The organism is Luteibacter sp. SVR4-7G (genome assembly GCF_056755555.1).
This window is the reverse complement of the sequence record NZ_JBPGXO010000005.1, coordinates 56,633-110,666: the sequence shown is the minus strand read 5'-3', so window position 1 is coordinate 110,666 and position 54,034 is coordinate 56,633. Positions and strand designations below refer to the sequence as shown.

At 65.0% G+C, this 54,034-nt stretch carries 58 protein-coding genes and 9 tRNA genes (2 of these 67 cut by a window edge); 27 read left to right on the top strand and 40 right to left on the bottom strand.

Annotation, left to right across the window (positions count from 1 at the left end; genetic code table 11):
• Both ACR9ZH_RS03510 and ACR9ZH_RS03505 read right to left on the bottom strand, forming a co-directional pair.
• Positions 1-91, bottom strand: the beginning of a protein-coding gene (locus ACR9ZH_RS03510; RefSeq protein WP_481289368.1) for a YihY/virulence factor BrkB family protein. 818 nt of this gene lie to the left of the window's left edge; only the first 91 of its 909 coding nucleotides appear in the window; the start codon lies at positions 89-91; its stop codon lies beyond the left edge, outside the window.
• 11 nt (positions 92-102) lie between these two features.
• Entirely contained in the window at positions 103-264 is a 162-nt protein-coding gene (locus tag ACR9ZH_RS03505) for a hypothetical protein (protein ID WP_481289367.1), read from the bottom strand.
• Between the two features lie 164 nt (positions 265-428).
• Between ACR9ZH_RS03505 and ACR9ZH_RS03500 the strand changes: the two genes are divergently transcribed.
• The gene (locus ACR9ZH_RS03500; RefSeq protein WP_481289366.1) at positions 429-671 is read left to right on the top strand and encodes a hypothetical protein; all 243 of its coding nucleotides are present in this window, start codon (positions 429-431) and stop codon (positions 669-671) included.
• A gap of 185 nt (positions 672-856) precedes the next feature.
• Positions 857-1,117 carry a hypothetical protein gene (locus tag ACR9ZH_RS03495; protein ID WP_481289365.1) on the top strand — a complete coding sequence of 87 codons (261 nt, stop codon included), beginning with the start codon at positions 857-859 and terminating at the stop codon, positions 1,115-1,117.
• A gap of 34 nt (positions 1,118-1,151) precedes the next feature.
• On the opposite strand, the gene ACR9ZH_RS03490 is transcribed toward ACR9ZH_RS03495, so the two are convergent.
• On the bottom strand, positions 1,152-2,018 hold the full coding sequence (locus tag ACR9ZH_RS03490; protein ID WP_481289364.1) for a class II fructose-bisphosphate aldolase: 867 nt from the start codon (positions 2,016-2,018) through the stop codon (positions 1,152-1,154).
• Between the two features lie 243 nt (positions 2,019-2,261).
• On the opposite strand from ACR9ZH_RS03490, the gene ACR9ZH_RS03485 reads away from it, so the two are divergent.
• Together ACR9ZH_RS03485 and ACR9ZH_RS03480 are read left to right on the top strand one after the other, a co-directional pair.
• Positions 2,262-2,498, top strand: coding sequence for a DUF2188 domain-containing protein (locus tag ACR9ZH_RS03485; RefSeq protein WP_481289363.1), 237 nt, complete (start codon positions 2,262-2,264; stop codon positions 2,496-2,498).
• 5 nt (positions 2,499-2,503) lie between these two features.
• Positions 2,504-3,118 (top strand): hypothetical protein, encoded by a 615-nt coding sequence (locus ACR9ZH_RS03480; RefSeq protein ID WP_481289362.1) that lies wholly within the window; start codon positions 2,504-2,506, stop codon positions 3,116-3,118.
• 296 nt (positions 3,119-3,414) lie between these two features.
• On the opposite strand, the gene ACR9ZH_RS03475 is transcribed toward ACR9ZH_RS03480, so the two are convergent.
• Positions 3,415-3,504: transfer RNA gene (locus ACR9ZH_RS03475), tRNA-Ser, on the bottom strand.
• 147 nt (positions 3,505-3,651) lie between these two features.
• On the opposite strand from ACR9ZH_RS03475, the gene ACR9ZH_RS03470 reads away from it, so the two are divergent.
• A complete protein-coding gene (locus tag ACR9ZH_RS03470; protein ID WP_481289361.1) occupies positions 3,652-4,356 on the top strand; it encodes a PP2C family protein-serine/threonine phosphatase in 705 nt (234 codons plus the stop codon).
• A gap of 125 nt (positions 4,357-4,481) precedes the next feature.
• Here the strand turns inward: ACR9ZH_RS03470 and ACR9ZH_RS03465 are convergent, their stop codons facing one another.
• The 4 genes from ACR9ZH_RS03465 to ACR9ZH_RS03450 all read right to left on the bottom strand — a co-directional run bounded on the left by ACR9ZH_RS03465 (position 4,482) and on the right by ACR9ZH_RS03450 (position 7,365).
• Entirely contained in the window at positions 4,482-4,754 is a 273-nt protein-coding gene (locus ACR9ZH_RS03465) for a hypothetical protein (protein ID WP_481289360.1), read from the bottom strand.
• Positions 4,755-5,546: 792 nt separating this feature from the next.
• Complete coding sequence (dnaQ, locus tag ACR9ZH_RS03460; RefSeq protein WP_481289359.1) at positions 5,547-6,278, bottom strand: DNA polymerase III subunit epsilon; 732 nt, start codon at positions 6,276-6,278, stop codon at positions 5,547-5,549.
• Positions 6,275-6,730, bottom strand: a complete 456-nt coding sequence (gene rnhA, locus ACR9ZH_RS03455; protein WP_167023301.1) for a ribonuclease HI — start codon at positions 6,728-6,730, stop codon at positions 6,275-6,277. The genes dnaQ and rnhA overlap by 4 nt, the downstream gene beginning before the upstream one ends.
• A gap of 11 nt (positions 6,731-6,741) precedes the next feature.
• On the bottom strand, positions 6,742-7,365 hold the full coding sequence (locus tag ACR9ZH_RS03450) for a methyltransferase domain-containing protein (RefSeq protein WP_481289358.1): 624 nt from the start codon (positions 7,363-7,365) through the stop codon (positions 6,742-6,744).
• Between the two features lie 230 nt (positions 7,366-7,595).
• On the opposite strand from ACR9ZH_RS03450, the gene gloB reads away from it, so the two are divergent.
• Together gloB and ACR9ZH_RS03440 are read left to right on the top strand one after the other, a co-directional pair.
• On the top strand, positions 7,596-8,363 hold the full coding sequence (gene gloB, locus ACR9ZH_RS03445) for a hydroxyacylglutathione hydrolase (protein WP_481289357.1): 768 nt from the start codon (positions 7,596-7,598) through the stop codon (positions 8,361-8,363).
• Positions 8,360-9,577, top strand: a complete 1,218-nt coding sequence (locus ACR9ZH_RS03440) for a transglycosylase SLT domain-containing protein (RefSeq protein ID WP_481289356.1) — start codon at positions 8,360-8,362, stop codon at positions 9,575-9,577. Before gloB ends, ACR9ZH_RS03440 begins: the two co-directional genes overlap by 4 nt.
• 4 nt (positions 9,578-9,581) lie before the next feature.
• Here ACR9ZH_RS03440 and fabV read toward each other — a convergent pair whose 3' ends face one another.
• Complete coding sequence (fabV, locus tag ACR9ZH_RS03435) at positions 9,582-10,787, bottom strand: enoyl-ACP reductase FabV (protein ID WP_481289355.1); 1,206 nt, start codon at positions 10,785-10,787, stop codon at positions 9,582-9,584.
• Between the two features lie 382 nt (positions 10,788-11,169).
• Between fabV and ACR9ZH_RS03430 the strand changes: the two genes are divergently transcribed.
• The 13 genes from ACR9ZH_RS03430 to ACR9ZH_RS03370 all read left to right on the top strand — a co-directional run bounded on the left by ACR9ZH_RS03430 (position 11,170) and on the right by ACR9ZH_RS03370 (position 23,592).
• Positions 11,170-11,391, top strand: coding sequence for a hypothetical protein (locus ACR9ZH_RS03430; protein WP_481289354.1), 222 nt, complete (start codon positions 11,170-11,172; stop codon positions 11,389-11,391).
• Between the two features lie 121 nt (positions 11,392-11,512).
• Complete coding sequence (locus ACR9ZH_RS03425) at positions 11,513-11,842, top strand: TrbC/VirB2 family protein (protein WP_481289353.1); 330 nt, start codon at positions 11,513-11,515, stop codon at positions 11,840-11,842.
• Between the two features lie 2 nt (positions 11,843-11,844).
• Positions 11,845-12,174, top strand: coding sequence for a VirB3 family type IV secretion system protein (locus ACR9ZH_RS03420; protein ID WP_481289352.1), 330 nt, complete (start codon positions 11,845-11,847; stop codon positions 12,172-12,174).
• Positions 12,175-12,203: 29 nt separating this feature from the next.
• On the top strand, positions 12,204-14,600 hold the full coding sequence (locus tag ACR9ZH_RS03415; RefSeq protein ID WP_481289351.1) for a VirB4 family type IV secretion/conjugal transfer ATPase: 2,397 nt from the start codon (positions 12,204-12,206) through the stop codon (positions 14,598-14,600).
• 23 nt (positions 14,601-14,623) lie between these two features.
• Positions 14,624-15,328, top strand: coding sequence for a type IV secretion system protein (locus tag ACR9ZH_RS03410; protein ID WP_481289350.1), 705 nt, complete (start codon positions 14,624-14,626; stop codon positions 15,326-15,328).
• A gap of 3 nt (positions 15,329-15,331) precedes the next feature.
• A complete protein-coding gene (locus ACR9ZH_RS03405) occupies positions 15,332-16,402 on the top strand; it encodes a TrbL/VirB6 family protein (RefSeq protein ID WP_481289349.1) in 1,071 nt (356 codons plus the stop codon).
• Between the two features lie 37 nt (positions 16,403-16,439).
• Entirely contained in the window at positions 16,440-16,601 is a 162-nt protein-coding gene (locus ACR9ZH_RS03400; RefSeq protein ID WP_481289348.1) for a hypothetical protein, read from the top strand.
• Entirely contained in the window at positions 16,598-17,278 is a 681-nt protein-coding gene (locus ACR9ZH_RS03395) for a VirB8 family type IV secretion system protein (RefSeq protein ID WP_481289347.1), read from the top strand. The genes ACR9ZH_RS03400 and ACR9ZH_RS03395 overlap by 4 nt, the downstream gene beginning before the upstream one ends.
• A 2-nt stretch (positions 17,279-17,280) precedes the next feature.
• Positions 17,281-18,240, top strand: coding sequence for a P-type conjugative transfer protein VirB9 (gene virB9 / locus ACR9ZH_RS03390; protein WP_481289346.1), 960 nt, complete (start codon positions 17,281-17,283; stop codon positions 18,238-18,240).
• Complete coding sequence (gene virB10, locus ACR9ZH_RS03385) at positions 18,237-19,373, top strand: type IV secretion system protein VirB10 (protein WP_481289345.1); 1,137 nt, start codon at positions 18,237-18,239, stop codon at positions 19,371-19,373. The genes virB9 and virB10 overlap by 4 nt, the downstream gene beginning before the upstream one ends.
• A 1-nt stretch (position 19,374) precedes the next feature.
• A complete protein-coding gene (gene virB11, locus ACR9ZH_RS03380) occupies positions 19,375-20,427 on the top strand; it encodes a P-type DNA transfer ATPase VirB11 (RefSeq protein WP_481289344.1) in 1,053 nt (350 codons plus the stop codon).
• On the top strand, positions 20,393-22,573 hold the full coding sequence (locus ACR9ZH_RS03375; RefSeq protein ID WP_481289343.1) for a type IV secretory system conjugative DNA transfer family protein: 2,181 nt from the start codon (positions 20,393-20,395) through the stop codon (positions 22,571-22,573). The genes virB11 and ACR9ZH_RS03375 overlap by 35 nt, the downstream gene beginning before the upstream one ends.
• A 53-nt stretch (positions 22,574-22,626) precedes the next feature.
• Positions 22,627-23,592 carry a hypothetical protein gene (locus ACR9ZH_RS03370; RefSeq protein WP_481289342.1) on the top strand — a complete coding sequence of 322 codons (966 nt, stop codon included), beginning with the start codon at positions 22,627-22,629 and terminating at the stop codon, positions 23,590-23,592.
• Positions 23,593-23,839: 247 nt separating this feature from the next.
• Here the strand turns inward: ACR9ZH_RS03370 and ACR9ZH_RS03365 are convergent, their stop codons facing one another.
• On the bottom strand, positions 23,840-24,136 hold the full coding sequence (locus tag ACR9ZH_RS03365) for a hypothetical protein (protein WP_481289341.1): 297 nt from the start codon (positions 24,134-24,136) through the stop codon (positions 23,840-23,842).
• 250 nt (positions 24,137-24,386) lie between these two features.
• Between ACR9ZH_RS03365 and ACR9ZH_RS03360 the strand changes: the two genes are divergently transcribed.
• Positions 24,387-25,328 carry a hypothetical protein gene (locus ACR9ZH_RS03360; protein ID WP_481289340.1) on the top strand — a complete coding sequence of 314 codons (942 nt, stop codon included), beginning with the start codon at positions 24,387-24,389 and terminating at the stop codon, positions 25,326-25,328.
• 160 nt (positions 25,329-25,488) lie between these two features.
• Here the strand turns inward: ACR9ZH_RS03360 and ACR9ZH_RS03355 are convergent, their stop codons facing one another.
• The 9 genes from ACR9ZH_RS03355 to soxR form a co-directional block, all read right to left on the bottom strand.
• Positions 25,489-27,399: a SurA N-terminal domain-containing protein gene (locus ACR9ZH_RS03355; protein WP_481289339.1), complete on the bottom strand. Its 1,911-nt coding sequence runs from the start codon at positions 27,397-27,399 to the stop codon at positions 25,489-25,491.
• 59 nt (positions 27,400-27,458) lie between these two features.
• Positions 27,459-27,535, bottom strand: a tRNA-Asp gene (locus ACR9ZH_RS03350).
• A 10-nt stretch (positions 27,536-27,545) separates the two neighbouring features.
• Positions 27,546-27,620, bottom strand: a tRNA-Val gene (locus ACR9ZH_RS03345).
• Positions 27,621-27,637: 17 nt separating this feature from the next.
• Positions 27,638-27,910: an HU family DNA-binding protein gene (locus ACR9ZH_RS03340; RefSeq protein ID WP_072321387.1), complete on the bottom strand. Its 273-nt coding sequence runs from the start codon at positions 27,908-27,910 to the stop codon at positions 27,638-27,640.
• Between the two features lie 310 nt (positions 27,911-28,220).
• Positions 28,221-30,734, bottom strand: a complete 2,514-nt coding sequence (gene lon, locus ACR9ZH_RS03335) for an endopeptidase La (protein WP_481289338.1) — start codon at positions 30,732-30,734, stop codon at positions 28,221-28,223.
• A gap of 182 nt (positions 30,735-30,916) precedes the next feature.
• Complete coding sequence (gene clpX / locus ACR9ZH_RS03330; protein WP_481289337.1) at positions 30,917-32,212, bottom strand: ATP-dependent Clp protease ATP-binding subunit ClpX; 1,296 nt, start codon at positions 32,210-32,212, stop codon at positions 30,917-30,919.
• A gap of 103 nt (positions 32,213-32,315) precedes the next feature.
• Entirely contained in the window at positions 32,316-32,942 is a 627-nt protein-coding gene (gene clpP / locus ACR9ZH_RS03325) for an ATP-dependent Clp endopeptidase proteolytic subunit ClpP (protein WP_413626742.1), read from the bottom strand.
• Between the two features lie 54 nt (positions 32,943-32,996).
• Positions 32,997-34,289, bottom strand: coding sequence for a trigger factor (gene tig / locus ACR9ZH_RS03320; protein ID WP_481289336.1), 1,293 nt, complete (start codon positions 34,287-34,289; stop codon positions 32,997-32,999).
• Between the two features lie 178 nt (positions 34,290-34,467).
• A complete protein-coding gene (gene soxR / locus ACR9ZH_RS03315; RefSeq protein WP_481289335.1) occupies positions 34,468-34,902 on the bottom strand; it encodes a redox-sensitive transcriptional activator SoxR in 435 nt (144 codons plus the stop codon).
• 100 nt (positions 34,903-35,002) lie between these two features.
• Between soxR and ACR9ZH_RS03310 the strand changes: the two genes are divergently transcribed.
• The gene (locus tag ACR9ZH_RS03310; RefSeq protein WP_481289385.1) at positions 35,003-36,382 is read left to right on the top strand and encodes an MFS transporter; all 1,380 of its coding nucleotides are present in this window, start codon (positions 35,003-35,005) and stop codon (positions 36,380-36,382) included.
• A 137-nt stretch (positions 36,383-36,519) separates the two neighbouring features.
• The gene (locus ACR9ZH_RS03305; RefSeq protein WP_481289334.1) at positions 36,520-36,723 is read left to right on the top strand and encodes a hypothetical protein; all 204 of its coding nucleotides are present in this window, start codon (positions 36,520-36,522) and stop codon (positions 36,721-36,723) included.
• A 13-nt stretch (positions 36,724-36,736) separates the two neighbouring features.
• On the opposite strand, the gene ACR9ZH_RS03300 is transcribed toward ACR9ZH_RS03305, so the two are convergent.
• The 8 genes from ACR9ZH_RS03300 to rlmE form a co-directional block, all read right to left on the bottom strand.
• Positions 36,737-36,821, bottom strand: a tRNA-Leu gene (locus tag ACR9ZH_RS03300).
• 143 nt (positions 36,822-36,964) lie between these two features.
• A tRNA-Lys gene (locus ACR9ZH_RS03295) sits at positions 36,965-37,040 on the bottom strand.
• A gap of 21 nt (positions 37,041-37,061) precedes the next feature.
• Positions 37,062-37,138, bottom strand: a tRNA-His gene (locus ACR9ZH_RS03290).
• Positions 37,139-37,152: 14 nt separating this feature from the next.
• Positions 37,153-37,229, bottom strand: a tRNA-Arg gene (locus ACR9ZH_RS03285).
• A 24-nt stretch (positions 37,230-37,253) separates the two neighbouring features.
• Positions 37,254-37,330: transfer RNA gene (locus ACR9ZH_RS03280), tRNA-Pro, on the bottom strand.
• A gap of 139 nt (positions 37,331-37,469) precedes the next feature.
• A tRNA-Arg gene (locus ACR9ZH_RS03275) sits at positions 37,470-37,546 on the bottom strand.
• 188 nt (positions 37,547-37,734) lie between these two features.
• Positions 37,735-39,666 carry an ATP-dependent zinc metalloprotease FtsH gene (ftsH, locus tag ACR9ZH_RS03270; protein WP_481289333.1) on the bottom strand — a complete coding sequence of 644 codons (1,932 nt, stop codon included), beginning with the start codon at positions 39,664-39,666 and terminating at the stop codon, positions 37,735-37,737.
• Entirely contained in the window at positions 39,663-40,313 is a 651-nt protein-coding gene (rlmE, locus tag ACR9ZH_RS03265; RefSeq protein WP_481289332.1) for a 23S rRNA (uridine(2552)-2'-O)-methyltransferase RlmE, read from the bottom strand. The genes ftsH and rlmE overlap by 4 nt, the downstream gene beginning before the upstream one ends.
• An 81-nt stretch (positions 40,314-40,394) precedes the next feature.
• Here rlmE and ACR9ZH_RS03260 point away from each other — a divergent pair, with 81 nt between their 5' ends.
• The 3 genes from ACR9ZH_RS03260 to panE are packed head-to-tail and all read left to right on the top strand — an operon-like array spanning position 40,395 to position 42,013.
• Entirely contained in the window at positions 40,395-40,688 is a 294-nt protein-coding gene (locus ACR9ZH_RS03260; RefSeq protein WP_167023259.1) for a YhbY family RNA-binding protein, read from the top strand.
• A 5-nt stretch (positions 40,689-40,693) separates the two neighbouring features.
• Positions 40,694-41,065 carry an Mth938-like domain-containing protein gene (locus ACR9ZH_RS03255; RefSeq protein WP_481289331.1) on the top strand — a complete coding sequence of 124 codons (372 nt, stop codon included), beginning with the start codon at positions 40,694-40,696 and terminating at the stop codon, positions 41,063-41,065.
• A gap of 12 nt (positions 41,066-41,077) precedes the next feature.
• Complete coding sequence (gene panE, locus ACR9ZH_RS03250) at positions 41,078-42,013, top strand: 2-dehydropantoate 2-reductase (RefSeq protein WP_481289330.1); 936 nt, start codon at positions 41,078-41,080, stop codon at positions 42,011-42,013.
• 87 nt (positions 42,014-42,100) lie between these two features.
• Here the strand turns inward: panE and ACR9ZH_RS03245 are convergent, their stop codons facing one another.
• The 4 genes from ACR9ZH_RS03245 to surE are packed head-to-tail and all read right to left on the bottom strand — an operon-like array spanning position 42,101 to position 45,250.
• Positions 42,101-43,120: a peptidoglycan DD-metalloendopeptidase family protein gene (locus ACR9ZH_RS03245; RefSeq protein ID WP_481289329.1), complete on the bottom strand. Its 1,020-nt coding sequence runs from the start codon at positions 43,118-43,120 to the stop codon at positions 42,101-42,103.
• Positions 43,121-43,144: 24 nt separating this feature from the next.
• Positions 43,145-43,753: a YqaA family protein gene (locus tag ACR9ZH_RS03240; protein WP_481289328.1), complete on the bottom strand. Its 609-nt coding sequence runs from the start codon at positions 43,751-43,753 to the stop codon at positions 43,145-43,147.
• 29 nt (positions 43,754-43,782) lie between these two features.
• Positions 43,783-44,466, bottom strand: coding sequence for a protein-L-isoaspartate(D-aspartate) O-methyltransferase (locus ACR9ZH_RS03235; RefSeq protein WP_481289327.1), 684 nt, complete (start codon positions 44,464-44,466; stop codon positions 43,783-43,785).
• 1 nt (position 44,467) lies between these two features.
• Positions 44,468-45,250 (bottom strand): 5'/3'-nucleotidase SurE, encoded by a 783-nt coding sequence (surE, locus tag ACR9ZH_RS03230; RefSeq protein WP_481289326.1) that lies wholly within the window; start codon positions 45,248-45,250, stop codon positions 44,468-44,470.
• A gap of 127 nt (positions 45,251-45,377) precedes the next feature.
• Here surE and ACR9ZH_RS03225 point away from each other — a divergent pair, with 127 nt between their 5' ends.
• On the top strand, positions 45,378-45,923 hold the full coding sequence (locus ACR9ZH_RS03225) for a Smr/MutS family protein (protein ID WP_481289325.1): 546 nt from the start codon (positions 45,378-45,380) through the stop codon (positions 45,921-45,923).
• Between the two features lie 102 nt (positions 45,924-46,025).
• Here ACR9ZH_RS03225 and truD read toward each other — a convergent pair whose 3' ends face one another.
• The 9 genes in view from truD to ACR9ZH_RS03180 are tightly spaced (at most 49 nt apart) and all read right to left on the bottom strand, a layout consistent with a single transcriptional unit that may run on beyond the window.
• Complete coding sequence (gene truD / locus ACR9ZH_RS03220; protein WP_481289324.1) at positions 46,026-47,042, bottom strand: tRNA pseudouridine(13) synthase TruD; 1,017 nt, start codon at positions 47,040-47,042, stop codon at positions 46,026-46,028.
• 9 nt (positions 47,043-47,051) lie between these two features.
• On the bottom strand, positions 47,052-48,479 hold the full coding sequence (gene mgtE, locus ACR9ZH_RS03215) for a magnesium transporter (RefSeq protein ID WP_481289323.1): 1,428 nt from the start codon (positions 48,477-48,479) through the stop codon (positions 47,052-47,054).
• Positions 48,476-48,949 carry a 2-C-methyl-D-erythritol 2,4-cyclodiphosphate synthase gene (gene ispF, locus ACR9ZH_RS03210; protein ID WP_481289322.1) on the bottom strand — a complete coding sequence of 158 codons (474 nt, stop codon included), beginning with the start codon at positions 48,947-48,949 and terminating at the stop codon, positions 48,476-48,478. Before ispF ends, mgtE begins: the two co-directional genes overlap by 4 nt.
• Positions 48,949-49,638: a 2-C-methyl-D-erythritol 4-phosphate cytidylyltransferase gene (gene ispD, locus ACR9ZH_RS03205; protein WP_481289321.1), complete on the bottom strand. Its 690-nt coding sequence runs from the start codon at positions 49,636-49,638 to the stop codon at positions 48,949-48,951. The genes ispF and ispD overlap by 1 nt, the downstream gene beginning before the upstream one ends.
• A complete protein-coding gene (gene ftsB / locus ACR9ZH_RS03200) occupies positions 49,638-49,967 on the bottom strand; it encodes a cell division protein FtsB (RefSeq protein WP_481289384.1) in 330 nt (109 codons plus the stop codon). Before ftsB ends, ispD begins: the two co-directional genes overlap by 1 nt.
• Positions 49,968-49,990: 23 nt before the next feature.
• On the bottom strand, positions 49,991-51,289 hold the full coding sequence (gene eno / locus ACR9ZH_RS03195; protein ID WP_481289320.1) for a phosphopyruvate hydratase: 1,299 nt from the start codon (positions 51,287-51,289) through the stop codon (positions 49,991-49,993).
• A gap of 10 nt (positions 51,290-51,299) precedes the next feature.
• Positions 51,300-51,683: a hypothetical protein gene (locus ACR9ZH_RS03190; protein ID WP_481289319.1), complete on the bottom strand. Its 384-nt coding sequence runs from the start codon at positions 51,681-51,683 to the stop codon at positions 51,300-51,302.
• A gap of 49 nt (positions 51,684-51,732) precedes the next feature.
• On the bottom strand, positions 51,733-52,563 hold the full coding sequence (kdsA, locus tag ACR9ZH_RS03185; protein WP_481289318.1) for a 3-deoxy-8-phosphooctulonate synthase: 831 nt from the start codon (positions 52,561-52,563) through the stop codon (positions 51,733-51,735).
• Positions 52,560-54,034 carry the 3' portion of a CTP synthase gene (locus ACR9ZH_RS03180; protein ID WP_481289317.1) on the bottom strand. 205 nt of this gene lie beyond the right edge of the window, so the window shows 1,475 of its 1,680 coding nt (coding positions 206-1,680); the start codon falls outside the window, past its right edge — the gene reads right to left on this strand; it ends in the stop codon at positions 52,560-52,562. Before ACR9ZH_RS03180 ends, kdsA begins: the two co-directional genes overlap by 4 nt.

The following is a 54,034-nucleotide window of genomic DNA, read 5'->3' as shown; positions in this document are numbered from 1 at the left end:
ACAGCGCGGCCGCGCGCGTCATGAGCTCGTCGTCGCTGAACCCCTCCACCGCCGACTTGATGGTGTGCTTGATGCCACGCAGGGCCCTCATCGTTCACGTCCTCAACGGATGCCTTCGTCGCGCTTGCGCAACTTCTCCATCTTTTCTTCACCCTTCTCGATCTTCTTATCCCGATCCTTATGTACCGGCTGATCGTTCTTGGCCACGTAGTTGTTGTTGCGGTCGCCCGATTGGGGGCGGTGAGTGCGAGATTCGTCGTTCATTAGTGACTCCGATGTGCACGAGCAAGCGCACCGGATGCTTCGGTGCGATGGGAGCGTCGCCTTTGCCGTTTCGGCGTACCGTCGCGTCCGCGTCACGATGACGATCACATCTCAAGTTATTGCGAGGACTGCCGATGACGAGACAGCTAACAAAGCGATTGCCTATGCAACTCCAGACCGCCCGACACGTGAACCTGCGCGCCGTCCTCCTCCAACTGGAGCGGGAGGGCATCGCCGGCTATGAGGAACAGGCCCAGCATCTCGGGAACGTAACGGCCCAGCGCCTGGCCGACATGGACCACGGGGCCCCGATCGACGCGCTGTTCGCCCAGCATGTCGAATGGGTGCTGCACCGGAGGCGGGGATGGATGGACGAGTCGCACGAGAACGATCCGCTGGATTTGTGAACCGCGGCAAGACACGTCCACATCGCCAACACGCTCCCTGCACGCAGATCGACGACGCCTCGGCCGCTGCTGAACGCTCTTCACAGTCCGAAAGGCACGTTTTCGGCATCTTCACCCGCCAAGCCCATCATTCATCCCTGTAAACAGCGATGGGAGCTGCGATGGACGCGTCGGCGGAATGGGTGATGGCCTGGACAGACCTGATCCTCGATTCGACAGCCATGAGCGAAGCCGCCCACCAGGGTGACTTGGTGGAATTGCGCTTCCGCGCCTGCTCGATCGCCGTCCGGGCGAGGCGGCACGGGTTCGTCGAACTGTCGCACAAGGCGGTCAGCCTCCTCGAGAAGCTCGGCATCGAAGCGGATATCCCGGCCTGCTTCTACGAGAAGCGAGTCGAGGAAATCGCCCGGCAGATCGACGCTATCGAGCGGCGGACACGGAGCTGATCAAGTCGAAAAGGCGTGCCACCGCATAGCGGCCTCAATGCATGCCATTGAACAAACGCATGCGAGCCATCGCCACCTGCTTCACCGCGTCGACGGCGTAAGGAAGGATGCGGTAAGGAACCACGTCATGCGGCCGCTCAGCCAGGCCCTTCTCGAGGCCTTGCCGCCAGGCGAGCCGCAGTTCGGTATTGATGTGGACGATGCTCATCCCGGCGGCGATGGCACGCGTGAAGTCGTCGTCCGCCGTACCCGAGCCGCCGTGCAGCGTGAGGAAGACGCCGGTCGCGGCCTTGATCCTGCCGATGAGATCGATGTCGAGACGCGGAGGAGCTTGGCCCGGGGCTACGCGGAACAATCCGTGCAGGGTGCCTACCGCGGCCGCAAGGATATCCACCCCGGTTTCCCTGACGAACTGCGTGGCCTCTTCGGGCGTGGTCAGGCTCTTGGACAGATCGGGCGCGACATCGTGTATTTCCGAGCCCGAACCGATATCGCCGATTTCGCCTTCGACGAGGATATCGGGGTTGATCGCCTTGAGTTCTTCGACGGCCTTGCGGGTCATCGCAATGTTTTCATCGAGCGGATGCGCGGAACCATCGAAAGCGACCGCATCGAATCCAGCCTTGGCTGCTTCGATCGCCTTGGCCAGCGAATGAGTATGGTCTGCATTGAGGAAGATTGGAAAATCGAACTCCTCGCGAATACTCCGTATCAACGCCGCAATCTGGCGCACGCCAACGAAGTCGCGCTCGCCCTCGGAAACGCCGACAATGACCGGGAGGTTCAGCTCGCGGGCCGATGACGACACGGCCTTGAGGACGGCGAGGTCGGACACATTGAAGTGGGCTACGGCGAGGCCGCGCTCTTCCGCGCGCTTCAGGGTGGGCTTCAGATCGGGCATATCGACTCCGTGGGGTTGGCGTACCAGCGGGGGGACGCATGGCGTTACGCTGGCATTGGCGGGGCGCTTGAGGTTGCCATGTGCCTAGGAGCCTTGGCTTGTAGCGGCTTCGCTTACGCCTGACGGTGTTCGCCTAGCTTCGAGCACGGGCTAGGCCGCGTCCCTGCTGGTAATACCTTGTTCTATCATGGGAGCGGGCTTGGTCACTCCACCCGACCTGCAAGTGACTGAAGGCGCACCTCGATGAAGAAAGAAAGCAAACACGTCACCCCCAGCCTTTCCGGCGGCTGGCTCGTACGAAAGCGCGGATCCTCGCGCGCTTCGCGCACCTTCGATACCCAAGCTGAAGCAGTGAGCTACGGCCGAGCCTTGGCAAAGAAGGAAGGGACTGAGCTCTACGTCCATGGCCGGGACGGGTCCATCAAGAATAAAACAAGCTATCGCGACACGACACATGGACAGTCGCCAAAGAAGAGGTGATCTCAATGGCGTTCGAGGATAACGTCTTCATTAACTGCCCCTTCGATGACGAATACTTCTCCTTACTACGCCCTCTCATTTTTACGATTGTTTATCTGAGCATGAAACCTAGAATCGCACTCGAGGCCTTGGATGGCGGCGAGGCTCGGCTCGACAAGATCGTCGATCTGATTCGCGAATCGAAGTACGCCATTCATGACATATCGCGCATTGAAGCAAGCACCGCCGGCGAACTGTATCGGCTGAACATGCCTTTTGAGTTAGGCATCGATTTTGGTTGCAGGAAGTTTGGGCGCGGCGGCCTGAAAGGGAAGCGATCTCTGGTCCTGGAAGCAGAGAGGCACAGATACAAGGCTGCGCTGTCGGACCTGTCAGGGATGGATATCGAGAGCCATGACAACGATCCCTATAAAGTCATCGCGGTCGTTCGAAACTGGCTCAAGAACACCTGCAAGTTACAAGCTTCAGGACCAACCAAGATCTCCGGCGCGTTTTCGGACTTCCGTGCTGACAATTTCGATCGGCTGACGGACGAAGGATTCTCAAATGAAGATATTGAAAACCTTCCGATCGCTGAGCTAATCGAATGTATGGAAGGTTGGGTCACAGAGAACAAATAGAACCAAAGACCCCCATAAATATGGGCATTCGACGGACGGCACAGCGTGCAATGCGCCGCCGAGCATTGGTTGGCGCGCTTCGCCGAGCTGATTGCGGCTCGGCAGCGAGCGGACTGTATCCGCGCACGCGAGCACGTCCTGGTCTATGACCCGGAGTATCCCTCGAGGACGTTCATCGACGCCGTGCGAGCCCGCGGCGAAGAGCAGGGAAAGGCCGGGAATTTTATGCGGGATTTTATACAGGCCTGGAAAACGAAGGCCCCGCATCACTGCGGGGCCTCGTAAGTCACTGTTTCTGGCGGAGAGGGTGGGATTCGAACCCACGGTACGCTTACACGTACGCCTGATTTCGAGTCAGGTACATTCGACCACTCTGCCACCTCTCCGGGAACGGTCGACGGCAGGGTTTGAGCCCTGCCGGGCCCGCAATCATAGTGGGTCTTCCCTGCCGTGACAACAGGGTTTCGATGCGGCATCCTGCCGGGGCATCCGGGCGCGTATGGCGCCCTTCCCCAGGATCTTCCAAGGCCCACATGATCGAGTTCGGACACGGCACGCACACGGGGCTCCGCCGCACGCGCAACGAGGATACCTACTACGCCGACGCCGGCCTCGGGCTGTTCCTGGTGGTGGACGGCATGGGCGGGCACCGCCATGGCGAGGTGGCCTCGGCCACGGCGCGCGACGGCGTGGTAGCCCAGGTGGCGGCCGGGCAGTCGCTGGTAGACGCCATCCAGCGGGTCAACGAGGCGCTGATCGCCCGGTCCAGCGGCCTCGCCGAGTCCCGGCCGATGGGAACGACCATTGCGGCTGTCCGCATCTCAGGGCAGCACTACGAAGCCGCCTGGGTCGGTGACAGCCGGATCTACCGCTGGGACGGCGCTCTCCAGCGGCTCTCGCACGACCACTCCATCGTCGAAGCCCTGGTCGAAGCCGGCGAACTCACCGAACAGCAGGCGCGGATTCATCCTCAGCGGAGCGTGCTGACGCAGGCGCTCGGCATTACCTCGCCCGACCAATTGCACATCGGTCTGGCTCGGGGCGAACTCACCGCCGGCGTACGCCTCCTGCTATGCACGGACGGCCTGACCGACGAGGTCGAGGACCGGCGGATCGGCGAGATCGTTTCGCGAACGGACATCGCCGCTCAGGAGTGTGTCGATCACCTCCTGCTCGAAGCGCTGGACGGAAGCGGGCGCGACAACATCACGGCCATTCTGTTGCGGGCTGCCGGTTGATCGTTTTGTAAAGACGATCAGACTTCGGCTTCGTAGACCATTGGGGCGCCGGGCACCCGCGTACGCGAGTGCGACGGCGGTCTTAGTAGGGAGCCCTCCGCGGATGAAAGTGTCGCCTCGAGCGTTCAAACGAGCTTCCACTCGGCCTTGGCCTTGGCTTCCTCCCACTGGATTCGCACATGCGCCGTCGACGCGCATTGCAAACCCATGTGGGTCATCTTGCCCACGGCCTCCAGGCCCATGGCCATCTGCTGCGGGTTCAAATTGTCCGATTCGTACACGAGTTCGGCGAGCAGTTCGGTGATGCCCTTGGAGTACTGCAACCATTCGGTCGCGAGATTCAGCAAGTCGTGCGGTGTCGCATGCGGGTCGAGCTCGAGTTCTTTGTGACCGCTCATCGTTTGCTCCTTGCTTGCGCCGCGCCTCGCCCAAACGCGGCGCGCCAGGAATTGACGCGCCGCGGACCATAGGGAACACGAAGCTTCACCGGCACCTGGGAGTACCGGGCGGCGTGATTGATGAAGATGCGACGCAAGCCGCGTTCCACCGGCACAACCGATCGCGTCGGTTACGACGGTAAGAAATGTCTCAAGTGCACGGCGAGCACCGCGGTTCTACAACGCCTCTGCCTGTTCGGCAGAAAGCCCTTACAGGTTGAGGGTATCACCCGGAGGGGCCGGTGGGCGCGCGGGTGCCGTATGATCTGGGGTAGCCAAAATCAATACTCTTTTAATGTCGGTTGGTTTTGGTCAGCGAGCCGGAGGTGTTTGCCGCACCTTCGGTTCGCGCTACTTCATCGCATCAAGCGATGGCCGCCTGCGTCGCGTTTTCGTGTGTCGACAACGCAGGCAACGGCCCGAGAGTATCTAACGGCGTTCGTGTTGTCTGTAGGCGCTACTGAGGTGTGCCGTTAGCGGTGTTTCTTGCTTGTATGTGCGGGATGATGCGTGCGTCGGACTTACGATCATTCGCAAACGACGCAAGTCTCCGCGGCGAGGGCGACGGCTGGTGGCCTCGCCGCCACGTCGAGATTGCTGCGGCGTAGCCGCTCAAGGCGTGAGCCTGTGTCAGCAGGCTAATGGATTCATTCGCGCACCAAGTTGCCTCGTGCGCCGAAGTCGCTGGGCCCCTGCTGCGCAGGGGCGACGATGTGCAGTAGTCACTGGCCCCGCCCTGCGCAGGGGCGACGATCAGTGGACCGTCTCGGCCGTTTCGGGTTCCAGCTTGCGCCAGATGCTCTGGCCGCCGGCCGCCTTGTCGATGGCGTCGAGGCGTTGTGCGTGCAGGGCCAGTTCTTCGTCGGAAGCGCGCAGGACGATCGGCCGGCGGGTGATCACGATGTCGCCGAGGATGTTTGCGCCGCGGTCGTCGGCGGAGGCGTCGAAGGCGAAGTCGAGGGCCACCTGGCCCGAGGTCATGGCGATATAGACGTCCGCCAGCAACTGCGCGTCGAGCAGGCCGCCGTGCAGGTCGCGGTGCGCGTTGTCCACGCCCAGGCGCTTGCATAGCGCGTCGAGGCTGTTGCGCTGGCCGGGGTACATCGTGCGCGCCATCAGCAGCGTGTCGAGCACGGTGGCATGGTCGGTGACCTGCCCGTAGTGCTCGCCCAGCAGCTTCAGCTCGGCGTTGATGAAGCCCACGTCGAACGCGGCGTTATGGATGATCAGTTCCGCGCCGCGGATGAACTCGAGGAACTCGTCCACCTTGTCGCGGAAAAACGGCTTGTCCAGCAGGAACTCGTCCTGGATGCCGGTGACTTCCCGCGCGCCTTCGTCGATGGCGCGCTCCGGGTTGAGGTACGTGTGGAACGTGCGCCCGGTGGGGCGGCGGCCGATCATCTCGACCGCGCCGATTTCGATGAGACGATGACCGAGGTGCGCTTCGAGGCCCGTGGTTTCCGTATCGAGCACGACCTGCCTCATGCCACCTTCCCTTTCGCCTTGTAGATAAGTGCCTGGTCGCGCGCGGCCACGTCCACGCGCTCGTTTTCCACGTGGCCGTTATGGCCCTTCACCCATTCCCAGGTGACGGTATGCGCGGCGGCCGCCTCGTCCAGGCGGATCCACAGGTCCTGGTTTTTCACCGGTTTCTTGTCGGCCGTTTTCCAACCGTTGCGGCGCCACTTCGGCACCCATTCCTGCACGCCTTGCATCACGTATTTCGAATCGGTCATGAGGTGCACGTTGCAGCGGCGGGTCAGCGCTTCGAGCGCCGAGATGGCCGCCATCATTTCCATGCGGTTGTTCGTCGTCTCGGCTTCGCCGCCGGAGAGCATCTTCTCGATGCCCTTCGCGCGGAGCAGTGCGGCCCAGCCGCCGGGCCCGGGATTGCCGAGGCAGGCGCCATCGGTGAACGCTTCAACGGTATCGGTCATGTAGTACTAAGTCAGCTTATGGGTTCGCGGGCGTTGCGGCGTGCGCCGGAAGCCAATGTTCCAGGGATCGGTGCGGGCACGGCCGCGACGCGGGCGCGCAAGGGTACCGCTGCCGGGCGCTTTTTGCGCGCCACCAGGAGATAGCCGCCGCCCACCAGCGATTCGCCCGCTGCCTGGCCTCCGGCGCGGGGCCAGGCGCTGCCCACGCGCCGGGGCATCGACAGCTCGAACTCGTCGCGCACGAGGCGCTGGCTCCACCACCACGGCCAGGTGAGGCGCGGACGGATGCCGCGGCTCTGTCTCGCCACCCAGGGCGACCAGAGCCCCACAGGGTGGATGCCGGTGATGGCCAGCATCCCACCGGGTGCCAGCACGCGGATTGCCTCGTCCAGGAGATTGTCCTGCCGGGCCGTGGTTTCCAGGGCGTGGCGCAGCAGGACCACGCCGAAAGATTCGTCTATGAACGGGAGCGCCTCCAGGCCGCTGGCCCGTATGTCGCCGCCCAGGACCGCTCCGGCCACGCGAAGGGTCGCCCAGTGGCCCAGGAGCGGTATCGCCGGCGGCTCGCCCTGGGCGGCCGCCGTGAGGTGCAGGCCGTGCTCCCCCGTACAGCGCGCCAGAAATGGGGCGAGCACTCGCGCCTCATCGGCGAGGAGCTTGCCGATTTGTGGGCTCGCGTAAATGTCGGGACTGAACTGGACCATGTGCTTCGAGTCTAAACGGTTTGGAGGTCGGCACAGCGGTTAATGAGTTTCTAACGAGCGAGATATACCCGGCTGATATAGTCCGGCGGCCCCGCCCGGTTCACTCCCCGGCGGCCATTCCTTGGGTGTTCGCGCCCTATCGACGTAACGGAGTCCGCCCGATGCATTGGGTCCCCGTCGCGGCCTTGAGCGACAACTACATCTGGCTGGTCGCCGACGACGATGGCAATGCCTTCGTCGTGGATCCCGGCGAAGCCGCTCCCGTCGAAGCCGCGCTGGCCGAGCGCGGCTGGCGGCTGACGGCCATCCTGCTGACCCACCACCACAACGACCACATCGGTGGCGTGTTCGATCTCGTGCGCGAGCACGACGTCGAGGTGTACGCCAGTCCGGACACACGCATTCCCTACAAGACCCAGATCGTCGAAGACGGCGACACGGTCACACTGGATGCGCCCAGGGCCTCGTTCAAGGTCATGGCCGTGCCAGGTCACACCCGTTCGCACATCGCCTACGCGGGCGAAGGCTTCCTGTTCTGCGGCGATACCCTGTTCAGCGTCGGCTGCGGCCGCCTCTTCGAGGGCACGCCGGAGCAGATGCTGGCCTCCCTGGATCGCTTCGCCCACCTGCCGCCGGAAACCCTCGTGTGCTGCGCGCACGAGTACACGGCCGCCAATATCCGCTTCGCGCTCAGCGTCGATCCGGACAACGGCGAGCTGCGCCGCCGGTCCGATGAAGTGGCGCGCCTTCGCGCCGAGGGCCGGCCCAGCCTGCCAAGCCGCCTGGTCGATGAATGCGCCAGCAACCCCTTCCTGCGCGTGGACAGCGAGGCCATCGCCCGCTGGGTCCAGGCCCAGGGCCAGGACCACGCCACGCGTACGGAGCGCTTCGCCGCGCTGCGTCGGGCCAAGGACAGCTTTACCGCATGAACGTACTCAACCGTCGTCTCCTGCCCACCCTGATTCCCCTCTTTCTCACGGCCTGTGCCGGCAACGTCCCGAAGCCCGTGCCGCAGCAGCCTGCCGCGACTGTGGCCCCCGTCGCCCCGGTGGAAGACGTGGCCGTGGCCCCGAAACTCCTGCGCCCGGCCCAGCCGGCGGACTTCTGGTCCGATATGCGCGAGAGCTTCGCCATGCCCGGCTGCGAGGCCGATCCGCAGGTGCTGGCCTGGGCGCGCACGTACACGAAGCAGCCGAACCGCTTCGAGCAGAACGTGAACGAGGTGCTGCCGCTGATCGTGTACGCCCACAAGTCGGCGATGAAGCACAGCGTTGCCGGCGAGTTCGCGCTGCTGCCCTGGGTGGAAAGCCAGTACCGCCACGTGCCCGGTGCGAAGAACCGTCCGGCGGGCATGTGGCAGATCATGCCGCAGACGGCACGCACGCTCGGCCTGCGCGTGGAGAAGAACTACGACGAGCGGCTGGACATCGCGAAGTCCACCGAGTCCGTGATGAACATGATGCGCCGCTACTACGACGACCTGGGCGACTGGCGCCTGGTCGACGTCGCGTATAACGCGGGCGAGTTCGGGCTGAAGAAGAAGCTGGACAAGCACGGCGGTCCGACGAGCGACGACGGTCTTCCCGACGTGCCGATGAAGGCAGGTACCCGGGAACACCTGGTGAAGCTCATGGCCATCGCGTGCATCGTGCGCGACCCGGCGCGCTTCAACGTCTCCTTGCCCCGCCGCGATACCGAGAACGCGTTGCAGGTGGTGCAGGTGTCGAGTCCGCAGTCGCTGGCCCAGGCGGCGAAGCAGTCCGGGTTGTCGATGAACGACCTGCGCGACTTCAATCCGGCTTATCGCACCGCGAAGGGCACGGTGAGCTCGAGCCTGCTCCTGCCCAAGTCGGCGGCGGACCAGTACAAGCTCGGACCGGTCGACCCGGTAGCGGAAACGCCCGAGGTCGTGGCGGACGCGAAGCCCGCCGTCGCCAAGGCCGCGAAGAAGCCATCGTCGAAGAAGAAGACCGTCGCGAAGGACGAGCCGCAGATCGTGTTCTACAAGGTCAACAGCGGCGAATCGCTGTGGACCATCGCCCGTCGCCACCAGGTGAGCGTGGAGCAGCTGATGAAGTGGAACGACTTGCAAACCCAGGCGGTGAAGCCTGGGCAGGTGTTGAAGCTCACCGCGTCGCGCTGATCCTTCAGAGCTGCACGACGTCCCACTGGACGTCGGGATTCACGTCGGCGTCGTAATCGACGCCCTTGGCCTCGAACCCAAACAACTTGATGAAGTCGTGCTTGTAGCCGGCGTAGTCGGTGACCTGCCACAGGTTTTCCGTGGTGACGGTCGGCCACAGTGCCTTGCACTCGCCCTGCACGTCGTCGCGCAGCTCCCAGTCGTCCAGGCGCAGGCGGCCCTCGGCGTCGGTTTCCGCGGGCTTGCCGTCAGTGCGGTACAGGCGGTCGTGGAACAGGCGGTTGATCTGTTCGATCGTGCCTTCATGGATGCCCTTCGCCTTCATGATCTTGAAGACCATGGAAACGTACAGCGGGATGACCGGAATGGCCGAACTGGCCTGGGTCACGACCGACTTCATGACGCCCACGTACGAGCGCAGGCCCTTGGCGGCGTAGCGGTCGCGAAGCTCCTTCGCCGTACGGTCGAGGTGCTGCTTGGCCTGGCCGAGCGTGCCGTGCCAGTAGATCGGCCAGGTGATCTCGGTTCCCACGTAGCTGTACGCGATGGTGGTGGCGTTGTCGGCAAGCACGCCGGCTTCGCTCAGCGCGTCGATCCACAGCGCCCAGTCTTCGCCACCCATGACGGTGACGGTGTCCTTGATTTCCTGCTCCGTGGCCGGCTCGACCGACGCCTGGATGACGGCGTCCTTGTTCGTGTCGACCGAGGAGGCCGTGAAGGTCTCGCCGATGGTCTTCAGCGCGGAGCGCACCACTTCGCCCGTCTTGGGCAGCTTGCGCACCGGCGAGGCGAGCGAATAGACGACGAGGTCGACCTTGCCGCCCATCTCGTTCCTGATGATCTCGATGGCGCGCGCGCGCGTCTCGTCGGCGAAGGCATCGCCGTTGATCGAGCGGCTGAACAGGCCCGCTTCACGCGCGAGCCTGTCGAATGCCGCCGAGTTGTACCAGCCGGCCGTACCCGTCTTCGTCTCGCTGGACGGCTTCTCGAAGAACACACCGAGCGTGGCGGCGCCGTGGCCGAACGCGGCCGTGATACGCGAGGCCAGGCCATAGCCGGTGGATGCGCCGATCACGAGCACGCTCTTCGGGCCGTCGGCGAACGCGCCGCTGGCCCTGGTGATGGCGATCTGTTCTTCCACATTCTTCGCGCAACCGACCGGATGAGCGGTGGTGCAGATGAAGCCGCGGACTTTGGGTTGGATGATCACGGATGGTTCCTTTGGCGCGTCAAGGACGCCATTGTAATCGCGGCGAGCTTCCGTGCGCTTCCGCATGGTTTGTAACCCGATGAGTCAGCCCTGCGCTTTAATGGCGAGCGAATTGAGAACTGTGTCACCGATCTGGCGCGTGTGCGCTTATTACCCCCCGTTTGGGGGAGCAATGACGCAGTGAAAGCATGCGTTACTAATGGCCTATCGAATCCCCAATCGAGATGGCTGCGGCCGTGTGTTCAATCGCACGGCACTCCACGGTAAATAACTCCCGAAAATGCCCAAAACAAAAATCCCCATAACACCGGGATGCGCCCTCCTGCTGCTTTCATTTGCCCACGGTGCCTGGGCGAAGGATGTCCAGAACGCCGTCGATGACATGTTGCGGCAAGCGAATGCGCGGGTGGCACATGGCGAGCCGCCGGACGCGGTGGAGAAGTCGCTGCGCGAAGGGATGGAGCGCCATGGCGTGGAAACGCAGGGCGAACCGCCGCACTGGGACGTGTTCGCCCGGGCGCGCTGGCGGCGCGAGGAGGCGCCCGGTGCCTCTCCCGCCCCGCAGCCTTCATTCGTTACCAGCGTCGATCCGACGACCCAATAACGCCGCAGCGGAAAATCCACGGATTGGATTTTGCAATAACGGAATAACAGCTTTTCATTCATTCAATAGGTCCCTGATGAGGGGGCCAAGAACGCATATTGCCGATCGACAGGAAAATGCAGTGACACACGCCAATAAATCGATTTTCCCCCTTAACCGTTCCGCTCTCATTCCCGCGTTAGTGGGATTGGCGTTATTCGCTTTCATCCTGTTATGCCCGGACCTGGCGCTGGCCCAGGATCTCGGCTCCCTCACCACGAAATCGAACAGCGCGGTGAGCTGGATCAAGACCGCCGTGCACGCGATCCTCGTGGTATCCGTCATCGGTTCCGGCGTATTGGCCGCCTTCGGCCGCATGTCGTGGGCCACCGTGGGGCAGGTCATCATCGGTGCGGTCGTTGCAGGCCTCGCGACCGAGGTGGTGGACGCTCTCTATGGGTCCGGAGGCTGATCATGGCCGACCTCCGCAGCGATCCCCTCTTCGGCGGACTGACACGCCCGGCCACGCTTTTTGGGCTGCCGGTGGACGCGCTGATCTTCATCGTCGGCAGCAGCGCCGTGAGCTTCCTGGTCGCGAACCTGGTCCAGCTCGACATCACCTGGAAAATCGCCGCACTGGGCATGGGCATCGTGCTCTACGGACTGGCGAGGCTGGTCTGCGCACGGGATCCGCGCGCTTTCCGCTATCTCGCTCTGCAGCTCTCCACCAAGGCCACGCACCGCGATCGCGCCTACTGGCGCAGCGGGTCGTACGCCGCCCTGCCCACCCGCTCGCGGCGCTGACGACCATGCTGTCGCCGAAGCAACCCCTGATGAACCAGTCGAAGCCGCTGGCGGAGTACATCCCGTTCTCCTCGCACGTTTCGAAATACAACCTGCGCACGCAGGCCGGCGACACGCTGACGACGATCAAGATCGCCGGCATCGCGCACGAAGCCGCCGACGATGCCGATATCCAGGCCTGGCACGACGCCCTTACCGGGCTCATCCGGAATGTGGCCAGTGAAGACATCGCGTTCTGGATGCACACCGTCCGCGAGGCCCGCAGCGACTATCCCGAAGGCAGCTTCGCCGAAGATTTCGCAGGCCGCCTCAACGAGCGGTACCGGGCCAGCCTGGGCGGCCTGGAGATGATGGTCAACTCGCACTACCTCACCATCGTCGTCCGGCCCAGGTCCGGCAAATCGAACGTGCTGCGCTTCGGCGGTCGGCGCAACCACGAGGCCGCCCTGGAGAGCATCCACGAGAGCAACGAGCGCCTCGACGAGATCACCGACTCCATCATGGCGGGGCTCTCGCGCTATGGCGTGCGCCGCCTGGAACTCTACGAGCACAAGGGCGTGGTCTGTTCCGAACCGCTGGAGCTGTTCGCGATGCTGGTGAACGGCGAATGGCAGCGTATTCCCGTCCCGAAGGGATCGGCGCGCTACGGCATGGTGAACAGCCGGGTATCGTTCGGCGTCGACCAGATGGAAATCCGGGGAGCGACGCAACTGCGCATCGGCGCCATGCTCGGCGCGGCGTCGTACCAGGTGGAACGGACCGAGCCGGGGCACCTGAACATGCTGCTGACGGTTCCCTTCCCTTTCGTGCTCACGCAGTCCTTCGCCGTGTTCGGCAGGCAGAAGGCGTCGGAAGCGTTGCAGAAGCAGCAACGCCTGCTGGTCAACGCCAACGACACCTCCGCTTCGCAGATCGGGGACATCGGGCAGGCGCTCGACGACCTCACGGCCGGGCGCGTCGTCTTCGGCGAACATCACCTGAGCATGATGCTGCTTGGCGACACGCAGAAGGAACTCTCCGAGCGCATCGCCATCAGCCGCGCCGTGCTCGGTGAAGCGGGATTCCTCGTCGCACGCGAGGACGAGTGCATCGAAGCCGCCTTCTTCGCGCAGTTGCCGGGCAACTTCCGCATGCGGCCGCGGCCGGCGCCGATCAGTTCGAGCAACATCGTCGGCTATACCGGTTTCCACAACTACCCCCATGGCCGCTTCGGAGGCAACCAGTGGGGGCCAGCGCTCACCCTGCTGAAGACCACCTCGGGCACGCCGTTCTACTTCAATTTCCACCTGCCGCCGTCCTCGCGGCGCGGCGTCACCGAGAGCGACGCGGACGACCGGGTGGCGGGACACACGCTGCTCCTCGGCCCTACCGGCGCGGGCAAGACGGTCATCCAGACCTTCATGCTTGCCCAGGCGGAGAAGTACAAGCCCACGGTGTTCACGTTCGACAAGGACCAGGGCCAGGCGATCTTCATCAAGGCCATGGGGGGCCAGTACTTCACGCTGAAGAACGGCGTGCCCACGGGTTTCAACCCCTGCGCCATGGAAGACACCCCCGGAAACCGCGCCATGGTGATGCAACTGGTCAAACGCTGCATCAAGGGCGACGACAGCTCCTTCCGCTTTTCGCCCAATCGCGAACGCGAAGTGCAGGACGCGGTGAACGGCGTGTACGCCATGCCGTTCGAGGCGCGGCGCTTTTCGTCGATCCTGGAGTTCCTCGACCCGACCGACCCCGACGGCAACGCCGCGCGCTTCCGCAAATGGTGCGCAGGCGGGTCGCTGGGCTGGCTGCTCGACAACCCCGTCGACCTCATCAATCTCTCGGACGGCCGCCATTTCGGTTACGACGTGACCGACTTCCTGGAGAACGACGAGACCCGCACGGTCACCGTGATGTACCTGTTCCACCGCATGGAGCAGCTGATCGACGGCCGCCGCTTCATCCTGAACATGGACGAGTTCTGGAAGATGCTGATGGACGAATACTTCGAGAGCAAGGCACTCGACGCGGTAAAGACCTATCGCAAGCGCAACGCACTCGCCCTCTTCGGCACGCAAAGTCCCTCCGACGTGCTTCGCTCGCGCATCAGCAAGCAGCTGATCGAGCAATGCGTGACGCAGCTCTACCTGCCCAACGCCAAGGCGACCAGGGACGACTATGTCGATGGTTTCAAGTTGTCCGAACGCGAGTACGACATCGTCCGCAAGGACATGGTCGAAGCCAACCTGCGCGGCTTCCTTTTCAAGCAAGGGCCAAACTCCACCGTTTGCGAACTGAACCTCCGTGGTTTCGACGAGGAGCTGGCGGTGCTGTCCGGGACCGCCAATACCGTCGACCTCGCCGAGCGCGCCATCGCCCGCGCCGGCGCCCGGCCGGACGACTGGTTGCGGCTGTTCCACGCCATGCGCAGGGAACGCGGATAAACGCCATCTAACAGGAGATGCCCATGAAATTCACATCCTTCCATGCCCTGGCCCTTGGTCTTTTCCTTGTGGCCGCCTTGATCGCGCCCGGCGCCAAGGCGCAGTTCGTCGTATCCACGCCCGATGCGGACACGGAACTCACGGCGGCGAACGCTTCGCTGGTCACGCAGATCGCCATTGCCACGAAAACCGCCGCATCGGCCGCCGACACGGTCGACAGGCTCAACGACGTCAAGAACGCCATCGGTTCCGGCGCGACGCAGTTCGGCAATCTTTCGTTCCAGCCCGACGACAGCCTCCCCGGCGATGCGAGGAATACGCTCAACCTGGTGAACTCCAGCGGCGCCGCCAGCGACATGGCGCGCGCGTTGCAGAAGGATGCTTCCAGCACCTCGCAATCGTTCTTCTCGAAAGTGAACCCGTTCGCCAAGGGGAACATGTCCGCCGACCTCGATAGCGCCGCCAGCTCCATGGCGGCCAACGAGGACATCTACCAGAACGCCGTCCAGCATTCTGCGCGGCTGGATGCGCTGCGGCTCAAGATCGCGACCACGACCAGTCTCAAGGACACTGCCGACCTCGCGGCTCGCATCCAGCTGGAAACGGCCGACATCACGAACGAGCTCGTGAAGACGCAGGCGCTGGAGAACATGGAGGAGCACGCGGACAAGGTGCGCGAGGTCCAGACCAAGCAAAAGATGTTCGGCCGCAACAGCAGGAGCTACTGACCGATGTTCCAGGCTGTTCCCGTGGATGGTGGCGGTGCCGCCGACAATACGCGCGTGGCGCATTTCCTCCTCGACGGGATCGTCGACACGATCACGCAGTTCGCGCAGACCAACTCACAGGCATTGATCGACGTCATCGCGCGCCCCGCGGCCGACATGATGGTGATCTACGTATTGCTCTGGGGTGCCGGCATCGCCAGTGGCCAGATCCACGAGCCGTTCGGCGACGGGATCCGGCGCATCCTGCGCATCGTCACCATTTCGCTGATCGGACTCACCGCAAGCGATTACCAGTCGGTCATCGTCGACTTCTTCGTCCACGCCCCGGCCGCGCTCGCCTCGGCGATGGTCGCCCCGGGTGCCGGGACAGCCGCGGGCGGAGGAGCGGCCACGCTCGCCGACATCCTCGACAATGCCCTCGCCCAGGGCCTGCAGATCGCCGGGAAGGCCTGGGACATGGCGGAGAGCCTCAGCATCTTCGACGGTGCCATCGGCTATTACCTCATCGCCATGATCCTGTACCTCGTCGTGGCGATCATCGTGGCCATTGCGACGGGCATCGTCTTCGTCACCTTCATTTCGCTTGCGCTCCTGCTCGCCGTGGGGCCGTTCTTCATCCTCATGGCGATCTTCCAGACCACCCAGCGCTTCTTCGAGGCGTGGCTGGGCCAGGTCGTGAGCATGGCCATCCTCTTCCTCCTGGTCGCCTCTGCCGTGTCGTTGTGCTTCTCGGTCTTCGACAAGTTCGTCACGGCGCTGCCGCAGGACAGTTGGGAGGACACGATCCTCAATATGGTGAAGGTGCTGACCGCCGCTATCGCCATCATCACGGTGCTCTGGCAGACCCAGGTCATGGCTGCCGCGCTCGGACAGGGCATCGCCATGTCGGCGCAGCAGTTCGCCGGCCGCCTGGCGGGTTCGGGTAACCGGCTCGCGAGCCGGCTGGGCGCCGGTTCGCCCTTTTCCGGCGGGCAGGGACAAGGCCGCCTCGGCAGCCAGTACGGCGCCGCCTCGCTCAACTCGCCGCTTTCCCGGGTCCAGGGACTGGCCCGGAAAACCTATTCCGGCAGCTGACCGGTTCCACGAAGACAGCGAACACAGAGACCCACCGATGCGATCAATCCTATGGATGGCCCTCCTCGCGGCCATGGCCACCGGCGTTACCGGCTGCGCCCGGAGCATGGACAAGCCTCCCCGCTGCTCGGGTAGCTACTACCCGCTGAACTCACCCGATCACTACGCGGTGCCCGGCGCCAAGGACACCTCACGATGAGCGACGCTTCCATCAAGGCTTTCGCCGAAGCCTCGAAGTACTGGGAAACCGACGAGATCGCGCGCGCGCGCAAGAGCGAACAGCGCGCATGGATGGTGGCGGCCGGCGGCATGGTCACCGGCCTGGTGGCCTGTGTGGCGGTGGCCCTGCTCACGCCACTGAAGACGGTGGAACCCTTCGTGGTCCGCGTCGACAAGAACACCGGGGCGACCGACATCGTGACTCACATCGACGAACAGACCGTGACCTTCAACGAAGCGATCGACAAGTACTTCCTGGCCAGGTACGTGAACTATCGCGAGGAGTACTCCACCGCGATGGCTTTTCCCGATTACGAAGCGGTGTCGTTGATGTCGGCGCGCAACGTGGCCGACGCATACATCGCGAAGATCAAGCCGGACAATCCGCAATCGCCCACCAAGGTCTACGGCAACGACGGTACCGTCGAGGTCGCAGTCAACTCGATCGCCTTCCTGGGCAAGGGCGTGGCGCAGGTACGTTTCTCGCGCCTGGAGCGCTTTCCCAATGCCGCGCCGAGGGAAACCGGCTGGATAGCGACGATCACCTACCGCTACATGAAGACCGCCGCCGATGCCAAGGCGCTGCTGGTCAATCCGGTGGGCTTCCAGGTGGACGACTACCGGCTGGACCCGGTCACGGTGGCGACGGGGACTTGACGATGCGACTACATGCCTGGGGGCTGATCGCCCTTTCCATGGCCGCGGGAGCGGCCTGCGCCGAATCGCAGCCCAAAGACGGCCGCTACGACGCACGCATCAAGGACGTGCTCTACAACCCGGCGGACGTGGTGAAGGTCGTGGGCCACTACGGCTACTCCACCGACATCCAGTTCGCGCCGGGAGAAACGACCGAGAACATCGCTTTAGGCGATTCCGTGGCATGGGAGGTGGCCCCGGCCGCCAACCACCTCTTCGTGAAGCCAAGCGAAGACAACGCCGTCACCAACATGACCGTGGTCACCAACAAGCGCGTGTACCAGATCTCCCTGGACGCTCGCGATGTCCATGGCCCGTCCTCGGGCAAGAGCCACGACATGTACTTCCAGGTGCGCTACGTCTATCCCGAAGACGACGCGCATGGTGCTGCGCAGGCCAGCAAGCGCCAGGTGCAGCAGGCCTTCGCGAAGGCTCCCGAAGCGCGCAACTGGAATTATTACGGCTGCGGCGGCCGCGACCTCCAGCCGTCCGAAGTGTTTGACGATGGACGCTTCACCTATATGCGCTTTCCGGCGGCCCAGGAAGTTCCCGCCATCTTCATCCTGGACAAGGAAGGCGACGAAAGCATCGTCAACGCGAGCATGCGCGGCGAGTACTACGTCTTACAGCGCACCGCCGCGCGGTTCGTGCTTCGCCGCGGCAAGGCGGTGGCCTGCATCCAGAACCGCAGCTACGACTACTACGGCGTGCCGTCGCCGACGGGCACGGCATCGCCCGAGGTGACGCGGACGATCAAAGGCGCGGCAGGTGGCCCCGCGGACCTTCCCGCCACGCCGTCCACGGTACCCACCACGCGATCCAACGGCACCGGAGCGCAAGGCCAGCCCCTGCCGCCTCCCGTGAGCGCCAGCGGATGGCCGATGCCCAACGACAAGCAAGCCACAGGAGCCCACACCCGATGAGTACGCCCGGCGAACAGGTACCGGCCGCGGCCGAACAGGGCCGCGGCATACCCCAGGTAGGAAAGACTCGGCGCGGCAACCGGTGGCTGATGCTGTTCCTCGTCGCGGCCGCCGTGGTGATGATGATCTCGCTGGGCGTGCACCGGTTGCTCGGCAACCTGCGCGAGCGCAACGCGGGCAAGGAGGATCCCGAGGCGGCGGCAACCGTGCTGCCCACCATGACGCGCGATGCCTTCGCCGCCAGGCACGCGGAGAAGCCGCCGTTGCCGGTGCAGGCAGCCGGTACGGCAGCCGTCGCGCCGCCACCGCCGGCGCAGCTCAGCGACGAGCAGCGCGCCGCGCTGGCCCTTGCCGCCAGGAGACGGCGCGCGCCCCTGCTGGCTACCGTGCACAAGCCAGGCGCGGCGGACGCGGCCCAGGGCCTGGCACTGGCGCAAGCGGGTACACCGGGTGCAGGTGCGGGTGGATCGAGCCTGGGCAATGCGCTCACGGCCACCCGGGGCAATGGCGTGTCCGCGTCGTTGCTGGCGGATCCGCACCTCACGATCACGCAGGGCACCTTCCTCGATTGCGTCCTGGTCACCGCGATCAACAGCCAGCAGCCTGGCATGACCTCGTGCATGCTCACGCGCGACATCTATTCGACGGACGGAGAGGTGCTCCTCCTGGAGCGAGGCTCGCGCGTCGTGGGCCAGTATCAGTCGGCCCAGCTGCGTCCGGGGCTGGACCGCATCTTCGTGCTGTGGACACGCGTGGAAACGCCGCATGGCGTCATCGTGAACATCGACTCCCCGTCGACGGACGCCCTCGGCCGCTCGGGACTGGACGGCGTGGTGAACAACCACTTCTGGGCCCGTTTCGGTGCCGCGCTCCTGGTTTCCTTCGTGAACGACGTCAGCCAATACGAGGCCTCGAAGAACGACAACGGCGGCAACACGCTGAACTTCGGCTCGTCGGCGGCCAGCGGATCGAACGATGCGGTGTCCACCATCCTGCAGAACACCGTCAACATCCCGCCCACGCTCGACAAGGCCCAGGGCGGGCACATCTCGATCTTCGTGGCGCGCGACCTGGATTTCAGCAGCGTCTACGGGCTCTCGGCCACCTCGCCCCAGGCGTCGGCGGGAATGTGACGTGAGCGCACCGGTGATGGACATCGATGCGACGCCACGCGTGGAAACCGCGCTTCCATTCTCGGCGGTGGAAACCTACCTCGCCCCCTTGCGCCGGCTGCTCGCCGGCATGGTGACCGAAGTGGTGGTCAACCAGCCCGGCGAGGCCTGGACCGAAGGGCAAGGCGGCTGGACGCGGCACGCGATGCCCGAGCTGACCTACGACCACCTGCGCATGCTGGCCAAGCTGATCGCCACGTCCACGCAGCAGACGATCTCCGAGACAGCGCCCGTCGTATCGGCCGCCCTGCCCTCCGGCGAGCGCGTGCAGGCCATCGTGCCCCCCGCGGTGCGCGCGGGCACGGTCAGCCTGACCATCCGCAAGCCGTCGCAGCTACGGCTCACGCTCGACGACTACGAACGCAGCGGCGCGTTCGAGAAGGTGGTGATCCATGGCCACGGCAATCTCGCGGTGGAAGAGGAACTGCTCCGTCTCCTCAAGGCCGATCGCATCCGGGATTTCCTCGAGCTTGCCGTGCGCTCGCACCAGAACATCGTGATTTCGGGCGCCACCGGCTCAGGCAAGACCACGATCATGAAGGCGCTGGTCGACCTCATTCCGCCCCATGAGCGGCTCATCACCATCGAGGACACGCCCGAGCTTGAAATCCTGCACCAACCCAACCACGTGCGCCTGTTCTATTCCAAGGACGGCCAGGGCGTGAGCAAGGCCACGCCGAAAACGCTGCTGGAATCGTGCCTGCGCATGAAACCCGACCGCATCCTACTCGCCGAGCTGAGAAGCGACGAGGCGTTCTACTTCATGCGCAACGTCAATTCGGGTCACCCAGGTTCGATCACCTCGGTGCACGCCACCAGCCCGCAACTGGCCATCGAGCAGCTGATGCTCCTGGTGAAGGAATCGGCAGGGGGATCGCAGCTCGCTCGCGAGGACATCAAGCAACTCCTGTTCATGCTGGTCGACATCGTCGTGCAGTTCAGCGTCGTGGACGGCCGCCGTCGCGTAACCGGAATTTATTATGAGCCCCAGCGCAAGCGCACCATCCTGGCTTAAGGCGATACTGGCCATCGGCGTGGCCGTGGCGGCCGTGCCCGCATGGATGTATCTCGCCGGCCACGTGTTCACCTTGCTCCTCTTCCGGAACACGGCGCACGACGTCGACCTGCGCACATGGTTCGATTACTACGGGGCCTACGGAACCGTGCCCGGCGTGCGCAAGCCGTTGATGATCGGCGCCGGCGCCGCGACTCTGGCCCTGCTCGCGCCGCTGGCGCTCGCCTTCGTAAAGCCCCGCCAGTCGCTGCACGGCAGCGCGCGCTTCGCCCGCGCCTCGGACATGCGCCGCCACGGCCTGCTGACCAACCAGGGCGACGGCGTCATCCTGGGCCGCCAGGGCAACCGCTTCCTCACGGCCAGCCTGCAGCAATTACCGCACATCATGCTTGCCGCACCCACCGGCTCGGGCAAGGGCGTGGGCATCGTCATACCCAACCTGCTCAACTGGAATCATTCCGCGGTGGTGTTGGACATCAAGAAGGAGAACTGGACCCTTACCGCGGGCTTCCGCAAGGCCAACGGGCACGAGGTCTACCTGTTCGATCCCGCTTCGCCGGAGCGGCATACCCACCGCTGGAACCCGCTCGCCTACATCCGCGACGACCCCGGCCTGATCGTCGACGACATCCAGAAGATCAGCAACATCATCTTCCCCGACGTCCCCGGTACCGACCCCCTGTGGACCGCCAGTTGCCGATCGTTGTTCCTGGGCCTGGTGCTGTACGTGTTCGAGACGGAGGGAAAGCCGCGCACGCTGGGCCAGGTGGCCCGCGAGGCCTTGCAAGGAAGCGACGAGAACCTGACCGCCCTCATCGAGCACCGCGAACGCAGCGACAAGCCGCTTTCCATGGTCTGTTCCAGCTCGCTGAAGGACTACATCAACACAGCGGACAACACGCGCACGTCGATCCGCAAGACCTTCACCTCGCGTTTCGAGCTGTTCCTAAACCCCATTCTCGACGCGGCCACCACCGAGAACGATTTCGACCTCCGCGCGCTTCGCGAGCGACGCATCACGGTGTACATCGGCATCACGCCGGACAACCTCAGCCGCCTCGCTCCCCTGCTCAACCTCTTCTTCCAGCAGGTTGTAGACATCAATACCCGCGAGCTCCCCGAGCACAATCCGTCGCTCAAGTATCAATGCCTGCTCATCCTCGACGAGTTCCGTTCGCTGGGCAAGCTGCAGATCGTCGTGGACGCCATCGCCTTCCTCCGCGGCTACGGCGTGCGCCTGCTGCCGATCTTCCAGTCGCCCAGCCAGGTGCGCGAGGTGTACGGGGAGGACGCGGCCAGGAACTTCTTCCAGAACCACGCCGTGCGCATCTGCTACACACCGGCCGACATGGACGTGGCGACGGAAATCAGCCGCGAGATGGGCAATTTCACCGTCAACGTGAAATCCACCTCCCGCAGCGGCGGTATGGGACAGCCGCGATCGCGCTCGGTGAATTTCAGCGAGCAGTCGCGTGCGCTGATGCTTCCCCAGGAAGTCAAGAACATCACGCAGGACGAGGAACTGATCTTCGCCCGCGGATGTCCGCCGATCAAGGCGACGAAGATCCGTTGGTACCAGGAAGAGACCTTCAAGAGCCGGGTGAAGCCGGTGCCGGAGGTTCCGACCGCGCCACTGCCGGTGATCGAAGCCATCGTCTATCCGGACTCGATATCGCAGGAGGATGCGTCGGATGACGAGGAAGGTCTCGCCGACGATACCCAGGACGAGGCCGAGGTATCGGAAGAAGAAGCCGGTTTGATCGCCGACAACTTCTACGCGGAAATAACGGATATCGAGGGCGCCCGGACGGTGAATGTCGATGCCGTCGACGAACGGCAGGCGATCCGTGAGGAACCGCCTATGGCGGAAAAGCCTCGCGCTTCGAAGTCCGAAGAGGATGCGGCGTCCACCTACCTTAGCGCGTCCACAACCGAGCAACGCGCATGGGCGATCCAGGATCACCCTGTCCTGGAACATTCGTTTTCGCTGGAAGACGGCATCGCCACCGCGGCCAGCGAGCGGTTGCCTCCCGATGCCTGCCGGCGATTCATGCAACGAATCCGCAACCACATCGCGAGCGATCTCGCCGCGGGCCGACGGCTTCCTTCCCTGACAAGCGTGGAACTTGCACTTGGCCGCGAATGACCTCGAGCACTTCCAACGAATGATGACTTCAACCCCACAGCGCGGAAGATGACATGCTGAAGCTAACCGATCTGCTACGCGACCTGACAAAACGGAAGAAGAAGGACAGGAACGGCGAGGCGAACCAGGCGCCTCCACCTGCTCCCGATCGCGCCTTGCCGCCTGGACACCGCGATTCCGTGGTCATCGCTACCTATAACGACACTATTGCCTCCGTGGGACGATCGCCGGTGATGTCGAGCCCACCCGCTTCGACATTACGTCCGCTTCGCGCGGGGAAGAGCAATCCGGGCCTCGATGAAAGCTTTCGTTCGAGAGCGAACGCCGGCCTCAACAACTTGTCCGATGAAGCACGTGCAAAATTGCTACGGCCGGCGAAGAGCGCTGCTCCCGCCATCAGCGACGAGGAAAGCCAGCTGATGCTGGCCCAGGGCATGCAGGCATCCAGCCGCCGCCCGGGCGCGCCGAGACTACGCCATGCGCCTTCGGCCTCCTCCACGAACAGCCTGGAAAGCGAAACCCTGGTGGCGCGGGAGCACCACCGGGCCGGCACAGAGGCATTCCGCTCGGTCACGCCGTCACGTCACGCCGATGGCGGACCCTATCGTCACGGTGAGGCCAGCAAGTCCGCGCCTAACGTCACCAGGTCGTTGCCTGCCATTCCGCCTCTGCCCAATCGTAGCAAGAGCGGTGACGACAAAAAGGCAGGACCAGCGATACCGGCTTACTTCACTAAGCAAAAGGAACTGCGGGAGAAGCAACGAGCCGCGCAAGCAGACAAGGCCGCCGCCCTGCCACGTCCGCCCTCGGCGCCCATTGCATCGGCCACTCCCTCAGACCGTACGAGCCCCAACTTGGTCCCGGGTTCAGGGCATGCCTCCCGTGCCTCATATCAAGCGAACCCTTCGATGAGCGAAAAAGCCAAGGGTAAGCAGCGCGCGGTCATCCGCTCTTCGTCGGCACCCTCGCTTTCCAGCACGAAAAATCGAGGAACCGACAAGGGAGAGCCGTCGGTCTGAGGGCTGTCCTCCATCCGTCTAAACATCCCCACTGAGCCAGGAACATGAAAAACTTTTTCCAAAGGTTCAAGCGAAAGAGCAGGTCGTCCCTTCGCGACGAGGCATCTCGCGATTCACCAGCACAGCCTGCCCATGCGCGAAGCATGATCGACCTCCATTCGGCCGGCGTGCTCGACATCAGTCCTACACCCTCCATTCCGTCGACACCCAGCACGCAGACGCCACGTTCCCTCTCGCCCGAGACCGCTCAATCTCCCGTATCGGAGGTCAGCCCACCCACGCCATCTGCAAGTAAAAGCAGGGCGCTAAAACCGACGGCTTCATTGCCTTCGCTTTCAGCGCTCAATACAACCCGGCTTCCCAAGATCAACGTCATCCCCGCATCGCCCGTCGATCGCCGGCACTCCCCGCGACAGACCGATGCATCGATGCTCCAGTCGGGACTGCCGTCGGAATCCAAGAGCATCGAACAGAGTCGCAGCGAACGGCGCTTGGCGAGGGAAACCGAGAAGCGAAAAAGAACGACAACGAAGGCGATGTTCACCGTGACGCCCGGAGCGCGGGGGCCGGTGCTCAGTTCAATGGGCTCCCCCAGCCGACGGGCTGCCACTTCCCGTGAACGTCTTCCCATCGGCACTGCTCAGAACTCTAGCCGATCGACCGGCCCCAGCTCCAGTCGATCGGGTAAGGCTAAGAAGGATGACCTTGTCCTGGAATAGCCGCGCCAGGGGAGAACGGTTTGCGCTCAGGTCGGGTGCAAGCACCATCAATGATGCATAGGTAGGACAATAACGATGGATAACATCAGGAAATTTAAGAAACAACTCTCAAAGTCAATGACAGATCTTTCGAAGTCGTTGACCGATCTTCAGAAAAAGGTAGTCAAGTCACCAAAGCCGAAAAACTACGTGGAGGGGTCGTCCTCCGACCTGGGAAGATTGGGCGCGTCTATCGACGCCCAAAGCGTCGCCAGCACGTCCAGCCTTCCCTCTATCGGCACGACAGGCTCTGGCCGACGCTCCCCCAGTGCCCTCGGATTGCCCGGCGGGTCACGTCAGGCAGGCGACGCCGGCGGCCCCTCTCGCCCTCAGTCTTCATCCAGTTTTGCGTCTGTTCTCGAATTCGCGTCGAATCCGGACCCTGCGGAAGCTCGCGCCGCGAAGGAACGCCAAGCCATGGAGCGGCATCGTACTAACAGGAAGGACATCGGGGCCTTCTTCTACGGCTTGCCCGAAGACCCAAGCGGTTCTGCGAAGAGCAAATCGAGCGTGGGCCGTGCGGCGGCGGCAACCCGACCATCGTCCACAGCTTCTTCCGCTTCGAGCGATTTTGGTCAAAGCGCGGGTCTGCAGCTCGATACGACCGAAGCGCAGAAACTCTCGAACCTTGCCGCGGGGCAGAGGGCAACTTTCCAGATGGCAATGAGTTCGCACCCTCCTCGTGAAGCGTCGGACAAGGGTTTCATTGCGGGGAAGAAAAAAGAGGGATCGCACGAACACGAGCGACGGCCTGTCGATCCGCGAAAGCTGCGTGCTCCTGAACATACGCCACTTCCACCGCCGCCGGCGGGCGCGCAGGGGTCAGCCCAGTCTACGCCCTCGCTCGCCAGGAACACCCTGCACATCGAACAGGAACGCCCAGGCAGCAAGCGTCGGGAAGGGGCCACGCATAAGCGCCAGGCGACCCCAGGCTCGTCGACGAAGAAGGGCAGGACCCAGGGCGAGCCGTCGGTTTAAGTATGGGAACCTGAAGCGCACCGCCATGAATGGGCGCCATGTGTGACACGCGTTCATTGAAAAAAGCCTGGATCCATTGAAGGATCCAGGCTTTTTATCGTCCGTTAAAGCCTGCCGCTGGACGAGGCCCCAGCGCCTCACCCGTCTGCCATCAGATGTCCTACATCCGGTCCTGGGCGATCTTGATCTCGCCGCGAGCCTTAAGCGCCTCGATGTATTCGAGCGTGGCCGCCTGGGCCATCGCATCCATCATCTGGCCGCGCAGCGCGTCGCGCTGGGCCTTTTCGACCTTCGACGGATCGCCGTCGATGACCTTGTCGACCGCGACCAGCGCGTAGGCGCCGTTGTCTGTCTTCACGGTGGTCCAACTCGGCTTGCCGTCGACCGGGTGCGGCAGCGTGAAAGCCTGCTGCAGGATGGCCGGCGGCACGTCGGTGAGGGTGCCGAGCTTGTTGCGATCCACGCCGGCAAGCGTGCGCACCGGCGCCTTAGCAAGCGCCGCGGCGTCGCCGCCCTTGGCCAGCTCGGCCACGACTTCGTCAGCGTGCTTCTTCGCCAGCGCGTCCACGCGCTCGTCGAGGATGCGCTGACGGATGGCGTCGGTCACGTCGGCCAGCGCCTTCGGCGCCGCCGGGTTGTGCTTGGCCAGGTGCATGACGACCGCGTCGCCCTTGTCCACCTGCACCAGCGAGGAGTTGTTGCCCTGGTTCAGCACGTCGTCCGCGAACGCGGCCTGGACGAACTTCGGATCGGCCGGGATGCCCGCACCGCCCTCGCGCCCGAACAGCGGCGAGGTCTTGATCTCGATACCGAGTTCCTTGGCGGCAGGCTCGAGCGAACCGGGGTTGCGCTCGGCGAGGTCGGCCAGCTGGCCGGCACGCTCGTTGTAAAGGCGCTCGGCTTCGCTCTTCGCCCAGTCGGAGGCAAGCTGCGCGCGCACTTCGGCGAAGGGCTTCGCATCGCCGTCGCGGGCGTCGCGCAGCCAGATGATGTGGTAGCCCTCTTCGGGCGACAGCACCGGCTCCTTGGTGATCTCGCCCTTCTTCATGCCGAAGAGCGCGCTGTCGAAGGCGGCATTGGCGACGCCCTTCTCGAGCCAGCCGAGGTCGCCGCCCGTGCGCTTGGAACCCAGGTCGTCGGAGTTTTCGGCAGCCAGCTTGGCGAAATTCTCGGGCGTGGCTTCGGCGGCGATCTTCTTCGCCTTCTCGAGCGCGGCCTTCTGCTGCTCCGGCGTGGCGTTCTTCGGCACGTTCACCAGGATGTGCGACGCCTCCCGCTGTTCCGGCTGGGCGTAACGCTGCTTGAACTTGTCGTAGTAAGCGTGGAGCTGCTCGTCGGTGGGCTCGCCCACCTTCAGGTCGGCCTGCTTCACTTCGAGGTACTGCACGGACACCTGTTCCGGCGTGGTGTAGTCGGCGATGTGCGACTTGTAGAAAGCTTCGATCTCGCTGTCCGGCACGTTCGCATCGGTGAGCGACGGGCGCGGCAGTTCGACGTAGCGCAGGTCGCGCTGCTGCAGGCGCAGGCGGAAGAACGCGTCGACATCGGCATCGCTCACCAGGGTGGTGCTGGCGATCGCCTGCGGGATCATCTGGGTGGCGAGCGAGCTGCGCACGCGCTGCTCGTACATGCCCGGGCTCATGCCCTGCATGGCGAGGACGGCACGATAGGTTTCCGGACTGAACTGGCCATTGACCTGGAAGCCGGGGTCGCCTGCGATCGCGCTCCGCACGCTGGCATCGGAAACGGCGAGGCCCAGCTCGGTGTTCGCCTGCTGCAGCAATGCCTGGCTGATCATGCCGTCGAGTACGCGCTGCTTGAGCTCGGGCTTCTCGAGGTCCGCCGCCGTGAACGGCGAGCGCGGATCCTGCGCGGCCTGCTGGCGAAGTTCGTTCAACCGCTGCTGCCAATCCTGCTGCGAGATCTCATGCTCGCCGACCTTGGCCACGTACGTGTCGACATGCGAGACGAAGTAGGACTCGATGCCGAAGAACGCGACGGCGAATACGGAAACGCCGAGGACGATAGCGGCGGGCCAGCCATGGATCTTGTTACGCAGGGCTTGCAGCATGATGCGACTCGCGAAGGTAGATAAAGCAAAGGCGCCACGCGGGCGCCTTTGCGGACCAATGGCGGAGTGGACGGGACTCGAACCCGCGACCTCCGGCGTGACAGGCCAGCATTCTAACCGACTGAACTACCACTCCACTTTACGTCTGGTGGGTGCTGAGGGGATCGAACCCCCGACCAGCGCCGTGTAAAGGCGACGCTCTACCGCTGAGCTAAGCACCCTCGAACGGTAAGACCACTTAGTTTACGTGATCCTTGAGCGCCTTGCCAGCCGTGAAGGCGGGGACCTTCGAGGCCGGGATCTTGATCTCTTCGTTGGTGCGCGGGTTGCGGCCCGTGCGGGCGGCGCGGCTGCGCACCTTGAAGGTGCCGAAGCCCACGACGGCGACATCGTCACCCTTCTTCAGGGCGTCCTTGACGGCTTCGATGAGGCCCTGGAGCGCGCGGCCGGCGTCGGCCTTCGACAGTTCGGCCTTCTCGGCGATGGCGTCGATAAGCTCGGATTTATTCATTACGTAACTCCCTTCAAAGGTAATTCGAATCGCCGGACGGCGATCCTTCACGAGAAGACGTCAGGTTGCGAATGCAACCCCGCGATCCATGGCGCCCTTGCGGCGCGGGCGATAGCGGTGTGGCCTTTATACCAGCGCCCCCCGAGCATCGCAAGACAAGGAATACCAAGGCTTTCAGCACATGTGCATCCGCCGGAGAGGCTTGCGCGAAAGGTAAAAAACGATTATCGCGACCCATCCATGACAGGACGGCGAAAACGAAAAGGGCGCACTTGCGTGCGCCCTTGTTCGCGTCGCGGAACGATGACGGTCAGTGCGTGAGCGAGGGCGACGACTTGCCCTTCCCGCGCTTGCCCTGGGCACGCGGCACGTCGACCGCGTTGCCGTTTTCGCCCGATGGCTTGAGACCGAGCGGACGCTCCAGCGCCAGGTCGAGCACCTCGTCGATCCACTTCACCGGATGGATGCTGAGCGAGCCGGTGATGTTCTCCGGGATGTCGACCAGGTCCTTCTTGTTCTCTTCCGGAATGATCACCGTGGTGATGCCGCCGCGATGGGCCGCCAGCAGCTTTTCCTTCAGGCCGCCGATAGGCAGCACGCGGCCACGGAGGGTGATCTCGCCGGTCATCGCGACTTCGGAACGCACCGGCACCTTGGTGAGCGCCGAGACGAGGGCCGTGCACATCGCGATACCCGCGCTCGGGCCGTCCTTCGGCGTGGCACCTTCGGGCACGTGGATGTGGATGTCGAGCTTCTCGTGGAAGTCCGGCTCGATGCCGAGGGCGGCCGCCCTCGCCCGCACGACGCTGAGCGCCGCCTGGATCGATTCCTTCATCACGTCGCCAAGCTGGCCCGTGTGCACGAGACGGCCCTTGCCCGGGACCACGGAGGCCTCGATGCTCAGGAGATCGCCGCCCACCTGGGTCCAGGCCAGACCGGTGACCAGGCCCACTTCGTTCTGCTGTTCCGCCCGGCCGAAGTCGAAACGGCGCACGCCGAGGTAGTGGTCGAGGTTGCCGCCGTCCACGTGGACATGACCCGGCGCGACCGGCTTGCCCTTGGCGGCCTTCGCGCCCTTGGCCGGCTTCGCCTTGGCCTTGGCCTTGTCCGGCACGGTGCCCAGGGCCAGCTCCTTCACCACCTTGCGGCAGATCTTGGAGATCTCGCGCTCCAGGTTGCGCACGCCGGACTCGCGCGTGTAGTAGCGCACGATGTCGCGCAGCGCATCCTCGCCCACCTCGAGATCCTCGGCTTTCAGGCCATTGGCCTTCAACTGCTTCGGCAGGAGGTACTTCTGCGCGATGTTGAGCTTCTCGTCCTCGGTGTAACCGGGGATACGGATCACTTCCATGCGGTCGAGCAACGGGCCTGGGATGTTGAGCGAATTCGCTGTGGCGATCCACATCACCTCGGACAGGTCGAGATCGACCTCAAGGTAGTGGTCGTTGAACGCGTTGTTCTGCTCCGGATCGAGCACCTCGAGCAGCGCCGAAGACGGGTCGCCGCGGAAGTCCATCGACATCTTGTCGATCTCGTCGAGGACGAACAGCGGGTTCTTCGTGCCGACCTTGTTGAGGTTCTGCACGATGCGGCCCGGCATCGAACCGATGTACGTGCGGCGATGGCCGCGAATCTCGGCTTCGTCGCGCACGCCGCCAAGGCTCATGCGGACGAACTTGCGGTTGGTCGCCTTCGCGATCGACTGGCCGAGCGAGGTCTTGCCCACGCCGGGCGGACCGACGAGGCAGAGGATGGGGCCTTTCATCGTGTTCACGCGCTGCTGCACGGCGAGGTACTCGAGGATGCGCTCCTTGACCTTCTCCAGGCCGAAGTGATCGGCGTCGAGCGTTTCCTGCGCCAGCGCGAGGTCCTTGCGCACCTTGCTGCGCTTCTTCCACGGCACGCCCACTACCCAGTCGAGGTAGTTGCGAACCACCGTCGCTTCCGCGGACATCGGCGACATCTGCTTGAGCTTGTTGAACTCCTGGCGCGCCTTCGCGAGCACGGCGGGCGGCATGCCGGCGCCGTCGATCTTCTTCTGCAGTTCCTCGATCTCGTTCGCGCCCTCTTCGCCCTCGCCCAGTTCCTTCTGGATGGCCTTCATCTGCTCGTTGAGGTAATACTCGCGCTGGCTCTTCTCCATCTGCGACTTCACGCGGCCGCGGATGCGCTTCTCGACCTGCTGCAGGTCCATCTCGCCATCGACGAGGCCGATGAGGAGCTCTAGGCGCTGGCCGACGTCGGCCGTTTCCAGCACGCGCTGCTTGTCCGCCATGCGCACGGAGAGGTGCGCTGCGATGGAGTCGGCGAGGCGTGAGGGATCGTCGATACCCGACAGCGTCGCAAGAATCTCCGGCGGCAGCTTGCGGCTCTGCTTCACCAGTTGCTCGAACAGCGACACCAGCGAGCGCGACACCACGTCGAGCTCACGCTCGTTGCTGCTGTAGATGGGCTCGATGACGCGGGAGCGCCCGCTCATCATGCCGGCGTCGTCCTCGAAGGCGTCGATCTGCACACGCGACTGGCCTTCCACCAGTACCTTCACGGTACCGTCGGGCAGCTTCAGCAACTGCAGGACGCCGGCGAGGGTGCCGACGGAGTGGAGGTCGCCGATGGACGGATCATCGATGTCGGGACTCTTCTGCGCGACGAGCAGGATCTGCCGCTCGCCCTCCATCGCCCGCTCCAGCGCACGCATGGACTTGTCGCGCCCGACGAACAACGGAATGACCATGTGCGGATAGACGACAACGTCGCGCAGGGGCAGGACCGGCAACAGGTCGAGCTCGGCTCCGCTCGTGGTTTGGCTGCGATTCTTCGCCATGTGCTTGGGGTTTCCCTCGGGTGAGTGGGGCGCGACCCGACACTGCGCCGGACCCGCCATACACGTCAAGTGGTGGTGCGCGAAGGATCGATCAAGGGACGCTCACTCGCCCGCCACGGAAAGAAAAACGGCCACGGCGTCATGGGGACGCCGGGGCCGCTGGTATTACCCTGACGGTACGATCAGGCTGCGTCGCCGCCCTCGCCCGCGATCCGCTGCTGCTGCAGGTTCCCGCGGTAGATGAGGTAGGGCTCGGCCTGGCCGTCGATCACGGCGTCGTCGACCACTACCTTGCTGACATGCTCCAGCGAGGGAAGTTCGAACATCGTGTCGAGCAGGACCTGTTCGAGAATGGTACGCAGTCCACGCGCGCCGGTCTTGCGCTTCAGGGCGCGACGGGCGATGGCGGCCAGGGCCTCCGGACGGAACTCCAGTTCGGCGCCTTCCATGTCGAACAGCTTGCGGAACTGCTTGGTGACCGCGTTCTTCGGCTCGGTGAGGATCTGCACCAGGGCAGCCTCGTCGAGCTCGTCGAGCGTGGCGACGACCGGCAAGCGGCCGACGAACTCCGGGATCAGGCCGAAACGGACCAGGTCGGCGGGCTCGACTTCCGACAGCATCTTGCCGAGGTTCTCGGTGCGCTCCTTCGAGCGGACCTCGGCCCCGAAGCCGATGCCGGTGGTCTCGGAACGCTGCTGGATCACCTTCTCCAGCCCGGCGAACGCGCCGCCGCAGATGAAGAGGATGTTGCGCGTGTCGACCTGCAGGAATTCCTGCTGCGGATGCTTGCGGCCACCCTGCGGAGGCACCGAGGCGAGCGTACCTTCGATGAGCTTGAGGAGGGCCTGCTGCACGCCCTCGCCGGACACGTCGCGGGTAATCGACGGGTTCTCGCTCTTGCGCGAGATCTTGTCGATTTCGTCGATGTAGACGATGCCGCTCTGCGCCTTCTCGACGTCGTAGTCGCACTTCTGCAGAAGCTTCTGGATGATGTTCTCGACATCCTCGCCCACGTAACCCGCCTCGGTCAGCGTCGTGGCGTCGGCGATCGTGAACGGCACGTTGAGCAGGCGCGCCAACGTTTCGGCCAGCAGCGTCTTGCCCGAACCGGTCGGACCGATCAGTAGGATGTTCGACTTGCCGAGTTCGACGTCGTCGTTCTTCTGGCGCGACTCCATGCGCTTGTAGTGGTTGTACACGGCGACCGACAGCGCCTTCTTGGCGCGCGTCTGGCCGACCACGTACTGATCGAGCGCTTCCATGATCTCGCGTGGCTTCGGAAGATGGGTACGGCCAGAGGCCGCCTTCTCTTCCAGTTCCTCGCGGATGATGTCGTTGCACAGCTCGACGCATTCGTCGCAGATGAACACGCTGGGGCCAGCGATCAGCTTGCGAACTTCGTGCTGGCTCTTGCCGCAGAAAGAGCAGTAAAGAATCTTGCCGCCGTCATTGGAACGGCTCTGCCGCTCGTCGCTCATGCTTTGGGCCCTACTGAGAATCCAGGTGCGCTTTGAGAATAGCACAGCGCTCCGCCCCCGGAAGGAGGGGCGAAGTGCCGGATTTCACAAGCGAATTGTTGAATCAAGCTGAACGGACGGTATCGACCGTACGCTTGTCGAGCACCGAGTCGATCAGCCCGTAAGCCTGGGCTTCCGCCCCGCTCATGAAGCGGTCGCGCTCGGTATCGCGGGCGATCTCCTCCACCGTCTTGCCGCTGTGGTGGGCGAGGATCGCGTTGAGGCGCTCGCGCATCGTGAGGATCTCACGGGCGTGGATCTCGATGTCGGTCGCCTGGCCGGAGATGCCGCCGGCCCACGGCTGGTGGATCATGATGCGCGAATGCGGCAGCGAATAGCGCTTGCCGGCCGCGCCGGCCGCCAGCAGCAAGGCGCCCATGGAGGCGGCCTGGCCGATGCACATCGTGCTGACGTCGGGCTTCACGAACTGCATCGTGTCGTAGATCGCCATGCCCGCGGTGACCGATCCGCCGGGGCTGTTGATGTACAGGCTGATGTCCTTGTCCGGGTTCTCCGACTCGAGGAACAGCAGCTGGGCCACGATGACGTTGGCCATGTAGTCGTCGACCGGACCGACCGCGAAGATCACACGCTCCTTGAGGAGGCGCGAATAGATGTCGTACGAACGCTCGCCTCGCGAGGTCTGCTCGACGACGATGGGCACCAGGTTGAGGTTCTGGATCGGAGCCATGGACATGCGGTCTCTCCTACGTGTGGGGCCCGGTAAGTGCTCTAACCGGCGCCGTCAGGCGCCGATCGGCCGCATCACCTCGTCGAAGCTCAGTTCCTGGTCGGTGGTCTTGGCGTTGTCCGCCACCCACTCGGCCACCTGATCTTCCATGACGCGGTTCTGCAGTCCCGACATCAGTTGGGGGTCGCCGTTGTACAGTTCAATGACCTTTTCCGGCTCCTCGTAGGTCGAGGCGATGGCGGCGAGCATTTCACTGAGACGCTTGCGGTCGAGGCGAAGTTCATTCTTCCGGGCGATCTCACCCATGAGGAGAGCGGCGATGACGCGCTTGCGGGCGAACGGCAGGGCCTCGGCGACCATGTCGGCGCTCGGCTCCTGGCCGCGCGGCAGGTTCCCGGCGGCGAGGCTGCGGGCCTCGGCGTTGGCCATCAGTTCCGGCACGTCCAGGTCGGCGTGGGCGGTGGCCAGCTTCTCGGCCACTTCCGACTTCAGGCGGGCCATCAGGGTGGCCTTCAGCTCGCGCTCGAGGTTGGCCCGGACTTCCTTGCGGAAGGTTTCGATGTCGCCGTCGGCCGCACCGAACATCTTCACGAAATCGGCGTCCACGGCGGGCAGGTTCGGCTCCTGCACCTTCACGATCTTGAACGTGACCTTGGCGGTCTTGCCGGCGAGGTCCGGGTTACGGAAGTCTTCCGGGAAAGCGACGTCCTGGACCAGGTCTTCGCCTGCGCTGCGGCCGGTCAGGGCCTCGTCCAGGGCCTTGAACAGGGTGCCCGAGCCGAGCACGCTGCCGGCGCGCTCCAGGCCCTCGGCCGGGAAGCGGTAGCTGCCCGCTTCGGCGGCGTATTCGAACATCACGAAGTCGCCTTCCTTCGAGGCGCGGGAGACTTCGTCGAAGCTGCGGCGCTGGGTGCGCAGGGTTTCGATCATCTTGTCGATGTCGGCGTCCTTCACCTCGGCCTTCGGACGGGCGATCTCGAGGGCGGAGACGTCGATGGCCGGGAACTCCGGCATCACTTCGAAGGTGGCCGTGTAAGCGATCTCGCCGTTCTCGGCATTGCCCGTGGTGTCGACCGACGGGTTGGCGATCGGCTGCAGCTTTTCCTGCTGGAAGGCCTCGCGCAGCGTGCTGCCGATGAGTTCGGAGAGCGCTTCGCCACGGACCTGCGCGCCGAAGCGCTGCTTGATCACGTTGGTCGGCACCTTGCCGGGACGGAAGCCCTTGAGGCGCACCGTACGGCCCATTTCCGCGATGCGCTCGCTGACCTGCGTCTCGAGACGCTCAGCCGGGAACTTCACCGTGAGCTTGCGCCCGAGCTTGCCCACATTCTCAACCGAAACCTGCATGACCTCTCCTGAAACCACCACGGACGTGGCGCGATGGCGACCATCCGTCGCCGTAACCGAAACAAAGGGATTCACCGCGAATACCGGGCCAGCCGCCGCGACCTGCTCCCCGCCGGCGGAAAAACCCCGCAAATGACTGCCCATTCTACGTTTTGGCCTCCTGCCGCCGCAACCTTCCCTAACCGGATGCCCAGCGCCTCGGGCCACCCCCTTCCGAAGCCAGTTCATCCCCCGGATTGGCCAGGGTGCAGGCCGTCAGGGAGAGACATCCGCAGCCGATGCAGCCGGTCAGCTTGTCCTTCAGGTTCGTCAGCTGGGTGATCCTCTCCTCCAATTCCTCGCGCCAGGCGGCGGACAGGCGGGCCCATTCCTCACGGGTAGGCGTGCGCTCTTCCGGGAGGGTCTCGAAGGCCCTGCGCACCGCCTCCAGCGGGATGCCCACCCGCTGGGCTACCCGGATCACCGCGAGCCGGCGCAGGACATCGGCGCCATAACGGCGCTGGTTGCCCGGCGTGCGCAGGCTCCGGATCAACCGCTTGCGCTCGTAGAAGTGCAGGGCCGAGACCGCCACGCCCGCCCTTCTCGCCGTCTCGCCTACGCTCAGTTCGCGCATCCGCTTGACCTCAACAATGGTTCAGGTTGCATCCTGCGCGCTCCGATTCTCGTAAGCAAGCGTGCGAGACTCCCTCTCCCCCAAGGAAAGCCCGATGAACGTGGGAACATCCGAACCGAACACCCTGGCCGCCGCGGTGGCCCCGAGCGGAGGCATCCTTGCCCCGCCCTATCGGGCCGCCACGATGGGCATGGTGGCCCTCATCTCGCTTATCGCCTTCGAGGCACTGGCCGTCACCACGGCCATGCCTACGGTGGCGCGGGACCTGAATGGCCTGAAGGCCTACGCGCTCGCCTTTGGCGGCGTGCTGGCCACCAGCGTGATCGGCATGACGCTCTCGGGGCGTTGGAGCGACCGGAAAGGACCGGCGCCGGCCATGTGGACGGGGCTGACCGGCTTCGTCCTGGGCCTGTTGATCGCCGGCCTGGCGCGGGACATGCCCACGCTGCTGGTGGGGCGCCTGGTCCAGGGCCTCGGGGCGGGATGTCTCTCGCCAGCGCTCTATGTCATCGTCGGGCGCCTCTATCCGGAGTCGCTGAGGCCGAAGGTGTTCGCCGCCTTCTCTGCCGGATGGGTCGTGCCGGCACTGATCGGACCGGCGGTAAGCGGCGCCATCGTGGAGCATGCCGGCTGGCGCTGGGTGTTCCTCGGGGTACCCCTGCTGGCGATTCCCGCGGCCGCCGTGCTGCGCGGCGCCCTGCGCTCGCTGGGCCAGCCCAGCGGTGCCGCTGGTGCGGATACGAGCCGCCGCATGGCCCACGCCGTGGGTGCCTCCCTGGGCGTGTGCCTGCTCTTCATCGCGGGCCAGGAGCGCGGCTGGCTTGCCGCCGCGCTGTTCGTCCCGGCGATCGCCCTGCTCTTTACCTGCGGCAGGCGTCTCCTTCCGCGGGGCACCTTGCTGGCCGCACGCGGGTTGCCAGCCGTGATCGCCCTGCGCGGCGTGGCGGCATCCGCCTTCTTCGGCACCGAGGCGTTCCTGCCACTGGCGTTCTCGCGCGAACACGGGCTGTCGCCGATGTGGTCAGGCATCGCCATCAGCGTCGGCGCCATCGGCTGGTTCTCGGGCTCTTGGTACCAGGGCCACTACGCGAAGGTGTCGCGGCAAACGCTGCTTCGCCGAGGCACCGCGATGATGGTGATCGGCGCGTTGGCGGCATCGTTGAGTACTTTCGCATGGATGCCTGTGGCCGCCTCCGTCGCAGGCTGGCTGCTCACGGGTCTCGGCATGGGCATGCTCTATGGCACCGTGGCGGTGCTCGCGCTGTCGATGTCGGGCGAACATGAGCAAGGCACGAACAGTTCGGCGTTGCAGTTGTGCGAGTCGTTGATGGTGGCGACGACGCTGGCCATCGGCGGCTCGTTGTTCGCCGCGCTGCTGGATATTTCGGCGACGGCTGCGTTTGCGGCTAACTTCGCGATTACCGTGGCGCTCGCGGCAGTGGGGACGATCGTTGCGCGACGGACCGAGCCCCGCACGTAGTCACTCGCACGCGCCGGCGCTAGCACCCGTTATCTGCATTTGCCGACAGCTTCGGGGCTGGCGACACCATAGGGTGCAACCGGAGCAAAAGCCCAGTGCTACGATGAAGAGAGGATGCAATGGCGGAGACCAGCCCCGTGAACGCCGACGACATCGAACTGATCCACGCGAACATCTCCAAGACCATCGCCGAAACCATGAAACTCGGCGCCGAAACAGCGAAGATCCAGGCTGAGCTTCGTTACTACCCGATGGTCGCCCTTGGAGCCATCGTCGTCGGAGGCTTGGGCGCAGGCATCGCCCTTATCGCGGGGGCCATCAAGCTGGTGACGGTTCTTTGAGCGAAAAACGCGGTGGTGCGAAAGAAGGGACTCGAACCCTTACGCCTTGCGGCGCCAGAACCTAAATCTGGTGCGTCTACCAATTCCGCCACTTTCGCCCGCCCGGTCATTCTAGAGGGCTGGCAGGCGGTGGTCCACAAACGCGATGAACCCGCTTTCCGGTGCACCGGCGCGCATTATCGTGCCAGTGCCCAGCCACAAAGAAAAAGGCGCCCAGGTTTCCCTGAGCGCCTTTCGATGTTGGTGGGCCGTGTAAGATTCGAACTTACGACCAATTGATTAAGAGTCAACTGCTCTACCAACTGAGCTAACGGCCCGTTTGAAACTCATGTTGTAAGTGGGGTGGACGATGGGACTCGAACCCACGACATCCGGAATCACAATCCGGTACTCTAACCAGCTGAGCTACGCCCACCATAAAACTTCAATTGGCGCGCCCGACAGGAATCGAACCTGCAACCGTCGGCTTAGAAGGCCGATGCTCTATCCGATTGAGCTACAGGCGCAGGCACTGTACGTAGAACGCCAACTGGTCGGGGCAGAGGGATTCGAACCCCCGACATCCAGCTCCCAAAGCTGGCGCTCTACCAGACTGAGCTATACCCCGAAACTTCAAGCACCATCCCGATACTACTGGGGTGAAGCCTTCAAATGTTACGGGTCAAAGCCAAGCCCGTCAATCCGTATGAACACACCACACTTTCAACAACCGCGACCGCCGCAAACGCGATGGCCTTGCTTAAAGATGGTGCGCCCGGAGAGATTCGAACTCCCGACCACCAAGTTCGTAGCCTGGTACTCTATCCAACTGAGCTACGGGCGCACACTTTAAACCGTTGACCCGGAGACTATCGCCGTGAGGCGTTAGCGCCGTGTCGAGAAGCGGAATTATTCAGATATCCGGCGCGGGCGTCAACACTTTTTACATCTTTTTTTTCGCGAATCGGTAACACGACTGCAAAAGCCAACCTTTCCGAAGAGTAAGGGCGGCACCCTGGCCGCCCTTCCGTCTTACAGTTGTGTCGCCGGCTTGCCGACCTTGTCCGGCGCGGATCCCGCGTCGCCTCGCGGCGGCGGCGGAGGCGTCGGCCCCGGCTTCTGCCAGTCGGCAGGCGGACCCGGCTCGCGACCGTTCATGATGTCGTCGATCTGGCGTGCGTCGATCGTCTCGTATTGCAGCAGTGCGTCGGCCATCGCGTGCAGCTTGTCGATGTTGGTGGTGAGCAGCTCCTTGCTGCGCGCGTACGCGCGGTCGAGGATGGTGCGCACCACTTCGTCGATCTTGCGTGCGGTTTCGTTGGACACGCTCTTGTGCTGGGTGACCGAACGGCCGATGAAGACTTCGTCCTCTTCCTCGCCATAGGTCACCGGGCCGAGCTCGTCGGACAGGCCCCACTTCGTGGCCATGTTACGCGCCATCTTCGTCGCGCGCTCGATGTCGTTGGAGGCGCCGGTGGTGACCTTGTCGTGGCCGAAGATGATTTCCTCCGCCACGCGGCCGCCGTACAGCGAGCACAGCTGCGATTCGATCGCTACCTTGTTGAGGCTGTAGCGGTCGCCTTCCGGCAGGTACATCGTCACGCCCAGCGCGCGGCCGCGCGGGATGATGGTGACCTTGTAGACGGGATCGTGCTCCGGCACGAGGCGGCCGATGATCGCGTGGCCTGCCTCGTGGTATGCGGTGAGACGCTTCTCTTCGTCGTTCATCGCCATCGAGCGGCGTTCCGCGCCCATCAGGATCTTGTCGCGTGCGCGGTCCATGTGGCTCATGCGCACTTCGCGGGCGTTCTCGCGCGCGGCGAACAGCGCGGCCTCGTTCACGAGGTTGGCGAGGTCGGCACCGGAGAAGCCGGGCGTGCCGCGTGCGATGGTCATCGCATCGACGTCGGTCGCCGTGGGCACCTTGCGCATGTGCACCTTGAGGATCTGCTCACGCCCCTTCACGTCCGGCAGGCCGACCACGACCTGGCGATCGAAGCGGCCGGGACGCAGCAGGGCCGGATCGAGCACGTCGGGACGGTTGGTGGCGGCGATGACGATGATGCCTTCGGTGCCTTCGAAACCGTCCATCTCCACCAGCAGCTGGTTGAGGGTCTGCTCGCGCTCGTCGTGACCGCCGCCCATGCCGGCGCCACGATGGCGACCCACGGCGTCGATCTCGTCGATGAAGATGATGCAGGGCGCGTGCTTCTTCGCCTGCTCGAACATGTCGCGTACGCGGCTGGCGCCGACGCCGACGAACATCTCGACGAAGTCGGAACCGGAGATCGAGAAGAACGGCACCTTGGCCTCGCCGGCGATGGCCTTGGCGAGCAGGGTCTTGCCGGTACCAGGGGGACCGACCATGAGCACGCCGCGCGGAATCTTGCCGCCCAGCTTCTGGAACTTGCCCGGGTCGCGGAGGAATTCGACCAGCTCGCCGACCTCTTCCTTCGCCTCGTCGCAACCGGCGACGTCGTTGAAGTTGATCTTGACCTGGTCTTCGCCCTGCAGCTTGGCGCGCGAGCGGCCGAAGCTCATGGCGCCGCGGCCGCCCGAGCCTGCCTGCATCTGGCGCATGAACCAGATGAGTACCGCCACGAAGATGATGATGGGCAGCCAGTTGAACAGCAGGCCGATCAGGGAGAAGCCGCTGTCGGCCGGCTCCTGGCGAAGCTCGACGCCCTTGTCGCGCATCGTCTTCACCAGGTCGCTGGTGGAGAGGCCGACCACCGGCACCACGGTGCGGTAGGCGCCGCCATCCTTCAGCTTGCCGGTGATGGTCGGCGGAGCGGTGGAGGTGATGGTGCCGCTGGCGACGTTGCCGTTATCCACCTGCTGCGCGAAGGTCGTGTAGGACATGTCCTGCGACGTCCCGCCGTGCGGATTGAAGGTCTGGAATACGGTTAGCAGGACCACCGCGATGATCAGCCAGAGCAACAGGTTTTTTGCCATCTCATTCATGCGCGGTTCTCGCCAGGTTGCCGGGACGCGGACTTGAGTCCGGTCGCCAGCGCATAGACCTCCCGTGAACGGGCGCGGGAGGCCTTCGGTTTACGCATCGTCACGCGACTGAAGTCCGCGCGCAAGTTCTTAAGGTATTCGTCGAAACCCGCCCCCTGGAACAGCTTCACGAGAAATGAACCCCCCGGCTTCAGCCAGTCGAGGCTGAATTGGCGGGCCAGGTCGCAAAGGTCCATGGCGCGAATCTGGTCGGCGAGTGCCACACCCGACATATTGGGGGCCATGTCGGATAGGACAAGATCGACCTTCTGGCCTTCCAGCTTGCTTTCGAGCTCACGCAGGACCGATTCCTCGCGGAAATCGCCCTGCATGAAGTCCACCCCGGCCAGCCCCACCATCGGCAGGATGTCCAGAGCGATGACCTTGCCCGTTTCCCCCAGGCGCTGGCGCGCCAGCTGCGACCAGCCGCCGGGGGCGGCGCCGAGGTCGACGATGGTCATGCCGGGCTTGATAAGGCGATCGCGGTCGATGAGCTCTTCGAGCTTGAATACGGCACGTGACCGCAACCCTTCCGCCTGCGCGCGCTTGACGTAAACGTCGTCGAAATGCTCCCGAAGCCAGCGGGAACTGCTCTTGCTGCGTGACATCGGAGTGGACCGGCGGGAGAAGTGGGCAAGCCTCGCATGATACCCTCTACCGCCTATCCGCCGCGAACCGAAACTGAACGCATGCTCTCCCCTACACAGCGCCGCTACCTGCGCAGCCTCGCCCACGACCTCCGCCCCGTCATCCTCCTGGGGAACAAGGGAGCCACCGAGGCCGTCGCCAAGGAGTTGGGCCAGGCCCTCGACATCCATGAGCTGGTCAAGGTGAAGCTGTCCGGGGGCGATAAGGACGAGCGCCAGGAGCAGATTGCCTTCCTCACCGGCCAGACCGGCGCGGAAACCGTCCAGGAGATCGGCCACGTGGTGGTCCTGTTCCGTCGCAACGAGCAGGATCCGAAACTCGCCCTGCCCCGGTAATCCTCATGGACCTGTCGTTCGAACATCCCGGCGACTACCTCTTCGTACGTCGCATCGGTGCGGATACGGTCACCGTGGTCGACCGCGACTTCCACAAGAGCATCCTGCTGACGCCGCAACAAGTGGTCGAGGACTGGAACGTCACCGACGCCTCGCAGCTGTCGCTGGCCGACGTAGACCGGATCGCCTCCCTCGGGCCCGAAGTGGTGCTCCTCGGGACCGGCGAGCGCCAGGTATTCCCGCCCGCCGAGGTGATGGCCGGCTTCCTGCGCCGGGGGATCGGCATCGAAGCCATGACCAACGGTTCGGCGGCGCGCACCTATAGCCTGCTCGCCGGCGAAGGGCGAAAGGTCCTAGCGGCATTCATCCTGCCCTGAAGGAAAAAACCCATGCGCATCCTCGTCCTTGGCGCCGGCGGCACCGGCGGGTATTTCGGGGGACGGCTGGCCCAGGCGGGACTGGACGTCACGTTCCTGGTCCGGCCCGAGCGGGCGAAGGTGCTGGACGCCAAGGGGCTCGTGATCCTCAGCCCCTTCGGCGATGCCACCCTGCGGGTGAAACACGTGCTGGCCGAGGCGGCGGCGGATGCCGGCCCGTTCGATCTCGTGCTCCTTTCGAGCAAGGCTTACGACCTGCATTCCGCCATCGAGGCCATCGATCCTGCCGTTGGCGAGAACACCGCCGTCCTCCCCGTCCTCAACGGCCTCGCCCATTACCCGCTGCTCGACAGCCGCTTCGGAGCGGAGCGGGTGCTGGGCGGCCTTTGCGTGATCAGCGCGGCCAAGGGGCCGAACGGCGAGATCGTGCATTTCGGCAATGGCGCCTCGGTGACCTTCGGCGAGCGCGACGGGCAGGCGCACGCGGAACGCTGCGCTGCCATCGCGGACGCGTTTGCGGCGGCGAAGGTGGACCATAAGCATTCCGACGACATCCAGCGCGACCTGTGGGCGAAATTTGCCTTCCTCGCCACGCTGGCGGGAAGCACCTGCCTGTTCCGGGCAAGCGTCGGCGACATCGTCGCCACCGGCGACGGCCGTCAGCTCATCGAGCGCATGTACGAGGAATGCCTGGCCGTGGCCCGCGCTTCGGGCCACGCGGTTCCCGACAACGCGCGCGCATTCGCCTGGAAGACGCTGACCCAGGAAGGTTCGCCGCTCACGGCTTCGATGCTGCGTGACCTCGAAGCGGGGCAACGGATCGAATCCGACCACATCGTTGGGGACATGCTTCGCCGCGCTCGAGACGCCGGCGTGGCCGCACCGATGCTGGAGGTGGCGTTCGCGCACCTGCAGGCGTTCGAAATTCGCCAGAAACGCGAGTTGTAGGAGCGCGCCTGCGCGCGACAGGTTTTCGCGAGGGGCGGCAGGCCCGGCTGCTCACGGCCTCAAAAGATGTCGCGCGCAGGCGCGCTCCTACCTCGGCGGCAGGTATTGCAGCGGATCGACCGGGTTGCCGTCGCGGCGGATCTGGAACTGCAGTTCATCGCGGGTCGCCCCGGTGGAGCCCATCTCGGCCACGCTCTGTCCTGCCTTCACCTTCTCGCCTTCCTTCACCAGACGCTTCCGGTTATGACCGTACGCGGACAGGAAGCTGTCGCTGTGCTTGATGATGACCAGCTCGCCGTAACCCACGAGCCCGTTGCCGCTGTAGACGACCACGCCATCGGCCGCGGCGCGTACGGGATCGCCCGCCTTGCCACCGACTTCGATACCGGGGATCGCGTCGCCGGATGAGAACTTCTTCAACAATGCGCCATCGGCCGGCCAGCCCCAGGTGATGCCACCGGCACTGCGCGTGGCGCCCTTGGCAGCGATGGGGGTGGATGCGGGGGGATTCTCCACGGGTGCGGGCGGCGCCGTGGCCGGAGCACTGGGGGGCGGTGGCGGCGGGACGAGCGATTCGCCAGGCTTTCCGGCCACCACTACAGGCGTGTTGGTCGTCGTCGCGGGCGCCGGCACGGCGGGCGGCGCCGTCTCGGCCTCGGTGACCGGCGCGAAGCCCGGCTGGGTCGCCGCGGCCGGCCGTTCCGGATGCGCGGCCGGCGGCGGCGGCGTGGCAGGCGGCGGAGGCGGCACGGCGGCGACGACCGGTGCGGTATGCGTGACCGGCGTGGCGGGTTTGCTCTCGTGGCCCGGCGGCGATAGACGCAGGTCCTGGCCGGGCCAGATCGTGTAAGGCGAGGCGATGCCGTTCCAGCTGGCGAGATCGCGGAAATCCACCTTGTTGCGGAAGGCGATGCTGTAGAGCGTATCGCCCTTCACTACCCGGTAGCTGCCGCCGGGAGGCGCCGGCGGCGGCGTGGCGGCCCGGGCGGGTCCGTAGCTGCCGGCGCTGCGCGTGACGACGACCGAGCTGCGGGTGAGGTCGCAGCCCGCAAGCACGAGGCTCACGGCAACGACGGCCAGCAGGACGAACGGGCGGGTCACGAGCATTGCAGATCTCCCTTCAACGGTCGCTCATCGCACCAGGAACCACCAGGCGGCAAGCAGGATGACGGCTACGATAACAGCCCAGCCTATCCACTCGATGTGTTTGCGTAGCATCTGTTCCGCACGTTCGCCGAAGATGCGTACCAGGAGGGCCAGCAACCAGACCCGCTTGCCGCGACCGATCATCATGCAGACGAGGAACGGAAGCACCGGCACGCCGACGATGCCGGAGGCCCAGGTAACGAACTTCATCGGCACGACGGGCTGCAACGCCGCCATCGCAAGCACGATGTACAGACCCAGCGAGTGCGCCTGCATGTCCCGCTGCAGGTTCTCCACGCCCTTCTGGATCGGCGCCAGGAGATGCATCGATTCGAGCAGGGGCTTCAACGCCTCGTAGGCGTAATGGCCGAGTCCGTAGCCAACGAGTGAGCCGAGCAGCGAGAACAGCAGGCTCCAGTTCGCGAAGCGGAACGCCTTGCGCGGCTGGGCCAGCATCATGGGCGCCAGCATCACCTCCGGCATCACCGGGAAGATGAACGCTTCGACGAAGGAAAGCACGGCGAGGTAACGCACCGCGTGTCGATGGCGCGCCCAGACGATGGCGCGATCGTAGAGCGAAGAGAACATCCGCATTCAGCGGTTTTCCTTGTGATGGACCGGCATCAGCCGATGCCGCCGAGTAGCGGAACGAAGCTTACCGCGCCGAGGTCTTCGCGGTGGATCTCTCCGTTTTCGTCTTTGCGCATGCGCACCAGCACCTGCTGGCTGGGACTGCCCACCGGCGCGACGAGTACGCCGCCGGCCTTCAGCTGGTCGAACAGTGCCGCGGGGACGCGATCGCCTGCGGCGGTGAGGATGATGGCATCGAACGGCGCGTCCGACTCCCAGCCAAGCTTTCCGTCGTCGTGCCGGGAGCGGAGGTTCGAGAGGCCCAGCTGACGGAACCGGCGCCGTGCCTGGCGCAGCAGTTCCTCGATCCGCTCCACCGTATAGACGGTCGGCACGATGCCGGCGAGTACGGCTGCCTGATAGCCCGAGCCGGTGCCGATCTCCAGCACGCGTTCCGGGATGCCGTCCTCGATCAGCGCCTCGGTCATCCGCGCCACGATCCAGGGTTGTGAAATGGTCTGGCCGTGGCCGATCGGCAATGCGGTGTTCTCGTAGGCGCGCGAGTGCAGCGCCTGGTCGATGAAGTGGTGGCGCGGCAGCTGGCGGATCACATCGAGCACGCGCTGGTCGCGGATGCCTTCTTCCGCAAGCTTGGCGACGAGACGATCGCGCGCGCGTTGCGAGGTCATTCCCTCGCCGCGCAGGGCCGACGGCGGCAGCGCATGCATGTTCACCATGTCAGGCCGCCTCCTCGCCATCCATCGCCGATGACAGCGACAGCATCCAGCTGCTGACCTTCTCCAGCGCCTGGTAGCGCGTGAGGTCGGTGTGGATCGGCGTGACCGAAACGCAGCCGCGGCGGACCGCGTCGAAATCCGTGCCGGGACCGTCGTCTTCGATGTCGCCCGGCGGACCGATCCACCACATCGTGCGGCCGCGCGGATCGGTCGCGCGAATGGCCGGTGCCGACCGGTGGCGCTTGCCGAGACGGGTGACCTCGAAGCCGCGCACCTGTTCCCAGGGCAGGTCCGGCACGTTCACGTTGAGGATGGTGTCGGCCGGCAGGGGGTCGACGATCAGGCGGCGCATCAGCATCAGTACGGCGGTGGCCGCCGTGTCGAAGTAGCGTCCGGTACCTTCGCGCGTCACCAGGGACACGGCGATGGCGGGCAGGCCGAGGAAGCGCCCTTCCATCGCAGCGGACACCGTGCCCGAATAGATGACGTCGTCGCCGAGGTTGGCGGAACTGTTGATGCCCGAAACGACGATGTCCGTCTCGTGGTCGAGCAGGCCGGAAAGCGCGAGGTGCACGCAATCGGTGGGGGTACCCGCGACGCGGTACGCGCCGTTGTCGAGGCGGTGCACGCGGATGGGTGCGTCGAGGGTGAGCGAATTGCTCGCGCCGGAGCGATCGCGATCGGGGGCGACGATCGTCACCGTTCCGAACTCGGCCAGACGCTCGGCCAGCACCTGGATGCCAGGAGCCTCCACGCCGTCGTCGTTGCTAACCAGAACTTGCATGCTGATCCAGATCGAAAAACGGGCGGGGCGACCCCATCTCCAGGGAGCCGCCCGACCGTCCAAGTCTACCGGACCGGGCCGCGGGTGTGGGTGTGTGTGGCAAGCATTGAGGCGTTAGGATGGCCATATGACGCGACGTCCCCCCAAGGTCCACGACGACGACAGCCGCCTGTTTCGCGAGGCCATCGGCGAGGTGCGGCCGCTGCCCGAGGCCGAGGTGCTGCCCGAGAAGCCGCGCCCTGCCCCGCATCCGCACATGCGCGACGCCGACGAAGCCGCCGTCCCCGCCGACTCCCTGCTGTTCGACTACGATCCCGCCGATCTCGAAGTGGGCGAGGAACTGTCCTATCTGCGCGACGGCTACCCTCCCCGCCTGCTGAAACAGCTCAAGCGCGGACAGTTCAGCATCCAGGCCGACATCGACCTGCACCAGATGAACGCGGCGGCGGCGCAGCTGACCATCACCGAATTCCTTGCCGAATGCAGGCACGACGGGATTCATTGCGTGCGGATCATCCACGGCAAGGGCTTGCGCTCCAAGGCGGGCGGCCCCGTGCTGAAAGGGCTGACCGACCGCCTGCTGCGCCGTCGCGACGACGTGGTGGCGTTTGCTTCGGCGCGGCCGATGCAGGGCGGAACCGGGGCGGTCGTGGTCCTCCTGAAGGGCCCATAAGAGCGCGCCCTGGTAGGAGCGCGCCTGCGCGCGCTGAGCTTTTCGCGAAGAGCTCAGGTCCTGTTGCTTGCTCGCGAAAAGATGTCGCGCGCAGGCGCGCTCCTACAAGGTCGCCGCCAGTTCGCGGATTACCGTCGTGGCATAAGCCCCTGCCGGCAGGCCGAAGGACACTTCGAGCGCGCCATCGTCCCGCCACCGCCACGCGAAATCGCGCGGCTGCAGTCGCAGCGCGCGACGCTCCTGGTCCATCCGCGCATCGGCGAGGCCCTTCGCCAGGTCCTCGTCGCGTGTCGCAACCTGTCGTTCCAGTTCGCCCGCGGCAGCGGCGGCAGGCGTTTCGCCGCGTCCCCACAATGGCCCGGACGGATGGATGTCGAAACGCTCCAGCCGTTCGGCCAGCGTGTCATTGAACGCCTCCGGTCCGAACCACGAACGCGAGCCGTCCAGCGCCCAGATCTCGCCGTCCATCGGCGCATCCCAGGTCCCGGCCGTCACGCGTTCCGCCAGCACGCCGTTGAAGATGTGCGAGCGTGCGGCCGAAAGCAGGATGGAGCGCTTGTCGCGGTCCACGCGCCGCCCGCCGAACATCGCCCGCGCATGCGCGACGTTGGCGCCGCCGAGACCGAAGCGCTGCTCGCCGAAATAATTGGGCACGCCGCGCACCGCGATGGCGGCAAGACGTGCCTCCGCTTCCGCGCGATGGCCTTCGACCTCGCGCAGTACGAGCACGAAACGGTTTCCACGCAGCGCTCCGCGTTTGAGTTTGCGCGAATGCCGGCCGAGGGATCGGATCGAAACCTCCGCATGAGGAAACGCCGACCAATCCGGATCCGCCTTCCCCGGCAGCTGCACGGTGAAGGCCTGCCGGGTCACCGCGTGACGGTCCTTCATCCCCGCGTAACCCACGTTCATCGGGGCGATTCCCGCGAACTTCGCCAGCTCGCGGGCGACCCAGTCCGTGTTCGCTCCACGCTTCTCGACGACGAGGAAGGCGTGCTCGCCGGCGCCATCCGGCTCATAGCCGAGGATCTCCTCGACGAAAAAATCCTCGGGCGTCGCGCGCAGGCGCGCGCGCAGAGGCGGCGTGCCGAAGGCGAAGGGAAGTTCGGTCTCGCTCATGGCATAGCCCTACAGCAGGAACAGCGTGGCGAGGCCGAGGAAGATGAAGAAGCCTCCGCTGTCGGTCATCGCCGTGATGAGCACGCTGGAACCCAGCGCCGGATCGCGCCCGAGCTTCGTCATCAGCATGGGAATGCCCACGCCCATGAAGGCGGCGAGCAGGAGATTGAGCGTCATCGCCGCGGTCATGACCAATCCCAGCGACACGCTGCCGTAGAGCAGCCACGCGACGATGCCGATGGCGCCGCCCCAGACGATACCGTTGACCAGCGACACGGCCAGTTCCTTGCGCCACAGACGCCGCGCCTGGGAAACGCCGATCTGCTCCAGCGCCATGGCGCGGACGATCATCGTGATGGTCTGGTTGCCCGAATTGCCACCGATGCCCGCCACGATCGGCATGAGCGTCGCCAGGGCCACGAGCTTCTCGATGGAGTGCTCGAACAGGCCGATGACGCGCGAGGCGATGAAGGCAGTGACGAGGTTGATCGCCAGCCAGGCCCAGCGGTTCTGCACGGACTTCCATACGGAGGCGAAGATGTCTTCTTCCTCGCGCAGGCCGCCGCGCGACAGCGCCTCGGTTTCGCTCTCCTCGCGGATGAAGTCGAGCATGGCGTCCACGGCGATGCGGCCGATGAGGCGCTGCTGCGTATCGACGACGGGTGCGGTGACCAGGTCGTAGCGTTCGAAGGCCTGGGCCACGTCGTAGGCATCGTCTTCCGGACGGAAGGTGTTCACGTCCGGCGCCATGATCTCGTGGACCATCCTCTCCGGCGGATTCACCAGCAGCCAGTGCAGCGGCAGCACGCCGGTGAGCACGTTGTCCGCGTTCACGACGAACAGCTTGTCGGTCTGCGCCGGCAGCTCGTCGAAGCGGCGCAGGTAGCGCAGCACCACCTCGAGGCTGATGTCCTCGCGGATGGTGACCATGTCGAAGTCCATCAACGCGCCGACCTGGTCGTCCTCGTAGGACATCGCGGCCTGGACGCGCTCGCGCTCCTGGGCGTCGAGGCTGGCCATCAGTTCCGGCAGCACCTCGGTCGGCAGGTCGTCGACCAGGTCGGCCAGTTCGTCGGCGTCGAGCGGTTCGACGGCGGCGAGGATCTCGCGGTCGTCCATGTCCGCAATCAGCGATTCGCGGACGGAGTCCGAGACTTCGAGGAGGATGTCGCCATCGCGGTCCGAACGCACGCGCTGCCAGACGGCGAGACGGTCCCCCAGCGGCAACGACTCGAGCACGTCGGCCAGGTCGGCCGGATGCAATTCGTCGAGGCGTGCCTGTAATTCCGCATCGGTGGCTTCGAGCGCGGCTTCGTCGCCGTCGGGCACGGCACCGGCGAACGCAAGCAGGTCTTCCCTGCGGCGCAGCAGGTCCGTGATCGCCTCCAGCCGGTCGTGCAGCCGGGGCGTCGACGCGCGCGGCTCGGTCTCGCTCATGCGCGCACCACCAGAACGGTCGCGAGCGCCGCTATGCCTTCGCGGCGGCCGGTGAAGCCGAGGGTTTCGGTGGTGGTTGCCTTGATGCTGATGCGGTCCGCGTCCACGCCGAGGTCCGCGGCGATGGCCTCGCACATTTTCGGCGCGTGCGGGCCCACCTTCGGCGCTTCGCAGATCACGGTGATGTCGGCATTGCCGAGTTCGTAGCCGCGTTCGGCCAGCATGGCCGCGACGGCGCGCACGAAGCTCCGGCTGTCCGCGCCGCGCCATGTCTCGTCGGATGGCGGAAAATGCTTGCCGATATCGCCCAGGGCCAGGGCCCCGAGCAGGGCGTCGCACAGCGCGTGTAGCACCACGTCGCCGTCGGAATGCGCCAGCACGCCCCGCGTATGCGGCACCCGCACGCCACCCAGCATCACATGGTCGCCCTCGCCAAAAGCGTGGACGTCGAATCCTTGACCGATGCGCATTACCTGGTCCTCTCGAGCAGGAATTCCGCCAGGGCGAAATCCGCGGGCGTGGTCACCTTGATATTGTCTTCCGAACCTTCCACCAGCAAGGGCGACACGCCAAGCCGTTCCATCGCCATCGCTTCATCGCTCACCACGATACCCGTCTCGCCGGCAAGGCGAAGTGCACGAACCAGCGCCCCACGCCGGAACATCTGCGGCGTGAACGCGCGCCACCGCCGCTCCCGCGGCTCGGTGGCGATGCTGCGACAGCCGTCGTCCGCACGCTTCAGGGTGTCACGCAGCGGCGCACCCAGCAATCCGCCCTCCCCCTGCCCCGCCCGCTCGATGAGCCGGGTGATGTCGTCGGCCCGCACGCATGGGCGCGCTGCATCGTGGACGAGCACGAAGTCGCCGTCCGCCACGGATGAGGGCAAGGCCAAAAGCCCTGCCAGCACCGAATCGGCACGCTCGCCGCCACCGGTCGCCACGAGCAGCGGCTTGCCGCCGATGCTCTCCACGGCGGCGAAATGGCGATCGTCCGCCGCGATCGCCAACACGAAGCCGGCGATGAGCGGATGCGTGGCCAGACGCTCGAGCGTGCGGTCGAGCATCGGCCGTCCGGCGATGGGCTGGTATTGCTTCGGCCGGTCGCCGCCTGCGCGGACGCCTCTACCAGCGGCCGGCAGGACACACCACAGCGCGTCCATCACTGGCCGCCGGGGGCGACGGGCGGAGGCGGCGGGGGCGCGCTCGTGGCGGCCCCCGGTTCGACCACCTGGTAGAACGTTTCGCCGGGCTTGATCAGGCCCAGTTCCTGGCGGGCCCGCGCCTCGGTGGCCTGCTCGCCGTGCTTCAGGTCTTCCACGTCGGCGGCCAGCGCCTGGTTGCGCTTCTGCAATCCCGCGTTCTCCTCGGTCTGCTTCCTGACCGATTCGCGCAGCGACTCGACCTCGGCCATGCCCCCACCGCCGACCCACAGCTTCAGCTGTAGCGCGATGAGGATGATGACGAGGATCAGACCGACCCAGCGCAGGATTGCCGCGTTACTCAAGAGAGGACTCAGCCAGGCAGCTTCGACAGGTTCGGGAACGCGGCGCGCCCGGCATACTTCGCCTTCGCGCCGAGTGCTTCCTCGATGCGCAGCAGCTGGTTGTACTTCGCCACGCGGTCGGTCCGGCACAGCGAGCCGGTCTTGATCTGCGTCGCGGTGGTGGCCACGGCGATGTCGGAGATGGTGGTGTCCTCGGTTTCGCCCGAACGATGCGAGACGATGGCCGCGTACTTCGCGCGGTCGGCCATGGCGATGGCCTCGAGCGTCTCGGACAGCGTACCGATCTGGTTGACCTTGATCAGGATGGCGTTGGCGATCTTCTTGTCGATGCCTTCCTGGAAGATCTTCGGATTGGTGACGAACAGGTCGTCGCCGACCAGCTGGATGCCTTCGCCGAGGACTTTCGTCAGATGGGCCCAGCCGGTCCAATCGCCTTCGGCCATGCCGTCCTCGATCGTGACGATCGGATATTGCTTCGCCCAGGAGGCCAGCGTGTCGACCCACTGTTCCGGCGTGAAGACCTTGCCCTCGCCCTCGAGGTCGTACTTGCCGTCCTTGAAGAACTCCGAACTGGCCACGTCGAGGCCGAGCAGGATGTCGCTGCCGACCTTGTAACCGGCCTTGTTCACCGCCTCGAGGATGGTGTCCAGCGCTTCCACGTTGGACTTGAGGTTCGGCGCGAAACCGCCTTCGTCGCCCACCGCGGTATTGAGGCCGCGGCCCTTGAGCACGGACTTCAGCGCGTGGAAGATCTCGGCGCCATAACGCAGCGCCTCGGCGAAGTTCGGCGCGCCGACCGGAAGCACCATGAACTCCTGCACGTCGACGTTGTTGTCGGCATGGGCGCCGCCGTTGATGATGTTCATCATCGGCACCGGCAGCGAACCGCCGCCGTCCACCATCAGGTATTGCCACAGCGCCTGCTTGCGCGAGGCGGCCACGGCGTGCGCGGCGGCCATCGAGACGCCGAGCAGCGCGTTGGCACCCAGCTTGCCCTTGTTGTCGGTGCCGTCGAGCGCGATCAGCTTCGTGTCCAGGCCCTTCTGGTCGGCGGCGTCGAAGCCGGCCAGCGCCTTCGCGATCGTGGTATTCACGTTCGCCACCGCGTTCTTCACGCCCTTGCCGCCATAGCGGCTCTTATCGCCGTCGCGCAGTTCCACGGCTTCGCGCGTGCCGGTGGAGGCGCCGCTGGGCACCGCGGCGCGGCCGAACGAACCGTCGGCGAGGGTCACCTCGGCTTCGAGGGTCGGGTTACCGCGCGAATCGAGGATCTCGCGGGCGTGGATGGTGGTGATGGACGTGGTCATGCGCTTCCCGTTACGAGTTGGAATGACTGAAGAAGGTACCGACGAGCATGAGGCCCGCGGTACCGACGAGGATGAGTGCGTTGAGCCCGAGCCCGATCGCGCCGAACGTGCGGCGGCGGTCCTGGCGGCGCAGGGCGACGAATCCGAGGACGAGCCCGATCAGCGAGAGGGCCAGGAACGCGCACACGACGATGCCGACGAGGCCGAACACGCCCATGTGCTGTTCGGCATCGCCGGAGGCGACGATCAGTGCGGAGAAGGCGATGGCGGCCAGGATGACGAGGCCGGACACCAGGCCGATGACGAACGAGGCGACGCCGTGACCCGACTGTGGCATGCGCACCGCGTGCAGGCGGGGTGCGCCGGCATCGTGGATCCCGTTGTCGTCAGTCATCCAGCCGGCCTCCCCGCGATTGCGTCAATGATACCGTTCCGGGGAACGATCAGGCGTGCTTCGTGAACCCGCGGCGCTTCACGGCCTGGTCGAGTTCCATCAGGGTCTCGAGCAGTTCTTCCATCTGATCGAGCGGCCATGCGTTCGGCCCGTCGCTCAGCGCCTTGGCCGGGTCGGGATGGGTCTCGGCGAACAGGCCCGCCACGCCCACCGCCACCGCCGCACGCGCCAGCACCGGTACGAATTCGCGCTGGCCGCCGGAGCTGGTGCCCTGGCCGCCCGGCAACTGCACCGAATGGGTGGCGTCGAACACCACGGGGCAGCCCGTCTCGCGCATGACCGCGAGCGAACGCATGTCGGACACGAGGTTGTTGTAGCCGAAGCTCGCGCCGCGCTCGCAGACCATGATGTCGTGGTTGCCCACGTCGAAGGCCTTCTGCACGACGTTCTTCATGTCCCAGGGCGCGAGGAACTGGCCCTTCTTGATGTTCACCGGCTTGCCGGCGCGAGCCACGTTCTGGATGAAGTCCGTCTGGCGGGCGAGGAAGGCCGGGGTCTGCAGCACGTCGACGACGGCGGCGACCTCGTTCATCGGCGTGTATTCGTGCACGTCGGTAAGCACCGGCACGCCGATCTGCTTCTTCACGGCGTCGAGCACTTTCAGACCTTCTTCCATGCCCGGGCCGCGGAAGCTGGAACCGGAGGAGCGGTTGGCCTTGTCGAAGCTGGACTTGAAGATGAAGTTGATGCCCAGCCGGCCGGTGATCTCCTTCAGCTTGCCCGCGACGTCGAGCTGTAACTGCATCGATTCGATGACGCAGGGGCCGGCGATCAGGAACAGCGGCTGGTCGAGACCGGCCTCGAAACCACAAAGCTTCATGCAGCAGACTCCTCGGAGCGGACGGCGAGCTTCTCGCCTTCGCGAACGGCCTTGTATTCGCGCGCGGCGCGCACGAAGCCGATGAACAACGGGTGGCCTTCGCGCGGGGTGGAAGTGAACTCCGGATGCGCCTGGCAGCCGAGGAACCACGGATGCACCTGGCGCGGCAATTCGACGATCTCCACCAGCAGGTCGTCCATCGACTTGCCGGAGATGACGAGGCCCAGGTCCTCGAACGACTGGCGGTAACGGTTGTTGAACTCGTAGCGATGGCGGTGGCGCTCGCGCACCACGTCTTCGCCGTAGAGTTCGCGCGCCAGCGTGCCGGCCTTCAGGCGGCACTCCTGCGCGCCCAGGCGCATGGTACCCCCGAGGTCGGAGCGCTCGGAGCGCACCTCGGTTTCGCCGGTGGCGGTGGTCCACTCGGTGATCAGCGCGATGACCGGGTCGGGCGTGTTGCGGTCGTTCTCGCTCGAATCGGCCTGTGCCAGGCCGGCGATGTTGCGGGCGAACTCCACCACCGCGGCGTGCATGCCGTAGCAGATGCCGAAATAAGGCACGCCGGTTTCGCGGGCGAACTGGGCGGCGAGGATCTTGCCCTCGAAGCCGCGCTTGCCGAAGCCGCCGGGGACGAGGATGGCGTCGGCGTCGCCGAGCACCACGCGTGGACCGCGCGCCTCGACGTCTTCCGAATCCACCCAGCGCAGGTTCACCCGCGTGCTCTGCTTGATGCCGCCGTGGCGAAGCGCTTCGCCCAGCGACTTGTACGCGTCCTTGTGTTCCACGTACTTGCCGACGATGGCCACGGTGATCTCGTCGCGCGGATGCTCCACGGCCTCGACCGTGCGCTCCCAGCTGGAGAGGTCCGCCGGACCGGCGTCGAGGCCGAGGCGGCGGATGACCAGGTCATCCAGGCCCTGCTCGTGCAGCCACATGGGCAGCTTGTAGATGACGTCGACGTCGATCGTGCTGATGACGGCGTTTTTCGGCACGTTGGTGAACAGCGCTATCTTGTGGCGCTCGCCTTCGGGCAGCGGCTCTTCGCAACGGCACAGCAGCACGTCGGGCTGGATACCGATGGAGCGCAGTTCCTTCACCGAATGCTGGGTGGGCTTAGTCTTGATCTCGCCGGCGGCCTTGATGAACGGCACGAGGGTGAGGTGCACGAACATGCACTTCTCCGGGCCGTGCTCGATGCGCAACTGGCGGATGGCCTCGAGGAAGGGCAGCGATTCGATGTCGCCGACGGTACCGCCGATCTCCACCAGGGCCACGTCGAAGCCACGCGTGGCCTCGTGGATGGAATGCTTGATCTCGTCGGTGATGTGCGGGATCACCTGGACCGTGGCGCCCAGGTAATCGCCCCGGCGCTCCTTGCGGATCACGGACTCGTAGATCTTGCCGGCGGTGATGGAATTCTTGCCGGTAAGGCGCGTGCGCACGAAGCGCTCATAATGGCCCAGGTCGAGGT

What these genes read in the sequence shown, in the direction of transcription:
- ACR9ZH_RS03505 (WP_481289367.1), bottom strand. Translation starts at nt 264, where the DNA reads ATGAACGACGAATCTCGCACTCACCGCCCCCAATCGGGCGACCGCAAC.
- ACR9ZH_RS03500 (WP_481289366.1), top strand. Translation starts at nt 429, where the DNA reads ATGCAACTCCAGACCGCCCGACACGTGAACCTGCGCGCCGTCCTCCTC.
- ACR9ZH_RS03495 (WP_481289365.1), top strand. Translation starts at nt 857, where the DNA reads ATGGCCTGGACAGACCTGATCCTCGATTCGACAGCCATGAGCGAAGCC.
- ACR9ZH_RS03490 (WP_481289364.1), bottom strand. Translation starts at nt 2,018, where the DNA reads ATGCCCGATCTGAAGCCCACCCTGAAGCGCGCGGAAGAGCGCGGCCTC.
- ACR9ZH_RS03485 (WP_481289363.1), top strand. Translation starts at nt 2,262, where the DNA reads ATGAAGAAAGAAAGCAAACACGTCACCCCCAGCCTTTCCGGCGGCTGG.
- ACR9ZH_RS03480 (WP_481289362.1), top strand. Translation starts at nt 2,504, where the DNA reads ATGGCGTTCGAGGATAACGTCTTCATTAACTGCCCCTTCGATGACGAA.
- ACR9ZH_RS03470 (WP_481289361.1), top strand. Translation starts at nt 3,652, where the DNA reads ATGATCGAGTTCGGACACGGCACGCACACGGGGCTCCGCCGCACGCGC.
- ACR9ZH_RS03465 (WP_481289360.1), bottom strand. Translation starts at nt 4,754, where the DNA reads ATGAGCGGTCACAAAGAACTCGAGCTCGACCCGCATGCGACACCGCAC.
- dnaQ (WP_481289359.1), bottom strand. Translation starts at nt 6,278, where the DNA reads ATGAGGCAGGTCGTGCTCGATACGGAAACCACGGGCCTCGAAGCGCAC.
- rnhA (WP_167023301.1), bottom strand. Translation starts at nt 6,730, where the DNA reads ATGACCGATACCGTTGAAGCGTTCACCGATGGCGCCTGCCTCGGCAAT.
- gloB (WP_481289357.1), top strand. Translation starts at nt 7,596, where the DNA reads ATGCATTGGGTCCCCGTCGCGGCCTTGAGCGACAACTACATCTGGCTG.
- ACR9ZH_RS03440 (WP_481289356.1), top strand. Translation starts at nt 8,360, where the DNA reads ATGAACGTACTCAACCGTCGTCTCCTGCCCACCCTGATTCCCCTCTTT.
- ACR9ZH_RS03430 (WP_481289354.1), top strand. Translation starts at nt 11,170, where the DNA reads ATGTTGCGGCAAGCGAATGCGCGGGTGGCACATGGCGAGCCGCCGGAC.
- ACR9ZH_RS03420 (WP_481289352.1), top strand. Translation starts at nt 11,845, where the DNA reads ATGGCCGACCTCCGCAGCGATCCCCTCTTCGGCGGACTGACACGCCCG.
- ACR9ZH_RS03415 (WP_481289351.1), top strand. Translation starts at nt 12,204, where the DNA reads ATGAACCAGTCGAAGCCGCTGGCGGAGTACATCCCGTTCTCCTCGCAC.
- ACR9ZH_RS03410 (WP_481289350.1), top strand. Translation starts at nt 14,624, where the DNA reads ATGAAATTCACATCCTTCCATGCCCTGGCCCTTGGTCTTTTCCTTGTG.
- ACR9ZH_RS03405 (WP_481289349.1), top strand. Translation starts at nt 15,332, where the DNA reads ATGTTCCAGGCTGTTCCCGTGGATGGTGGCGGTGCCGCCGACAATACG.
- ACR9ZH_RS03400 (WP_481289348.1), top strand. Translation starts at nt 16,440, where the DNA reads ATGCGATCAATCCTATGGATGGCCCTCCTCGCGGCCATGGCCACCGGC.
- ACR9ZH_RS03395 (WP_481289347.1), top strand. Translation starts at nt 16,598, where the DNA reads ATGAGCGACGCTTCCATCAAGGCTTTCGCCGAAGCCTCGAAGTACTGG.
- virB9 (WP_481289346.1), top strand. Translation starts at nt 17,281, where the DNA reads ATGCGACTACATGCCTGGGGGCTGATCGCCCTTTCCATGGCCGCGGGA.
- virB10 (WP_481289345.1), top strand. Translation starts at nt 18,237, where the DNA reads ATGAGTACGCCCGGCGAACAGGTACCGGCCGCGGCCGAACAGGGCCGC.
- ACR9ZH_RS03375 (WP_481289343.1), top strand. Translation starts at nt 20,393, where the DNA reads ATGAGCCCCAGCGCAAGCGCACCATCCTGGCTTAAGGCGATACTGGCC.
- ACR9ZH_RS03370 (WP_481289342.1), top strand. Translation starts at nt 22,627, where the DNA reads ATGCTGAAGCTAACCGATCTGCTACGCGACCTGACAAAACGGAAGAAG.
- ACR9ZH_RS03360 (WP_481289340.1), top strand. Translation starts at nt 24,387, where the DNA reads ATGGATAACATCAGGAAATTTAAGAAACAACTCTCAAAGTCAATGACA.
- ACR9ZH_RS03355 (WP_481289339.1), bottom strand. Translation starts at nt 27,399, where the DNA reads ATGCTGCAAGCCCTGCGTAACAAGATCCATGGCTGGCCCGCCGCTATC.
- ACR9ZH_RS03340 (WP_072321387.1), bottom strand. Translation starts at nt 27,910, where the DNA reads ATGAATAAATCCGAGCTTATCGACGCCATCGCCGAGAAGGCCGAACTG.
- lon (WP_481289338.1), bottom strand. Translation starts at nt 30,734, where the DNA reads ATGGCGAAGAATCGCAGCCAAACCACGAGCGGAGCCGAGCTCGACCTG.
- clpX (WP_481289337.1), bottom strand. Translation starts at nt 32,212, where the DNA reads ATGAGCGACGAGCGGCAGAGCCGTTCCAATGACGGCGGCAAGATTCTT.
- clpP (WP_413626742.1), bottom strand. Translation starts at nt 32,942, where the DNA reads ATGGCTCCGATCCAGAACCTCAACCTGGTGCCCATCGTCGTCGAGCAG.
- tig (WP_481289336.1), bottom strand. Translation starts at nt 34,289, where the DNA reads ATGCAGGTTTCGGTTGAGAATGTGGGCAAGCTCGGGCGCAAGCTCACG.
- soxR (WP_481289335.1), bottom strand. Translation starts at nt 34,902, where the DNA reads ATGCGCGAACTGAGCGTAGGCGAGACGGCGAGAAGGGCGGGCGTGGCG.
- ftsH (WP_481289333.1), bottom strand. Translation starts at nt 39,666, where the DNA reads ATGAATGAGATGGCAAAAAACCTGTTGCTCTGGCTGATCATCGCGGTG.
- rlmE (WP_481289332.1), bottom strand. Translation starts at nt 40,313, where the DNA reads ATGTCACGCAGCAAGAGCAGTTCCCGCTGGCTTCGGGAGCATTTCGAC.
- ACR9ZH_RS03260 (WP_167023259.1), top strand. Translation starts at nt 40,395, where the DNA reads ATGCTCTCCCCTACACAGCGCCGCTACCTGCGCAGCCTCGCCCACGAC.
- ACR9ZH_RS03255 (WP_481289331.1), top strand. Translation starts at nt 40,694, where the DNA reads ATGGACCTGTCGTTCGAACATCCCGGCGACTACCTCTTCGTACGTCGC.
- panE (WP_481289330.1), top strand. Translation starts at nt 41,078, where the DNA reads ATGCGCATCCTCGTCCTTGGCGCCGGCGGCACCGGCGGGTATTTCGGG.
- ACR9ZH_RS03245 (WP_481289329.1), bottom strand. Translation starts at nt 43,120, where the DNA reads ATGCTCGTGACCCGCCCGTTCGTCCTGCTGGCCGTCGTTGCCGTGAGC.
- ACR9ZH_RS03240 (WP_481289328.1), bottom strand. Translation starts at nt 43,753, where the DNA reads ATGCGGATGTTCTCTTCGCTCTACGATCGCGCCATCGTCTGGGCGCGC.
- ACR9ZH_RS03235 (WP_481289327.1), bottom strand. Translation starts at nt 44,466, where the DNA reads ATGGTGAACATGCATGCGCTGCCGCCGTCGGCCCTGCGCGGCGAGGGA.
- surE (WP_481289326.1), bottom strand. Translation starts at nt 45,250, where the DNA reads ATGCAAGTTCTGGTTAGCAACGACGACGGCGTGGAGGCTCCTGGCATC.
- ACR9ZH_RS03225 (WP_481289325.1), top strand. Translation starts at nt 45,378, where the DNA reads ATGACGCGACGTCCCCCCAAGGTCCACGACGACGACAGCCGCCTGTTT.
- truD (WP_481289324.1), bottom strand. Translation starts at nt 47,042, where the DNA reads ATGAGCGAGACCGAACTTCCCTTCGCCTTCGGCACGCCGCCTCTGCGC.
- mgtE (WP_481289323.1), bottom strand. Translation starts at nt 48,479, where the DNA reads ATGAGCGAGACCGAGCCGCGCGCGTCGACGCCCCGGCTGCACGACCGG.
- ispF (WP_481289322.1), bottom strand. Translation starts at nt 48,949, where the DNA reads ATGCGCATCGGTCAAGGATTCGACGTCCACGCTTTTGGCGAGGGCGAC.
- ispD (WP_481289321.1), bottom strand. Translation starts at nt 49,638, where the DNA reads ATGGACGCGCTGTGGTGTGTCCTGCCGGCCGCTGGTAGAGGCGTCCGC.
- eno (WP_481289320.1), bottom strand. Translation starts at nt 51,289, where the DNA reads ATGACCACGTCCATCACCACCATCCACGCCCGCGAGATCCTCGATTCG.
- ACR9ZH_RS03190 (WP_481289319.1), bottom strand. Translation starts at nt 51,683, where the DNA reads ATGACTGACGACAACGGGATCCACGATGCCGGCGCACCCCGCCTGCAC.
- kdsA (WP_481289318.1), bottom strand. Translation starts at nt 52,563, where the DNA reads ATGAAGCTTTGTGGTTTCGAGGCCGGTCTCGACCAGCCGCTGTTCCTG.